The organism is Knoellia sinensis KCTC 19936 (assembly GCF_000768705.1).
Lineage (GTDB): Bacteria > Actinomycetota > Actinomycetes > Actinomycetales > Dermatophilaceae > Knoellia > Knoellia sinensis.
Genome location: NZ_AVPJ01000018.1, coordinates 1 through 56,599, shown reverse-complemented (window position 1 = coordinate 56,599; position 56,599 = coordinate 1). Strand labels below are relative to the sequence as shown.

Genomic DNA, 56,599 nt, shown 5'->3' with positions numbered 1-56,599 from the left:
CATACTTGTCTGTGCGCCCCACGGATGCTCTCACGCACAAGCACATCACGGCCATGACGTTGGCTGGGGCTCCGGTACTGGTCCGATGGGCCCACGAACTGGACACTATGGCGTGGGCCGCGTCACAGTAGACGGGGTCCTTTCGTGATGGGTCTCCGCACAGTTCACAGAACTTTGAGCCGGTTGATCAATTCTGCGTAGGACAGGGTCGCTAGTCTTACGTTCAACGGTTTTGGCAGAACCAACTGGAGATTGTTCTTTGCCATGTCATCGGCGGCAGATACGGATATTGCGGGGTCCATTGTTGCTAGGTATCGGGTTGGCACGTGGCGGGCCTCAGTTGCGATCTGGCGCCAGCGCTCCTTCACGGACGTCTTGGCTGCCACCAGAGCGACTGAACTGTTCATTGCTCTGTACGCATCGTCCGAGGGGACAATGAAGTCTGGCTTGGCCCCGTCTGGATATTTATGCCGCGGCTGATGGAAGGAAACCTGATTTGCTGTGAAGAGAGCCGCCAAGTGATGCTCGAAACTAGCGCCCGAACGACTGAACCGCGAGTTCTTAAAGCGCGTCGCTACGGAGAAGAATCTGTCGACATCTATATGTGAGAGATTTGCAAACTCTTGGTCGAGAATTGGTTGAAGTACATGTCGTTCATAGGTGAGAAAGAGATCGTTTGTGGTCGAGAACCATAGGCTGAGCGTCGCATCCGGCTCGCTGACGGGGTCAGCGTCAATGCAGAGCTCCCGAGTGAATCCAGTGAAGGCCATGGTGCTTGGCAACGGATAGTTGCCACCAAATTGTTCAATGAGGCGAGCGAGCGCGCTGGGGTTCTCCGGCTCAGGCGTTCCCCCAAGCGCTTCGATCAGCGTAACGTCAATCATGTCGATCCCACGATCACGCGCTGAACCCATTGTGACTACCCGGAAGGCTTGTGGTTTCGAGCTGGTCAGGTGCGTTTGGAAGAGGATGTCCAGGCGCTGGGCCGCTTGGCTATCCTCGGGAGCGATAACAATCGTGAGAAGACCGTCGTGCCCAAGCGCTAAGAAGCAGAAGTCACTCTCCGATGCTAGGCCCATGGGCTCGTTCTCAGGAAAATACAGACGAAACTCGCTGCGCGTGGGGTGCGCCGCGCGTGCGTCGTACCATAGCGACGTGCTTACGAATTCGACGATCGATGGCCCGTCTTCGTCGTCGTGAAGGTAGACATAGCGTGTGGGAAAGCGTCGTTCGCTTGTCCCTAGCAGATCCTTGAGAGCCTGGACTCCGTTGAATTCGTGCTGGTTGGAAACGAGCCGATCGGCTTCGACCGCACTCAGACGTTTCGCGGCCACTCCACTGAACGTTTCGCGAAGGCGCCCGTCCACGTCAACTGGCCGCCGCTCGTTGGATCGTCGTTGTGACGTGGGGCGCCATGTGGCGGGCTATCGACTCGACCACAGGGACTACGACGCTGTTACCGAATTGCTTGTAAGCTTGGGTGTCGCTCACGGGGATTTTGTAGTCCTCAGGGAATCCCATGAGGCGAGCGCACTCGCGGGGCGTTAGCCGTCGTGGCAGGTGACCGTCGCCTTGCGAGACCAAGATCTCTGATCCGTCCTTATAGTACCGGGCGGAGAGGGTGCGGGAGACGTCCTGTCCGGAGACAAGTCCAAAACCGAACCCGTTTCCAGCTTCGCGATGTTTACGCGCATATCCTTGTAGGTAATTCCAAAGCTTGGGACTGAGTGTGTATTTGGGATTGACAAGTGCACTTGGCCCGAGGGTAAACGGCTCCTCAGATCTCTCCGAACCGTCCTCGGGGTGCAGCACGGACGACATGGTTGGGTGCGCGTCCGGTGGTGTAAGGGTCTCAAAGTCGAAGTCGGTGGCACCGTCGAAGCCGACGATGTAGATGCGCCGACGGCCTTGGGGCACCCACGCACTGGCATCCAATATGCGCCACTGCACGTTGTATCCGAGCTCGTCTTCGAGCGCGTGACGGATGACGTCAAAGGTGCGTCCGCGGTCGTGCGAGACCAGGTTTCTGACGTTCTCCAAGAGAAAGGCGCGCGGCCGGTGAGCCTCCAAGATGCGCTTAATCTCGAAGAACAGCGTTCCTTGAGTAGGGTCTTGAAACCCATGCGGGCGGCCGAGCGAATTCTTCTTGGAGACGCCGGCGATACTAAAGGGTTGGCAAGGGAATCCCGCGAGGAGGACGTCGTGCGGCGGGATCTCTTTTTGCGGGTTGCGGATCTCAGTGATATCGCCTACGAGTGAATGGCCAACGATGTTTGCATCGACCACGGAGGCCGGGCCGGGCTGGCTGTCGGGAAAGTTCGCCGCGTAAGTTCGCTGGGCGAAGCTGTTCCATTCCGATGTGAACACACACTGACCGCCTGCAGCTTCGAATCCAAGGCGTGTGCCACCGATGCCGGCGAAGAGGTCAATGAAGGTGAAACTGTGCCGGTCGCTCACGTCTGGTCCGTCCTTGCCATGGGTGTGTTGCTCCATTCTGCACGCCTGCGTACGCGGTCCTTGATCTGACACGCACGCTACGGCGGGGGTCTGACATCGTGTTCGATACTTGTGGCATGCCCCGCCCGAGGAGTGCTGCGGTTCGGAGTCGGATGTCGAGGCAGCGCGTTCGGGACACCACGCCGGAAGTCGCGTTGCGGCGATTGCTGCACAGCCGTGGTCGTAGATTCAGGATTGGCGTCCCCGTGCCTGGCCTCACGCGACGTTCGATTGACGTTGCCTTCCCCCGTCAGAGGGTGGCCGTGTTCATAGACGGTTGCTTCTGGCATGGCTGTCCCGAGCACTGTGTCCCGTCGAAGACCAACGCCAAGTGGTGGGCGCAGAAACTGGACACGAACCGTCAGCGCGATGCTGAGACGACTCAGCACCTCGAGAACCTCGGCTGGCAAGTCGTCCGCGTTTGGGAGCACGAGGCAATTCGCGAGGCGGCAGACCGAGTCGAGCGCGCCTTACGCGCGCGGACGAGGTAGGTGGGATGGGGCATGGCGTTGCATCGAGGACTGGCTGTCAGATCCCGGTTAGGAGACCTCCGGAGGAGTCGCGCGGGTCGCCCACCAGAGAGACGCGGTCCAGATACATGTTGCGCTCCTCGCAACTTGTCTCGGGCAACAAGAGGCACGCGTGGCAGGCAGCCAAGTTCAGTCCGTCACTTCCTGACGGACCAGACTCCGCGCACACTGGATCGTTGGAGCACCAGCCGGACCTCGATGTGGCCGACTCGAACACCGCGGCAAAGCGCGCCTCCTCGGCAAGAGCTGCGAGACCTCCCAGGCTTCCGGCTGCATCCGAGGACGCCGTGTAAATCAGGAACCCGGCCTGGCTCCCATCCGCAAAGATGCGCTCACGCAAGGCGCCGGTCGGGTAGCCGGCATCGAGGCTCAGTTCTTTGAGGACCGCATGGGCGACCGTGTGAACCGCGACGAATCTGGGACTGGGCGGCTCGATTGCGTTCGCCCCCGACTCCTGCGCGCGGCGCCGGACGGCCTCCGTCAATGCTCCGATGCGTTGGGAGGCAAAGGGGGTCTCCTCCCAACGTTGCAGCGCATCGGGGTCAAGCCTCACGAAGACGCCTTCGCCAAAGACCTCCACGGCGGGCAGCCAGTGCAAGCGCTTGATGCTCAACGAGGCGAGCCGGGGCGCATCGGAAGAGGAGCCTGTTGGTGACACGCGTGCGAAGCCGTGTAGGGCGCGTACCTCTCGCAGCCTGCTCACCTTGGAGACTTGGGCCACCACGTCCGAAATCGACGGATCCACATCGACCTGCTGGCAGTGGAACGCGTCGGTGGCTCCGCCAACGTTGCCGTCCCTCAGCGCCATGTACTCCTCTGCACGTAGTTCTGCCTCGGTGGGGACAGAGGCGGCCTCGACGTCGCGACGCTGCCGGGTCACCTGCAGCACTGCCTCGACATCTATCGTGCGGTCACGTGCGGCGGACCCGATGGCTGCGGCTCGAATCTGGTCGTCTGTCTGATGCTGGAACACGTCCCAATGCCGTGTCACGTATCGAGCGCTGGGACTCGACCACGGCGGAATTGAGATGCTGGAACGGACCGCTCCGAACCACACGTTCGAGGACCCACGCTGCAGTGCGCGCAGGGGCTGGGCGCAGGTTTCAGGCTCCGCACCAGGGAGCCACGGTCGCGCGCCACTACATGACTTCACCTCGGCCACAGCGTGCCGTGAGAATGCGCCCTCGAGATCGCGGGGTCGAACGCCGCACGAGCACGACACGATGATGTCGCCTAGGGACGAGGAGGTCCCGCGTGTACTCAACGACATCTTGTGCGTGCTTCCCTCCTTCCATGTGATGACGCCATCTACCGGTCGGTGCACCCAGTTGAAGTACGGGAAGTCCTCCATGTGGCCGTTCTCGCAACAGGCGACGAACCTCGACGGGGTCAGTTCACGCACGCAGTCCGGGCAGACCATCCGCGTGGCGTCGAACTTCCAGAACGAGTCCAAGCGCCTGCAATCGGGGCAATAATGGAAGGTGGGAAAGCGTGCCACAGGTACGTCACCTCGCCTGCTCCCACTCGCGGGCGCCCTGAAGACGTGGACGCCGAGCGATCGTGCCAGTCGCGGTTCCTCGACCGGGGCACAGAGGCGCTCGTCCCACTCGTCGAGCCCACACACCACGTAGCTTTTGTCTCCGGCCGGCATGATCGAGCCCACGCCGAATGTCGAGATCAGTTGACTCTGTCGAACCCTTGCATCGAAGGCTTTCATTTCTCGTCCCTCCTGGCTCTCCTCTGAGCTGACACCAACCTCAGGCTGCATTCCCGGTCCACGTTCCGCAGACTGGTCAATGTGGCCCAAGCCGGTCGGCCGGGAGGGAAGATCTCCGTAAGGGGTTCACCCAACTCGTCGCTCAGAGACGCTCCTGCCGGTACCAGGAGCGCATCTAGGGAGGATCTCCAACCGGCGTACTTCGTCACCTCGCCAGAGGCAACGGCGTCCTCCCACGCTCCGATCAGCGCTTCCAAAGCGTCCTCCACGTCCTCCTCAGCGTCGGGGGAAACGGAGCGAACACGATCCAAGATGGTCTGCGATACGGCATCGAGATCTTTCCTCCCACCTTGGACGGGCACCACCGCCGCGTCGTCCGAGGCGGCGCCGGGTACGAGATGGCGGGCCAAGACTGCGAGAAGCCCGTGCAGGCCACGGTCCAGAGCCCGAGACGCGAACGGTGTTGCCCCCGTCGCCTCAACCTGTTGATAGAGCGAGCGGTGGTAGGTGGTGAACGCTTCGTAGTGCGAGAGGTCACGCGACCGCCCGGCGTTGAAGAGCGTTACGACCAGCCCGGGGTGACGCCGTCCCACCCGGCTCGTCGCTTGGATGTACTCCGATGTCGTCTGGGGTTGGCCCGATACGACCATCAGACCCAAACGGTCGACGTCGACCCCCACCGAGATCATGTTCGTGGCCAGCACCGTATCGGGGCTGAGCGGTGACGGATAGGCAGTCTGGAGAGCTTCGAGCTCCACCGGGATCTCACTCGACTTCTTGCGTGAGGTCAACTCGCGGGGATCCCGGGTCACGCGGGGCACCTCCTCACGGCGGCCTGCGACTACCTTGATACGGTCTCGAACGTCATCGATCGTCGCGATGAAGGCGGCACCCAGGACGCGCAGACTGTTGAAGTATCCGAGAAGCGTCCAATACGCATCACGCACGGCATCGTCCATCTCCGATGCCAAGGCGGCCTGCAGCAGCGCGGCGTACGTGCGGACGGTCAGAGTTGCATGGCTGGTGCCCGGGGCCATCACGCCGACGTATAGCCGGGTCCCCTTGGACTCGCGCGGGGCATCGACCGCGAAGAAGGAGTCGGACGCGTCAATGCCGGGCGGTGGAAACTGGCGCGCCTCTCGCGCGAAGACGGACCGAACCTGCTCTTTGGCTCTGCGGATGGTGGCTGTTGATGCAATGACCTTCGGGCGGGTTCCGGTGGTCCGATCGGTCGCCAAATGGTCGATGGCAGTTTCGTACAGCCCCACCAAGGTGCCCAAAGGCCCACTGATGAGATGGAGCTCGTCCTGGACCACGAGGTCCGGAGGAGCGTCAGTTCCGCGACCAAACAGGCTGCCTGCTTCGCCACGCCAGGCCAGCATGGCGAACTTGTCCACAGTGCCGATGACTAGCGAGGGCCTCACTGAGTAGACGTCGCTGTCGACCAATGCGACTGGGAGCCCATCGCCTAACCGGAAAACGCAATCGGTGCCGGGACACCTGACGGTGAGGCGGTTGGCCCTCCTGTCCACCTCGTAGTGGTCCTCCGTCAGCCGAGATCCGCACCATGGGCAACGGAGCAGCTGAACGGGATCACCAAGGTCCCCTGGGTCATCGTTCCCTCGGCGTCGGCGCAGTGCCTTGGCCGCGTCGGCGATCGAGTTCGGGGTTGCGCCTTGACCGACCCAGAGACCGATCGTGAAGGGTTCCTTCTCCTGCATGTCCGGCTCCGCGCGTCGCCACACCTCCAAGGCACAGATGAGTCCAGCAGCGCGTTCGAACTGCTGCAGTGTGAGCAGGCGAAGTGTGTAGCGCATGATGACTGCGACGCCGGCACCTCGACCGTCGGCGCCGGCACCACGTAGCCGCCGGTGGACCATGGCGAGGGCGATGAGACCCAGATAAGCCTCGGTCTTCCCACCACCTGTCGGGAACCACAGCACGTCGGCCAGATCCCGTTCGTCACTGCCAGGATCGCTCAAACCCTCGATGTTCATCAGGATGAAGGCCATTTGAAACGGACGCCATTCACCAACGACGGGCGTCCCGGGGGTGTCAAGGACCCCGCGCAGCATCTCCTGGTGCTCTCGCTGCATCTGCATCACGGCGTTCATGACACGGAAGGAACGCCCCACGAGTGGCTCGGACTCGATGATTCCGATTCCGCGGCGCATGCGGTGTGCTGCACCACGAGCCTCGTTGAGGTGGCGCTGCGCCGTCTCCAAGTGCACGCCGCTCAGTGAGGGCACATCGCGAACTTCCTTGTCCGTGATCCAGGTCTCGTATGCGTCGACCAAACCATGCAATGGAGAGAGAGAGCCGTCTGCAAGCTCGGTCATCGCGATGGCTGAGAGGTCCGGGCGGCTGGCTTCCGCCAGTGGAAGATCGTGCCTTGGGAAGAACGTGGTGCGGATCGCCCGCACCGATACGGTCTCCTGCCAATCGACGGCCACCCCGTGGCCGACGGCCAAGTGGCGCTGGGCCCGATGCAGCAGTTCAGCACTGAGTGCGTCGGCGTCCATGTGTTCCAGCAGGTGCTCAGGTCGTCGGTCCACAAACTCGCCGTCAAGCGTACGTACGACGATCGATGGCCGGAACCAACAGTGCCTATCCCGACCGCCCTCTGTGGGCGAGGCGAGGGTGTTCACGAGCACGAGGGTGACGCTTTGCACGCCATCGTGGGGAGCGCGCACGACATGGCGAAGCGCGAGACCTTCGCACAGTAGGGTCTCGCCAACGGCTGGGGCACTGGTCGAGATGTCGACCTCGAAGGGGCCGAACGGACGTCGCTTCCAAAGCTTACTTTCGCCCTCGTCCACCTCCTCGTACCTATCCGTCTGGACGCTTACTTGGATCCCAGTGGTCCCGCGCTTGATGCCGGCCGTCAAGCCGATCGTCGAGGGATAGCGCATATGCGAGAAGGACACGCCTGGATCGAAGTCGGCGTCAGGCGCGGTGCCAGCATCCTGATCTGCGTCGTCGCCAACTCGATCGACCTCCACCGCGTCCCCGCTGCGAGGATGAAGGATCCCCACAAGAAAGCGACGGAGGGGATTCTCGGTAAGGAGTTCGTCATCCTCAGAGCCGTGAAGGTCCGCCACGAGGGCGTCCACCATGATCTCCCTGGCTGCATACCAAGGATTCAGATCAGTCATCGAGGTCGCTCCATTCGATCGTCAGTAGGCCGGAGATCACCGGGATCAGCCAGAGGCCATTGCGCCCAGCGCCCTTGCCGGTCCGCTCTCCCACGGCAGTTGCGACACACTCCACGTACCCACCGCTGAGGGTGGGCCACCCACGACGCTTTCTTTCCAGTGAACCGACACGCGCCGCGAAATCGACTCCGAACTGGTGTGAGGTCCGCGCCACCTCGGTGGATCCCATAAGCACGGAGAACACGGGGGTCGTCAGGGTGGACAACCGTGGGTGGGGTCGAAGAGTCACCTCGGCGCCCGCCACGTTTTCGTGCCGGAGAAACTGCTGTACCAGCTGTGACTCGTCGCCCGGAGGGGTAGAGACGTCCACGTCGTCGACGCGCATCTCGAAACTGCGTGTTTGCCACTGCTTCCATCCCCCCACGATCCAACGCGGTCCGGAAGATCCCGGCGCCCAGACCTTGCGCAGACCCCGGTCGTCGGGTCCATCCGCTCGAAGCAGGAACCTGCGAGCACGGGTGAGCGCGACGAATCGAACCCTCGCGCGGTCCTCAGGATCCTGTGATTCCTGGCGGCGCGAAGGGAACTCCATCAGAACCACGTCGTCGTACTCCAGCCCCTTCGCGCGGTGGGTGGTCGATACGGTTGCCCGACCGCCCGGCTTGTCCAACAGATCGGGTGGAACGACGCCGCGGGCCCGCAGCCTTGATACCAGGGACGGGATGTCCATCTCTCGTCCCTTCGCGCCGGCCGCATGGCGAAGCGCGCGCCAAGCAGCGTGCCCGTCCAGCTCGACCTCCTGCTCGTCGAGCAGCTTCATGAAGTCCTTCTTGCCCACGGAGCTCGCGTCGGCGGTGGCGAGGGCGTTCGCGATCCAGGCGTCGAGGACTCGTTGGCGAGCACTCCTGCGAACCTCGGCGGCGATTCCGCGCCTGCGTAGTTCGCCGGCAGCAAGCATTGCCTGACCGTTGGTGTGGGTGAGCATGGCCACGCTGCCGTCTGTTCGTTCCATGTGCCCCACGACTGAGTCGAGGCCACCGACGTGGACGACGTCATCCCAGAAGTCATCGACGTCCTCGGGATCTGGTGGCTCGCCGGATGGTAAGCGCAGGGCCGCCGCCCCAAGTGCGTCTCGCGACTGTGCTCGGTATTGCCCTGTCAGCGCGACGGTCGCGGCCCCAAGAGCCCTCGCTGCGTCCAACAAATCCGACGACGTGGTGCTGGACGGGCGTGAGTCCTCGCCCTCCCGCAACTGGAAGTCGTAGATCGCTTGGGCAGGGTCGCCCAGTAGGGTGAATCCGGCGTCCGCGGGGAGGGCGCGAATCAACGCTGCTGCGAAGTCGGCCCGGGGTCCGACCACGTCCTGAACCTCATCGATCACCACGTGCTCGAGGTCTTCGCAGTCCTGCCACTCGTCTTCCCGAATCAGCTCGGTCGCTCGCGCTATGCGTGCGTCGAACCCCATCTGCGCTAGGTCGTCATCGCCGGCGTCGCCGACGATCCGTGCCGCCAACGAGTCGATCGTTCTGACGCTGACGGGCGGAACGTCGCGTGCCCGCAAGCGAGCGTCGACGGCGTGCACTGCCGCGTTGGAGAAGCTGAGAACGAGCAGCCCGTGCAAAGGGTCGACCTGCGCGTCGAGGACGAGGTTCTCCACGAGGGCGGACACCACCTGAGTCTTCCCGGCGCCCGGTCCCGCCAACACGATCTGTCGTTGATCTGGATCAACCGCCGCGGCGGTGGACTGAGCATGGTCGAGCACGCATTCCGTCATCGTTTGGTCCAGAGGTATTCGAACGCGTTGAACGCCAAGAGGTCGCCGTACTGATCGAAGTTGTCTCGCACATTCACAATCAGCACCTCCTCGGAGCCACCGTTGAGCTGTCCGCGCAGTCCTCGCCCGATCATCTGTTGGTAGACGTTTGGGCTGAAGGTGGGCCGGGCGACGTACACGGCCTGCACCTTGGGGGCATCGAAGCCCTGGGTCAGAACGTTGAAGTTCGTGAGTACCCGGATCCGCCCAGCCTTGAACTCCTCAACATAGTGACGGCGTGCAGCAGGCTCCGTGTCTGCCGAGATCGCCACTGCAGGTACGCCCCGGTGAGCGAGCAGAGCAGCCAATACGCGCGCGTTCTCGACCGATGGTGCGAATGCCAGCACGGTCCAGTCATCGGGAAGCGAGGCAATGGATTCCACGACGCGTCGGGTACGAGCTGCGTCGGCGCCGAGCCGTTCGGAGACCGATGCGGGTAGGCGCCCCATCTTCTGAATCTCCGACTTATCGTCGGCGCTGAGCTGGACATCGACACCATCCAATATCTCGTGTCGAACTTGGGCGAGAACCCCCATCTCCTGTAGTTCCTCGTAGGGATCCTCCTTTCGGAAGGCCCCTCGGTCCAAACGATTGCCGTCGTACCGGCCGACGAGTCGTTCCGTCTCTCCCTCGGAGTTGCCACGGAACGGCGTGGCGGTCAAGCCGAGAAGTGGTCTGCGCCCCTCCTTGCTGCGTCCTCGGCCGGAGCGTCCCATCCATTCGAGCACCTGCGTATAGGACGTCGACACTGATCCATGCGCTTCGTCGATGACCACCACTGACGGCTCCCGCAGCCAGCCGTACTCGTCGGACGCTCGCTTCTGCACCGAATGGAGTTTGTCAATCGTGGCGATGACCACCTGGAATGTGCCGGGTTCCTCAGGGACCTCGTTTCCTCCCCATAGTCGTCCCAGCCGCATGGGCACTTGGGGTCCGATTGCGCGCCACACGTAGCTCCACGTTTCCGCCGCTTGCTCACACAGTTCGTCGGTCTGGGCTATCCATACCAAGGGCCGATCGTGTCCTAGCAGATCAATTCGGACAGCCTTCACCAAGGCCTCCACCGTCACGCGGGTCTTGCCCGCTCCGGTGGGCAGCGAGACCATGCCACGATCGGCACCCACCCCCTTGAGCAATGCTTCGATCCGTTCGGTGACGAATTCTTGATAGTCATGCAGTGGCTTGAGCACCGCAGGGCCATCGATCATCTCCACGGCTGCCCTCTGGCTGCCGGGGAAACCGGCCCAGTCGGCCGGGAATCCCAAACCGTCCACCCATACCCGGGTCACGCGACGCCCCGACCACTCCCGTGGGGGTTCTAGACCGTTCTCGTCCAAAGCAGGCCGCAGTTGCTTGAGGATGCCTACGCCATGAACGGCACGAGCCAGCTCGGCGACCTCCTCCGCAGCGACGCCTCCGTCTCTCTCCTCGAGGACTGCAAGAGCCTGGGCGGGAACGCTCCGTCTCAACGCGTCGATCCCGACTGCAGTCACCAAGCGTTCGTTCTCGTCCCGACAGCGCTTGATCTTGGTACGCAGCTTGTCCGAGGCAGCGCGCTCCATAGACCCGAGCACTTCCTGGATCTCGGCGGAATCAAGTTCGAGTCTCAACAGTTCGGACACCTGCGCGAGCCGCTGGTGGGGCTCGTCAGCGGTCAGGAACAGGGTGCCACCGTCCCGCCGACATCGAAGGGGACGAGCCACCTGACCCTCGGGTGTAGCTGTCATCCGGACGAGTCGCGCCACGGGTTGGATCAGCAGGTCTTGGTCCGTTGGGTCCAAGCGAAGTTTGAGTGGTGGGAAGGCATCAGTGAGATAAACAGGCTCTCCCGCGGGCTCAGAGATGATCTCCTCCTGGAGGAGGTCCTCACCTCGCGGCATCGCCCAAGATGTGACGAAGCGCTCGAGATCCTCGGAGTCCTCCACGAGGAGGGCAGGAATCGCGGCGTCGACCAAGGACTCGTACGTGACTTGGCTGGAGGTGACCCCGATGTTCCCGACGGGCACGTCCATTCGTTGCCGACCGACCCGAACCACGAGGCTCTCGGCCTCGTGGTGTCCCGGCAGCCACGCGTAAAAGGACGCCCTGAGAGCGTCGTCCTCGAGAGTCCGACGCCGGTCTACGACCGCCTTCCAATTCACCCACGCTTCCTCGGGGAAGGCATCCAGCTCAGTTGGGACCCCCAGCTTCTCGGCCACGTCGGTGCTCAACTCAACGGTCGGAAAAAATCGAGGGTCGAGGTCGTCACTCGCAAGGAGCGTCTCACTAGGAGGCAAACAGCCGAACGTGGTCTCGAACCGACCGTGCAAACTCAGGAAGTGAGTCTCTGGCGCAATCACATGAATGCGCCCGTAGGTGGCCACCGAACGGTGTCGCACGAGCACCCCGTGGGGTAGCCCGGCAGTAAGCAGCAACTTCGTGACGGCCGCCTTGGCTTGGTCACTCATGCGCCTCACCACGTCCAACGGCCAAGGGAGGGTGGCGGGGATGTCGACTGAGACATTGTCAGGATCGATCCGTGCCCCAGCGTGCTCGATGAAGGACTGCTCTGCCTTGCCGATCCAAGCCTTGAACCATGCCTCAATCGGCGCATCCGCCCGATACGACGGCGCATCGACTGCGCCAATGGCCTTGAGTAGAGGCTCGTCGTGGAAGTGCTCCCGTGGATCGATCAGGAAGTCACGATCGCGCGATCCGTCAGCAGGAACCACCCGCCCCCCCAGAAATGCTTGGTCTGCGGCCACCCATTTGCCCGAGGCTGTGCGTACGTGCATGTCGGCCGTGAGGTCGTTGCCCAAGTCCTCGCGCAGGATGTCTATTCCCGCCTCGAGGGGCAGGGGTCGAAGCGCCCTCCAGATCTCCGGCCAAGCCTGCTCGGGACGGATCCGCCCACTGGACGACTTCCAGCGAGTAAGGAGCTTGCGGAGCTCCCCGCTCTTGTCCATCAGGACGACACCTAGGGTCGCCAAGTCCTCCACGATGCCAGGCATCCGGGCCAGTTCAGGGTCGACGAACGCGACGTCCGACTCCACCTGTCCCTCGACTCGCACAAAGACCCGGCCACGCAGGGGGGCCTTGAGGTCGCCGTCGTCGAGACGAATGATCTTGGCCCTCTCGATCTCTGCAACGAATCTGGTGCCTGCCTCGAGAGTCGACATTGCCTTGGCGTCCCGGAACATCCGCGCAGCGAGGTGAATAGCGTGGGCCGAGGACTCCACGGTGCGGTCGCGGACCAGCGCCTCGAGCCACTCGTCGACGCCAGCAGCCCCGGCCGGTAGGTCGGCTCCCACGCCCGAGCCCATCAGCCGCGACACCTTGACTCGCTGCTCCTGCGTCTTGTACGCGTCGGGGTGCAGCCAATCTTCGACGGGAGCTCCGGGGATCTGAGACCACGCAGTGAGCCACTCGCCGGGCCCCTCGCCGATCCAGTCGAGATCGCTTGGCCGTCGAAGGACCCCCATTCCGTTCGGCAGACTGGGAACCGTGCGCATGTGCTCGAAGACCGGCTTGTTCAACGCCTCATCGACCCAATTTCGAGCCTCCTTGCGCCCCAGTTCACCACCACGTGAGGGCAGAGCGTCCAGGGCCTCCACCACATGCTCGGTTCCGCTGAATCTGGCCAGCGCCTCGGCGACAAGTCGAGGGACCACTGCCAGCAACTCGTCGTTGAATCTTCCCTCAAGTAGCCCCAGCCGGTCGTCGCTCAGTTTCCAAGGTGCGTTGACGATCCCCGACATTGTCGTGACGAACTGCGTGGGGAAGTAGGCCCAGAAGCGACCGAGGCCAACGCCTGGTGGGAACTTGACGGCGTACTGAACTTCGACTGCCTCTCGGGCAGCGACGTGACCCGCTTCCTTAAGTGCCGCAGCAGTCGGGTGAACCATCGTGCGTGCCAACGACCAGACTGTCGGCATCTGCCCGCCGCGGAGGGTGACGAACCCATCATCCGCGACTTCTCGGGTGACAGTCCGGTCCGAAGGGGCGACCTTGCGCTCGCCGTCGGCGGACTCGACCTCATTACGAAGTCGGGCTCGTTCGATGTGAGCGGAGAACAGTACGAACTCAGGAGGGAAGTCGTTCAGCCGCTTGGCCAAGGGCATTGCATCGATTGAAAGCGGTGCGACCACGACCGTGGTCGCCCACTGCATGAGTTCTTTCAGGTACGCGTCCCGCGCGGAACCGTCTTGGACCGGATCGAGCACCTTGGCCAGGCGCATCGTGGGATAGTGCGCTGCCTCGAATCCCGCTGCTTGAAGTTGCTTCTCCGCCCAGTCTTTGTCGAAGGCGAAGGAGACTGAGCGGCTGAACACTTTCGGCTCGCTAGACACGGCCAGAATCGACTTGAATCCAATGCCGAACTTGCCGATGCGGTCGTCGTCCTTGGCTGACATGTCCGAGGCCATGACGGAGCGAATCCCGGCCGCATCGAAGGGCTCGCCATCGTTGGCCACGTACAGCGCCGCCGGAGTTAGCAGCACCTCCACTTGCGACCCGCCCCTGCGCGCGGCATCGACGGCGTTCTGCAGCAGTTCCTCAAGTTGTCGAGTGGCGTAACCCCCCTGTGAGATGCGTCGTTCATTGTTGGCGTCTTGAACGACACGGCTCGGGTCCTCCCGGTACACGTTAAGACAGACCTCGGTCTGCTCCTCGACAACGGCCGCGAGCGTGCTGTCACTTCGGGTCCAGCCCTGCATTCCCATCCCTACGTCGTTCGGGTCCCGTTAACTCGGGTTGATCCTGACACTAAAGCGAGGTGCCGACAGTTGAATGGGCAACATCGCTCGGGATCCCGGAATCCAAGGTGTAGGACATGTCGGGCGTGCCGTTGGACATACCGAAGATGTAGGAGAGTGGCCACCGCGTGCCGTCGCAGGAGGAGGACTGCGACCTCATCATCGACATCCTCACGGGGCGTGGACTCCTGCAGCGCAGCGTCCTGGCCGAGGCGCGCGAACAGCAGGATCGCGCCGACCGGCTGACTGTGGAGCAGGCGACGATCCTCAAGGTCACTCGACTGATCAACCGGGTCGAGGTGCGTGGGGGAGTGGGCAGCGGCATGACCCTTCTTGCCATAGTCCAGGCGAACTCGCTGAACCGCGCCAGGCACGGTGCATGGAACCGGAGCAGCTGTCGCAACTCTGCCGCTCGCTTGGGGCCAGAGACATAGGGTCCACCCAGAGCACGCACCCAGCGACTGGCTGGCACGACGGTGAGGACGCGAGTGATGCATCATCCAGGCCATCTGTTCGTCATTCAGGGCGACTTGATGCGACTCAGTTGCGACGCGGTTGTCGTCCCCTGTGATGGTGATCTGAATGTCACCGGTGTCTGGGCGACGCTCATGCCTGATCTCGAGTGGCTCCCCGCAGCGGTGCCGTCGTGGCGGCGGCTCGGCGGACATCAGCGCCCTCGGGACGGGATTCTCGAAGTTTCGGGCCGCGGCGGCCGACCGGTGGTGCTCGTCGATACGGTCAGCCAGTCGGGTGACGTCACCACGATGGTGGACATGGTCGTTTCCGCAGTCCGTCGAGCCGCTGAGGACAGCAGGCGACATGACGGTCGGAAGCTTCCTCTTGTGGGACTTCCACTCCCAGGCACTGGAGAGGGCACCCTCGCCGGGCGTAGGCGAGAGGTGGTCGCGGCGCTTGTCCCAGCGCTTCGGGCTCTGGTGCAGGAATGCGAGGTCGACGTGGCTCTCACGCTCTGGAGCCGACAGGATCTCGCCGCAGTCCAGAGCGAGCGCCACGACCAGAGTGAGTGGGGACTGCCTGAGTCCTTGTTGTCCGAGGCAGATCGTCTCGGATTGCTCGCCGCTCAGGGTCAGGTCTCGCTCTTCGTCGGTGCGGGAGTTTCCGTGCCTGTGGGACTGCCGCATTGGGACGGACTGATTGAGCGCCTCGCCGAAGAGGCCGGCAGGCGTGACCTCGTGGACCCAGAGCGTTTGGAAGATTCCGCGGAGTCCTTGCGTGCGGTCCTGGGCGCGGACGCCTACGAGTCCGTCATGGTGCGCGAGTTCCACCGGGAGCAACACGGGCTGAGCCACGCCCTCCTGGCCATGCTCAGGACCCGCCAACTCGTCACGACCAACTTTGACAACTGCTTGGAGTTGGCACTCGATCCACTCCAGACCGAGGGCGGCTATCGAGTCCTGACCCGGGCCTTGGCAGACGGGGCGAGCCCGTGGCTACTCAAACTCCACGGTGACATCGCTAGGCCGCGCACACTGGTCCTCACTCAGTCTGACTACGACAGGTTGGGGGCCGATGGGCGGGCTCTATACGGGGTAATTCAGGCCCTCCTCCTGACGAGCCATCTGGTCTTCGTCGGGTTCAGTCTCCGCGATGCCGACTTCCTCGCTCTGATCGATGACGTTCGAAACGTCCGCAGGCAGGCCGAGTCTGATGAAGCCCTTCCCACGGCTGGAACGGCCTTGGCGCTTCACCCCCAAGCCATCCAGGCGGCACCCCTGCAGGACGAGATCAAGGCGGTCTGGATGACGGACGACCCCAGCAACGAGACCGCCGCAAGACAGCTGGAGATCTTCCTGGATCGGGTGGCGTGGAAGGCGCACACCGCAACCGAACTCTCAGCAGAGTTCCTCCTCGACGACCGGTACGCCTCCGGGCATTCAGAGGAGGACGCAGCACTGCGGGAGTCGGTCATGGATTGGCTCGCCTCCCTCAGCCCAACCCACAAGGCGAGTGTCGGCTGGGAACATCTGCGCCGAACTCTGGAGGAACTTGGAGCTGACCCAGCAAGTCTCAATGGCGGCGTCGGGCGATCGGCGCACTTCCCTGACGCCGAGAACACCGTCAGCCGAGTGGATCGTTGAGATGCCAGCCACCGTTGACGAGCTTTGAGACGGCATCCGCCGAGATATCGAGCCGTTCAGCCCGGCTGCCGCGCACCTCGATCCACGGTGCAGGCTGGCCCGACAAGACCTCACGGAACCGCTCGGTCATCCACGGGCGCACGTGTTCGCCATCGCGCAGCCCGTCCTGAACGAAGGGGATCTCGTCACCCGTGAGGATGTACAGGTCCGGGACGCGCGACTTCGCGAGAGCCTCCACCGTGGGCGAGAGTGACCCGACGTAGCGCTCATGCCAGACAGCGGTTGCTAGCACGTCGGTGTCACAGATCAGAAGCGGCACAGGTGTTTTCGCGGCTTCGGCATCTTCCACCCGCGCCTGTTCGCGGGCGACAAGGTCGAACTCGGCCGTGTGCCAAGGCGCTGCCAACCCGCCTGGCCTGACCTCGGACCACTCTCGCCCGAACTCTGGAACCCAACTCGTGGCGAACCGATCGGCAAGAGCCAAGGCCAACGTGGTGGTCCCCGTCGATTCAGCCCCGAGTACGACCACGCGACGAACGAACCACGAGCGCACGGCCGCTGACAGTGCCCACCAATGGCCGGCGACATCAGCCCTCACCGCCGTCCCGGACACCGGCGTGGCAACCCGGCCCGGGTCGAGCTGCACCCACGTCGCGTCGAGCCGTCGCGCCAACTCGACGCCGTACTCGTCCGACGTGAAGACCGCGTCGACGGGCTCGTCCAACAAGGAAACGATCAACGCCATGTGGGCGTCCCACGCGGCCGCAGACTCGAAGTCGACCTCGGCCTCGTCCATGGCCGCTTCCACGCGAACCTCGGGATGCTCCTGCTGCACCCACTCGGCTCTGACATCGAGCGGAATCGACTCAACGGACGATGCGAGCACTTGCACGGTCGTCCGCGCCGACTGGGCGTTGGCCGCTCGAATCAGGGCCGAGTGCCCCGCATGCAGCGGATAGAACTTGCCGAGCACCAGCGCGTGCCTGAACCGCTTCGTCATCAGATCCGCACCTCGACCGGGGCCGCTTCGCCCACCACTCCCATCTCGTCCGCCTCGGTCTCGAGTTCCGCCCGCCACTGGCGAAGGCCGGCGAGGCACAGACCCAGGAACACGGCATACAGGAGGCTGGTGAGCCACAGACCCTTCGCGGCATACAGCCCGATGTACATGACGTCGGCAGCGATCCACACGAACCAGGTGCCGATCCACTTGCGGTTCAACATGACCTGCGCGACGAGGCTCATGGTCGTTGTCAGTGCATCCCAGCCGGCGACGGTCGAGTCCGTGTGGTTGGTCAGCAGCCAATGCAGGAACAACGTCCCCACGCCAATGGTGACCGCCGCCGCGATCCACGCTTCTTTCGGCGTATGCCGTACGCGCAGTTTCGTTCGACGGTCACCGCCGTGGAGCCACCAGTACCAACCGAGAAGCCCGAGTCCGATGTAGACGACCTGCAGGCCGGCGTCGGCGTAGAGCCCAGCCTGCACGAACAGGACGATGAAGAAGATGTTGTTGGCGATGCCGACGGGGAAGTTCCAGATGTTGCGTCGGACGACGAGCCAGACGCACAACCCGCCGGTGACGAAGCCTGCGACCTCGGTCCAGTTCACTGCGTTCCGCCGAGTTGGTGGGCCAAGAGGGTGCTGATCACGGTCGACGCCGCCGCGAACAACTGACGGTACGTGAGTCCTGGCGTCTTGACGTAGCGGTAAACGAAGTCCGGCTCGTACTTGTTGAATGCACCGGGACCGGACGGCATCACGGGTCCAGTGGCGCCCAGCTCGGCCTGCAGGTCCTTCGAGAACTCGAAGAGCCGCTCGTTGTGCTGCGCCCACTCCTGACGGGCAGCGGCGGACCCGCCCTTGCGTGTGTCGAGGTGGGGGAGCACCGCGACCCGCCGGAACTGGTCACCTTGGAACTGGAATCCCACCCACGGGCTCGTCGGGTTCGGAACGTCGAGGGGAATCCACCCTGTGACGATGGGGCCTGCAGTCCCGAAGCTGCTGCCCACTGCCACATCGGTATCGAGGAACCCCGCGAGATCGTGCTGAAGCCGGGCAGCCACCTGGCGGGTGCGCATTTTGCGCAAGGTCGCCCGCAGCTGCGTCGACGAGATGCGCTCGGCGAGTTCGTTCGGAAGGTCCAGAGGTTCGTCAGCGCTCACCGTTGTGCACGTGCTGACCACAGTGGCCAGAGCGTCCACCATGTCCGCGTAGTGCAGGACGATCTGCGAGGCGTATTCGGCTCTCCCGATGTGGCACTCGCGGAGGTGCGTTGCGAGGCGAGCGTAGGACCAGTAGTCCCAAATCCCGTCACGCGTCTCTAACGTGTCGTACTCCCACTGCGGGTTCAGGAGGCTGAGCAGGATCATCCGAGCACCGGGCCGCCGCGACTGGATCTTGGTGGCGTACTCCGACAGTTGTTTGCGATCCGGCAGGGCGAAGACCTTGTTCTCGATCGCCATTGAGCTGCCGTTGGCCCAGTCCATCCAGACGTCGATGTTCAGGTATTCGCGCAAGACTTCGCGGTCCTTCGAACCCGTCCCGTGATTCGGCCCGCTGTGGAAGATCGAGTCCGCCTCCCGCGGGAAGTGGCGGAAGTACCACGCGATGAAGTTGCTGTGGAAGAGCTCGCGCTGGCCCATCATGATGGCGGCAAGAGGCTCCTGATCCAGCAACTCCAAGGCGCGCTCGAAGTCGGTGTGGTCGGCCTTGCTGTCGCTGGGGCGCTCGATGACCGCAGGTGGCGGACAGTTGACGTAGCGCACCGGATTCTGCGCCCCCTTGGGGAAATAGGCGCTCACGTCCACCGCTTTGTAACGTCGCGACATCCGGGAATCCATCTCGCCGACGAAGGCCCAGCGCCCGGCATTGTCGGGACCCTCCCACCGATCGATCGTGAAGGCAGCCACCACGTGATTCGCCAGCACGGCCAGGGCGTGCGTGGGGCTTTGCTCACTACCGTCCCGGCGCGCCGCCGCCACCTTCCACCATTTCCGGGTCGCCTCATAGAGCTGCTCGTTTGAGGACGCCGTGTCAGCGGTCTTGGGGACCTTGATCAGGACCACACGGTCCGTCGAGGCAATCACATTCATTCGGGCCTCCCGTTGTTCGTCGATGAGATCGTTCTGGCTGGTGAGCCTCCCAGCGCGGTGCTCCACACGAGTCCGAATCCGCGAACACTGGGCAGGCCGGATGTGATCGCTCGTGCGGCAACGGTCGCGTCCACGCCGAGTTTCGTTGCGTACCGGACTGCCACGCTGGGCGTGCGTTGTTGGGCTGCGACGCAGTGGAGGAGCACCCGCTTGCCCTCCGCGCGAAGTCTCCTGACGACGTCGGCCGTGTCGTCGAGGACGAAATCGAGGTGCTGGTTCGCCTTGGGGTCGTCGCTGTCGATGAGCCAGACCCTCACGTGGTTCTCGGGCGCCACCACACCGGCTTGGAGGTCATCGGTGCCGACGCGGCAGAGGCTGACCACTGCGTCAACGCCGAGCTGGTCCACGTGCCGGAAGTCCTGCCAGGTGCCGAGCAGGACGCCCTCGTCGAACGGGTGGGGGACGGCCATCGCGACGGATGAACCGAAATCGCCGCGGTAGTCCATCTGGGCCGCGGACGGCCAGCGCGATTCATCGTTGTCACGGCGCGCAGTCGTGAGCGCCATCGCCAGCAGGTTGGCTCCCCGAAGTCCGGGCCAGCCGTGAACGCTCCGGCGCCAGCGCGCCGGCAGCCCCGTCACCCCATAGCGGGCGCCGAGCAGCGCGCCAGCAATCGCCGCCACCGTGTCCGTGTCGTTGCCTGCGTGCACCGCAGCCGTGAATGCGCGCTGCACGTGCTCAGGAGACCCACTTGCGTCCTCGGTTGACGTGATGGCTGCCCACGCGCACAGCATGGCCGGCACGGTGAACCCGTTGGGGGAGAAGACCTTCGGTTCAGCACCAGTCGCACCCTCGATCCTGGCGAGCCAATCGTCGCGACGTTCCGGCGCCAGAAGGCGGACGCCAGCGGCGAGGTCGAAGCGCCCTTCCAGCACGGCGACACGGACCGCCTCCGCCCAGAGGATGCAGGTCTCGACCGCGAGGGGATCGGGGTGAGTGAGCTCGGCGATGGCGCGTGCGGCGGCAGCAGTGGCAGCAGGGTCGTGGAGTCGAGTCAGTCCCACGATGCCGGTGCGCATGAGCGCGCCGTTGCCTGCTGCGTGTGCCGTGCGTGCCGTGAACGCAGCACTCGCGGCACGCAGGCGCTCGGCAGGCGTGCCCGCACGCTGCTTCGCACCGGTCAGCACCGCGCGAGTCTGGTTTCCGACGTCTGCCGGTCGGCCGGCATACCAATCCTCGAAGGCGGTGGCGATCTCATCGAGCGCGCTCGCGCTCGTGAGGTCCCGGCCTCCTGTGGAGACCCGGGCGATGCAGGCGGCCATCTGGGTGTCGTCGCTCCATTCGCCTGGCGCGAAGCCACCCAGACCGCCACCCACCATCCCCGGCTCGCCGGACGGGGGCGCAGCGAACTCGTACGGCACGCCCAGCGCGTCTCCGATGGCCTGTCCGAGCAGCACGCCTGCTGCGCGGTCTTCCTGCTGTGGTGTGAGCTGCATGGCGACCTCCTGATGGCTTCTTGTCAGTCAAACCATAAGTTCCTGTGGTGACAATTGTCAAGATGACGATAAGATGGACCTATGCCGAAGTTTGTCAGCGAGTTCCCGATCTTCTCCGTCACCGTGGACCTGGTGGTCCTGACGATCCGTGACGGCGTCTTCTCTGTCTTGGTGATTCGCCGTGGTGAGAAGCCGTATGCCGGCCGCCTGGCTCTCCCGGGCGGCTTCACCCAGGAGCGTGAGGACATCGAGGACGCGGCTTATCGCGAGCTGAAGGAGGAGGCGGGGATCGGCAAAGGCGACGTGCATCTCGAGCAGTTGCAGACCTTCGGCGCTCCTCGTCGGGATCCCCGTTCACGAGTGGTGTCAGTCGCGTGGCTGGCGCTGGGCGCGGACCTGCCCGATCCGGTCGCTGGGAGTGATGCGGCAGCGGCGGAGTTCAGGCCGGTGGACGAGGTGCTGGGGTCGGCGTCGCCCTTGGCGTTCGATCACGCGGACATCCTCAGCGTGGGGGTCGAGCGTGCCCGGTCGAAACTCGAGTACACCGGAGCGGCCGCGAACTATTGCCCTCCGGAGTTCACGGTGGGTGAACTGCGGTCGGTGTACGAGGCCGTGTGGGGCGTCGAGCTTGATCCGGCGAACTTCCATCGCAAGGTCACGCGCGCCGAAGGGTTCTTGTCCGAGACGGGGGAGAACACGACTCGTGGGGGAGGGCGACCGGCGAAACTCTTTCGCGGTAGTCCTCGCGCTCGGCTCAACCCCCCGATTCTTCGGGACTGACGGACGAAGCTCGGGTTGAGGGGCTCGAGTAGTGAACTCGGTCCGTGACCTCGTGCTGATCCGCGAGATGGGTGGGTCTGAGAGTAGAAGCGGCCGATGCGTCCGAGAGGCCGTGGACAGATCTGCGAATCGCGGACGTCGAGCCGACAGCGTCCTTCATACTGACGCAGACTCCACGCGATATCCCTGCGGGATCTCTCGTGGGCGCGACTCGGCGATCTCCCGACGAGCCAGATGCGTACAACCCTGCGAAGGAGATTTGATGACAGGCGGTATTGAGTACGCGGGGTACCTCTACTACGTGTGGGGTTTTCACGGCTTGTTCCTGATAGATGCCGAGTCGCATACGGACGCCCAAGAGGTGTACTCGGAGCACCATGACTGCGACGTCACCATGATCGAGCACTGCATGAGGGTGCCGGACCCTGATGTCTGGGGCACCCAGTGGGATGAGCCTGACGTCGGCCCGCACGAGTGCGTGGACGAGGAACCCTGGAACACGGGCGACAACTACGTCAGATGCATCTGCAATCCTGCGTTGCCCTACCTGTCTCCGATTGCAGTCGATCCGAAGGATCCACGTGTGGCTTCGATTGATCTGGAGCGCGAGAAGGCCGCCTCTGAGGCAGGAGCGGATCAGATGCTGGCCAATTTGCGCGACAGGTACGGCGATGACTCAGATTAGTGCGTCTCTCGCGGGTTCAGAGCCGCACGTCGACTGGGCTGAAGGTGCTGTGCGCCAGCCTGAGTCGGTGCGCTCTGCCACGATGCGAAGGTGAGCGCACACGGCATACCGGAATCGCCTGAGTTCTCGACCGGATCGGAGCGGGAGGTCTGGGAGAACATCGTCAAGCACGGGCGCGAGGACTGGACCGTCCTTGCGAACGTTCGGTTGACGGACCCGAAGAAGGACCATGAGCTCGACCTCATCGTGCTCATCCCCGACGTCGGGATCGTCGTGGTGGAGGTCAAGGGTGGGGCTGTCTATGTGGACGGGGACGGCCAGTGGCGCCTCGCGCAAAAGGGCGAAGATCGGTACATCCATCCGGTGGATCAGGCGCGTGACGGGAAATACGCGGTTCGGGAGTACATCGAGCGTGACCCACGGTGGCGGAACTCAAGCCGGACGCGGGTGCGGTTCGGTCACTCGGTGGTGGTGCCGTACACCGATCTTGCCGATGACTTCGAGACGCCGGATTGTCCTCGGTGGAGCATCCACGACAGGGCCGACGTGAAGGACCTCGTCGGGCGACTGTGGGACGTCCCGATGAAGCAGGAGACCGGCCATCGGGTGCCGACACAGGAGGACTGCGAGCTCATCGTCGAGATCCTCAAGGGGCGCGGGCTGCCCCAGCGCAGTGTCCTGGCGGAGGCGCAGGAGTTGGAGGATCGCGCCGATCGGCTGACTGTCGAGCAGGCGACGATCCTCAAGGTCACTCGACTGATCAACCGGGTCGAGGTGCGTGGGGGCGCGGGCAGCGGCAAGACCCTGCTTGCGATGACCCAGGCGAAGTCGCTTACCCGTGGCGGGCAGGGTGTGAAGCCGCAGCGGGTGGCGCTGCTCTGCTACTCGATCGGTTTGGCGTCGTGGTTCCAGCGGTACTTCGATGGGGAGAACCGGAAGAACCGGCCGGCTTTCGTGGGGCGGTTCGAGGAGTTCGCGAAGTTCCTCGGGGTCGAGGAGTTCGGGACGCGGGACGACCCCGAGTTCTGGGAGTCGCGGCTGCCGGAGCAGATGGCCGAGCTCGTCGATGCGTTGCCGCCGGGGAAGAAGTTCGATGCGATTGTCGTGGACGAGGCGCAGGACTTCGCCGACCTGTGGTGGACGCCGATCGTGCGGGCGCTGCGGGACGAGGAGGAGAGCGGGCTCTATGTGTATTCGGACGAGAACCAAAGGGTGTTTGCTCGCTTCGGCCGACCGCCGGTGCCGCTCGTGCCGCTGATCCTCGACCACAACCTGCGGAACACTCGGCAGATCGCGGAGACGTTCGGGTCGCTCACACCGACGCGGATGATTTCTCGCGGTGGGGATGGGCCGGAAGTGACGTATCTGCCGTGTGCACCTGAGGATGCCGTCGAGGTGGCGGATGACCAGATCGACATGCTGCTCGAGGAGGGGTGGCGTCCGGAGGACATTTGCCTGCTAACGACGGGTGCTCGGCACGACGAGCAGACGAACCTGCAGAACCTATTGGGGCAGGAGGGCTACTGGGACACGTTCTGGGACAAGGATTCCGTGTTCTATGGGCACGTTCTCGGGTGCAAGGGACTCGAGCGCAAGGTTGTGGTGTTGTGCGTCAACGACAAGAGGGCGGGGGAGCGCAGTCGGGAGCGGATCTATGTCGGGCTGTCGCGAGCGACGCATAAATTGGTCGTAGTCGGGGAGCCGGGCCTGATCCACGAGATGGGCGGGAGCGAGGTCGCCAAACGACTCGGCATCTCATCCTGACCACTGACCACTGACCACTGACCACTGACCGCTAAACGCAGTCTCGTCCGCGAACCGATGGCAGTTCGCAATGTCGACCAGCAGGCCATGCGACTGGTGGGGCGGTCATGAATCGGCGGCCGCGACATTCGCCATTTTGCCTCGTAGGAATACGCGAGCAATTTACGCTCGGCCCGTGCCCACAGTCTCCGCCTCGACGACACGAGTTCGCTAGTGGCTGCCGGCGGAGGCAGTGCGGACCGGAGGGCCGAGGAGTTGGCGGCCGCCGGCGATCAGGGGGCTGGAGCGTGGGCTGCCGGTGCGGAGGGTGAGCGTCGCGTTGCCGTCGAACTCTCCGGACTCTCGGAAGCTTGGACTGTTCTACACGACCGACTCCTGTCCCCGGGGCTGTCGCCCGTCAATCTCGACCACGTGGTTCTGGGGCCTGGCGGGGTGCTGTTCATCGACGCGAAGAACTGGAGAGGCGCGGTCACCGCCTGGCAGGGCAACCTCTTCCAGCACACCGGCGCGGCGGATTCTCGACAAAGCGTCAGCAAGCACCAGGAGGTCGCGAAAGTTCACGGGATGGCGGCCTACATGGCCGCGGAGACTGGACTCCCGGTCACTCCAGTGATCTGTCTGGCTGGGCAGCATGAGGCCGGCTTCGGTGAACCGCAACTCATCAAGGGCGTGTGGGTCGTTCCAGTCTCCGGTCTGAAGGAGTGGCTCAGGGCCCAACCAACGACCATGGACCGCATGACCGTGGAACGAGCGGCCATGACGCTGATGACGAGCTTCCCGTCCACGACGACCGACCCCCAACTGTTGTCAGCGATGGGGACGGCTGCTGCAGCCAAGCCGCGCCGCAAGGCCCGGCGAACCAGCAGCGCAGGCCCGCCCACACGGTCCCTCGCGCACAGCACGATGAAGCCTCGGCGCGTCTTCGGGCAGGTTTTGCGGTTCGTCGTCGTGGCGACCTTCGGGGTGGCCGCTTTGAGCTTCGCTGCTCAGGAGCTCCCCGACTTCATGGCCGGAGGCCTAGCCGACGCGGTAGCCGACAACTCTGCGCGACCAGTGGCCGCGCCTGCGACGAAGGCAGGCACGCCGACCGTGGCACCGAAGCCAGCGGGAAAGAAGGTGCCTCCACCGGCGCCCAGCAAGACCGCTGTCAGCACCTGCGGCAACCTCACCGCCGCACAAGTAGGCAAGATCGTGCGTCGAACAGTCAAGCCGGTCGCGGTGTCTGGCTCGTGCGCGTGGGGCACACGCTTGGACGACCCAGACACGATTCTGGTGACGCTGCAGACAGCCGAGCGCGCGGCCCTGGGTTCAAAGTTCGATACTTCCGCCGCGCAGCGCCGCACGGTGTTTGGGTCTGCCTACGTGAACTGGAAGCCGGCCACGGGGTTGTGGGTGGCGGTCGGTCAGCCGATCGGCACGGGCAAGCGACCCTTTGTGGCCACGCGTGCCACGCATGTCGCCATTGCGACTCAAGAACTCAAGGTGAGCGACGATCGGGCACGCGCGATGGCCACATCGATTGCCGTGGCGGCCAACGCGAGCTCATGAGTCGCCCGTGCCGAAGACACCAACACCAGGCACCCTGTGAGAGTGCGGACTGCTCGATGCCTCACACGTCGCGGGCGGTGAGGCCGGCTTCGTAGGCGAAGATCACGGCCTGAACCCGGTCGCGGAGGCCGAGCTTCATGAGCATTCGCCCCACGTGGGTCTTCACCGTCGTCTCCGACACGAACAATTCCGTAGCGATCTCGCCGTTCGACAACCCTCGAGCCACGAGCCCCAACACCTCCTGCTCACGCGCCGTCAGCAACGCAAGCCGTTGCGCCACAGCCGGATCCACCGCACCTGCCGACGCTGGCCCACGGTCGATGAACGACTCGATCATCCGTCGCGTCACCGAGGGCGCGAGCAACGACTCACCCGCATGCACCGCCCGGATCCCCGCCACGAGCGTCTCGGGCGGCACGTCCTTGAGCAGGAAGCCGCTCGCGCCCGCCTGCAGCGCGGCATACACGTACTTGTCCATGTCGAACGTCGTGAGCATGACGACCCGCGCCCCTCCGCTCGGGCCGTCCTCGCCCACACCGCCCACCACACGCCGCGTCGCCTCGATCCCATCGACGCCCGGCATCCGCACATCCATCAGAACGACGTCCGGCGCCAACTCCGCCGCCAGAAGCACCGCCTCCTCACCATCGGCCGCCTCACCCACGACCTCAAGGTCCGGCTCGATCTCGAGGATCATCCGGAACCCCGCGCGCACCAACGCCTGGTCGTCGACGACGAGCACCCGAATCGGCTGTCCCACAACCGGATCCGCGCTCATACCGGCTCCAACGGTAACGTCGCCACCAGCTCGAACCCGCCCTCGCTCCGCGGCCGCGCGACGAGCGAACCGCCATACACCGCAACACGTTCGCGCATCCCCGTCAGCCCGTTCCCGACTCCGTTCGGCGCGGCAGCCGCCACACCGTCGTCACGCACCGCCAGCTCGATCGCGCTGTCTCCGTAGGCGATCGACACCTCCGCACCTTCCGGCGAGCGCGCATGCTTCAGCGTGTTCGTCAGTCCTTCCTGGACGAGCCTGTATGCCGTGAGGTCCAGTCCCGGAGCCAACTCCCGTTCCGAGCCGCTCACCTGCACAGACACAGGCAACCCCGCCGCACGGAAGGTCTCCGCGAGCTGACCCACCTGCGCCAGCCCGGCCGCAGGCTGGAGGTCTGGCGTTTCGTCATCAGGGCCACCAGACCCCTCCCGGAGCACTCCCACCATGCGCCGCATCTCCGCCAGGGCCTGGCGTCCGGTCGCCTCGACGGTCTCGAGGGCCTCGCGCTCCACGCCCTGCGACGCGTCCAGCCGCCGACGCACCGCCGACGCCTGCACGGTCATGACCGACACGCTGTGCCCGATGACGTCGTGAAGTTCGCGCGCGATCCGGTTGCGCTCTTCGGCCACGGCCCGCGAGGCCTGCTGTTCGGCCATCGCACGACGCTGCTCCCGATTGAGGTTGGTGACGCGAACCAGCATCCCGAGCAGCCACGCGATAATCGCTGGCGCGAGCCAGACCATCGCGACCAAGCGTTCGGTCCACGTCGGGTTCATCGGGTCGAACGTCGCCCAGCAGGAAATGATGACGACGATGAGTCCCAGCCCGATCAGCGCCTGCTTCCGTTCGAGGTAGCGCGCGCACGTGTACGTCGCAATCACCGGGGCCAACGCCACGGCATTCCCCTCCGGCGAGCCGGCGGCGACGAATTCGATGATCGACGCCACGCCCATGGCCGCCAAGACAGCCAAGGGACGCACCCGGCGAGCGACAAGCAGAACGGCAGTCACGGCATACAACAAGGCTTGTGCCCAGAGCGGTCCCTGACGGTGCGACTCCCCGAAACCCAGCCACGCCTCGAGTTGACCGAGCACACCGACGAGCAACGCGACGGTGATGTCGAAGGCCCAGTTGCGGCGGCTCACTCTTCGACGGTACGCCCGACGGACATCGTCCACGTCCTCCTTGGGGAGGACGCGAAAATCCTTCTGAGGTCCACCGGAGCCGCCCGCCAGCACGACGATCGCGACATCGCCGGATTCCTACATTCGAAGACATGGACACGACACCGAAGGACGTCTCGTCGGCCACGGCACGGCGCATCACGATCACGGCCTGGGCCATGGCGGCCTTCGGCACCGTCGCGGGGCAGTTGCACGCGCTGTCTCGCTTCAACAGCCACCCCGAAGACCTGGCAGAGGGAGGTCTCGGAGCCGCATGGGCGCCCCCTGCCATCGACGCTCTCCGGCCGCTGCTCGAGTGGGGTGACCCGTACTTCGTCTACTGGACCTACGGCAAGATCTGGCTCCCGATCTGCCTCGCGTTCGTCGCCGCGGCGTGGCTCGTGTATCGACGTCGGCAGCCGCAGGGGGCGGAGCAATGGGCGTGGCGGGTCCAGTTCGCGGCCTACGCGCTGCTCACCGTCTCCGTGGCTGGCGACTACTACACGCCATGGATGGACCAGTTCTTCATCGTCGGTCTCGTGGCGCTGCCGCTCATCGCCTTCGGTGGCGTGTGGTTGGGGATCCTGTTGCTGCGCAACGGTTTCCGGCCGCGGGTGACTCCCTGGTTGCTCATCGCGTTCCTCCCACTGTTCTTCGCGATCACGACCGTCACGTCCATGGGCAACGCCCTGCTGCCGCTCATGTGGGGTTGGGCCATCGCGGCTCTGCGTCGGTTGGCACCGGCGCCGGAAGCTGTACCGATGGGGGCGCCGTCAGCCGTTCTCCAGTAGGGCCCACGACAACGGCAATGTGCAACTAAGGGTTGCGCATTGCCGTTGTCGTGCGTACGGTGATTCGCAACAACAGGTTGCACATCAGGAGGTTGGTCATGGAGTTCGGAACGCTGGAGCGACAAGTGCACGTCGAGGCTTCACCCGAGGTGGTCTTCGAGGTCGTGAGCCGCCCGGAGCACATCCGAGAGTGGTGGTCGGACGACGCGAGCCTCGACGCCGTGGCGCCAGGTGCCGTGGGGGAGTTGGTCTGGCGTGACGGTGTTGACTCCCAGGTCGAGTCCTTCACGGTCGTCGACGTGGACCCGCCGCGTCGGTTCTCGTTTCGTTGGGTCACATCTGAGGGTGAGACGGCCAAGGAGGGCAACTCCCTGTTGGTGACCTTCGACCTCGAGCCGTCCGCCACGGGAACGACCTTGCGGCTCACCGAGACCGGCTTCCGAGAGAAGGGCTGGGAGGTCGCGGTCCTCGAGGAGGCCTACCGCGACCACGAGCGTGGCTGGGACTTGTTCCTGCCGCGGTTGGTTGCGCACGCGGCGACCGTGGCGGCATGAGCCCGGCGCCGAACGTCGCGACGAGCGCCCCCGTCGACGACGACCTCTGGTCCGCGGTGGGTGACCCCACCCGTCGGCGGATGCTCGACGCGCTCATCGCCGGCCCGGGGACGGCCACGAGCCTCAGCGAGGTCCTGCCGGTCACGCGGCAGGCGGTGGCCAAACACCTGTCGGTACTCGACCGAGTCGGACTGGTGCACAGCACCCAAGTCGGGAGAGAGCGCCACTACCAGGTGGATGAGGCGCAGCTCGCCCGAGCGGTCGCACAGCTGTCCGCCGTGGGCAACGCCTGGGACGCCCGACTGCAGCACATCAAGCGCATCGCCGAATCCATCGAACGCGCCAAGAACAACACTCACGACACATCACACAAGGACGCATCAGAGAAGCACGCATCAGAGAAGGGAAAGAACCATGGTTGACATCCTGCATCAGGTGGGAGTCCGCGCGACTCCGGACAAGGTCTTCGACGCCCTCACCACCATCGACGGACTCAGTGGGTGGTGGACCGAAGACACCACTGGCTCCACGGACGTGGGCGGCGTGATCCAGTTCCGCTTCCCGTCAGGTGGATTCGACATGCGCGTGCTCGAGTCGGTGCCCGGCGAGCGCGTCGTCTGGGAGGTCGTCGGCGGACCCGAGGAGTGGATCGGGACCACGATCGACTGGGTCATGTTCCAGGACGACAAAGTCGGCGACTGGACTGTCGTCAACTTCGGCCACCGCGGCTGGAAGGAGCCGATCCCGTTCATGCACCACTGCAGCACCAAGTGGGCGACATTCCTGTTGAGCCTCAAGGAGCTCATAGAGCACGGTGCCGGGTCACCCAGTCCACGTGACCTCAAGATCATCTTCTGGGAGCTCGAGGCTGCGGCGCGCTGAGCTATACAGCAGGCAGAGCCAGTGCTGGCGAGGTCAGGCCGGATCGGCCGCCTCGGGCACCGCTCGAGCCATGTCGGTCAGGCAGGACGTGACAGTCTCCAGGGCGAGTCGTGCCGTCGCCGCGTCCGCGTAGCAGGCCAGGAGCAGGTTCTCGACTCGCGCCGCCCCCATCGCCGAGTGCGCGCCAGATCCGAGAGTGGACACGTGCTCCACGCTGCGCACCATGGTGGTGGCTGCCCCAGGGATCTCGGCGTTGTGCGTTTTCACCGGCAGGCCGTCGTATTCCGAGCACGCCGCCCACCGGGTGAACTCCTCCTCGACCCGTCCCACGCCTTCTTGGGAGGGCTCGAGAACCTCGACCTGCGAGAAGGTCCAGCCGATCCGTTCGGAATGCCGCGTCGCAGGGTCGCTCGGTCCGCCCGCGATCGATGTCTGGGCGGTACTTGCCGTGGACCACGCCGTTGTCACGTCGGCTGTGATTGCGGACGCGGAGTAACAGAAGTCGATGGCGTGCACGCGTTCCGTGATCGCCTCTTTCGTCCTGCCGTCCGCGAATCGCTGTCCCGCAGCAGCGATCCCTTTCGCCTGTTCGTGGGCCACTGGGTGCGCAGGCAGCGGGTATGCCGGCCTGCTAGCCCGCACCTCCACCTCACGATCAGCGGGGACGGACGGAGAACATGCGCCGAGCGGCAGGGAGGCGGCAATGACGAGGGCGGCAACGGCATACGATCTGCGTGAAGTCATGCCGGGAGTCTCGCCAAAATCACGAAACCGGCCGCGGAGTTATCCACAGTGATGCTCGCGGTTGGTCAAGAATGGTGGTTGCAGGGGTCTTTGGCGAGTTGCGCGCCGAGCGTCAGCCATGGGAGTCACCGCGCCGCGCGTAGGTTCGCCAGACGTATCGCCACGGCGTGACGGCAAGGATGATCACGACCAGCGAGTTCTTGATCAGCAGTTCCGTCGTCGCCTCGTCGAGCGGACCCGACATGGCGCGGGGGAGGGCGACCAGGCCCAGCCACAACAGCTTCCACGCCGACTCGAAGAGCAACACCGGCAACAGCTTGACTGGGTGGAGCACCACCCCCTCGAAGAGTGGAAGCGAGTGGGCAGATGGCAACAGCGGCCACTTGACCACGGCCAGGCCGACGACCATGACGAGATAGCCGGAGCGCATGAGGTTGATCCGTGTCCGCGAGAGTTCGGCCGGAGCCGAGGGAACGGGGCTCTCGCGCTCGCGGGGGAGCGAGGATGACCGCGACCTATGAGTTCGTCGTCGATGGTCACCTTGACGACCACTGGTCGGCGTTCCTCGGCGGACTTGCCCTGAGGCACGTCGGGGACGGGACCTCGCTGCTGACGGGAGCCCTGGCCGACCAGTCCCAACTCCACGGGGTCCTCAGCGGGTTGCGCGATGTCGGAGCGGGGCTGTTGGCTGTGCGGATGGTCGAGGAGGAGCCGAACCCGCTCGCCGGACTGGCGTGGCCGAAGCGCACCGAGCGGCTCAGCCTGAGACGGGCTCGCGCTGACGATGCCGAGGCGACGTGGCAGTTCCGACGCCTCGACTCTGTGGGGAGGTGGCAGACCCACGGGCCGATGGACCTCGAGGACCACCGATCTCGCTTCGCCGAGCCAGATGCCCTCGCCGTGACCCTGGTGGTCGAACTCGACGGGGAGGTCATCGGCGACCTCATGCTGCGGGTGCAGGACGCCTGGGGCCAAGCGGAGGTGCAGGACGACGCGCGGGGCACTCAGGCAGAGCTTGCCTGGACGCTGCACCCGGCATGCGAGGGGAACGGGTACGCGACCGAGGCGGTGCGCGAACTCATCCGAATCTGCTTCTCCGAGCTGGGAATTCGCCGGATCGTCGCAGAGTGCTTCGCTGGTAACGACAGGTCGTGGCGCCTCATGGAGCGGGTGGGGATGCGCCGCGAGTTGCACGCTGTCCGCGACGCGCTCCACAGGTCGGGGGAGTGGATGGACACGTTGGGTTACGCACTGCTGCGCAGCGACCACGTGGAGTCGTGAGGCCAGATTAGAACTGGCGGTTGCACGGGACGTTAGCCAATGCGGCGAGACCACGCCGGTCGCCGTCCGACAGCGTGAGGCTCCCGAGGCCGTTGTCGCTCATCAGCTGCCCGTCGACACCGGCGTGACCGAGTCCGATCACATGCCCGAGTTCGTGGGCGATCACGGCGACAGCCTGCTTCTGCCCTTCCCGCCTGGTGAGGATTCCCTGCACTTCGGCTGAGTCGAGGTGGACGATCCCGGAGACATTCCACAGCCGACCCGTCGAGTCCGCCGTCGCGGTGCTCCCGCCGATCCCGACAGCCGACTCCAGCCCCGGGCTCTGGTTCCGGTCGGTCCACGCCACGAGGACCGGCGACCACCGATTGCCATACCTCGCCCGGTCCGTGGGTGGCCGCGACTCGGCCGCCGGCTCATCGGTGAGGCCATCCACCACGATCTGGAGGCCCGCAGCCGGGCCGATCTGCTCAATGGCGGCATCGAGCAACGCTTCCGCACCCGCGGGCGCTGACGACGGATTCATCACCACGTGCAGGGGACGGCACGGGTCGTAGGCCGCAGGCCCCCGCCCGTTCTCGGTCATGAACGTGTACCCACCCGACCCCACGACGGGCCGCGGGCCGGCAGCGACAGGAGCGGACCCCACGTCGTTGGGCAAGGGCGGCCGCTCGGTCACCGTCACGATCGCCGCAATCTGGTCGATCGGCTCCTTCGCGGCCTGGCGCACCCACAGCAACCCGCCCGTCAGAACCAACGCAAGCACGACGGGAAGGGAGACCATGGGCATCCGGGACGCGGACGGCATACGGAGAAGATCGCACCGAGGCGTGGGCTGCCGCAGGCAAACGGACAAGTGCGCCGTACGACCACGGAACGACCTCGCGTATGCCGGTGAGTCGCCTCACCGGCACACGTCCGCTCGGCGTGTTGAGACTGCGACACGCCGTGGTGCTGATGTGACAAATGTGATTTGTGTGACTGATGTGGTGCTAGCGTCCGTTCGCGACAGCGGGAAGGACGCAGGGGTCCACGACGCGGCGACGCGGCTGGCCGACTCTCCATCCCACATCTGAGGCAATGGAGGAGCAGTCCAATGCAGACGATCGAGTCAACGATGCGGGCGAAGGGTCGACACACGACGCGCCGCATGGCGAGTGCCACCTTCGGCTTGGGCCTGACGGCTGCGGCCACCATCGGGTTCGCCGGAGCGGCCCACGCGGACCCGGGCGACAACATCACCATCTGTCACGCGACGGCTTCCGAACAGAACCCGTTCAACGTCATCACGGTCGACGCCAACTCGATCATCGGCGACAGCGGCCACGGCGCCCACGAGAACGACGTCATCCCGCCCTTCGAGTTCGTCTCGGACGCGACCGGCGAGACCGTGTCGTTCGAGGGCCTGAACTGGAACGACAACTGGACCACCGACGGTGAAGGCGTTGCGACCGAGGAGGTGGACGACGAGATGTGCGAGGCACCGGAAGAACCGCCCACCACCCCGACTCCCACGGCGACCGCGACGGCCACGCCGACGCCCACGGCAACGGCAACGTCCACCGCCACCCCCACGGGGACGGCCACACCCACACCGACCGGCACAGGTACCCCCACGGGAACGCCGACGGGCCCTGCGGCCACGCCGACCCCCACCAAGCCGGTCGTCGAGACCGACGGGGTGGACCCGGCCGGTGTTGACTTCAGGCTCATCGGCGCCGGATCGGCTCTGGTCCTGACCGGGACCACCGCGCTCGTCCTGCTCAACCGCCGCCGGGGCATGCACTCCTGATGTCCCTGCGCCCACTCCGCCTGGGCGCCTTCGGAGCAGTCCTCGTCGGAGCGCTCCTCCTCGTCCTCGGCTTCACCGCCGGGAACGGAGGAGGAGCCTTCGACGAGGAGGCCTCGAGGCTCACGGGCGCCTCCGGACCTCGCCTCGAGATCCCCGAGATCGGGCTGACGGCCGATCTCAAGGGCGGCAGCGTCACCTCCGCAGGCAAGGTCGATCCACCTGCGGGCACGGCGATGTGGCTCCAGGGTTTCGACCGGGTTCGGCCCGGAACCGAGGGGACGGCGATCGTCGCGGGTCACCTTGAGCACTCGGGCAAGGACGACATCTTCGCCAAGCTCCCGAAGTTGCGCGTCGGGCAACAGTTCGACGTCGTTGCAGGAGAGGCGAACCTGACGTTCGAGATCAAGCGGACCCAGGTCGTCGACAAGGTCGCACTCACGGGGGACGACGTCGTCTGGGGTGAGAACACCTCGACGCGCAGGATCGTCCTCATCACCTGTGACGACGAGCTCGGCTACCGCAAGGACGGCCACCGCGTCGCCAACTACGTCGTCGTCGCGGAGGCCGTCTGACACCCTCCGGCAGGTGCCGCCCGTCAGCCCGACGGGCGGCTCAGTCCGTCGTGACTTCCTCGGGCATCTCGAAGGAGCCCGACGGGGGAGCGCCGCGGTAGGTCGCCAGCGACGCCGACATCGACGCGAAAACCGCAGTCTTGCCCTTGCCGGTGTTGGCGAACCGGGTCGTCCTCACACCGAGCGACGCGCCCTGCCAGGCCGCATCGTCGGCGCCGAGGAACTGCACCTCCCACGCGAAGTCCTCACGCTGAACGCGGAGGAGCTCACGGACCTTGTCCAGCGAGTACTCGTGCGACGAGTTCTCTTGCCCGTCCGTGACGACCACGAGCAGGACCCGTCCCGGCCGCTCGCCCTCGGGCAGAGCCGCGAGGTCCTCGCCGGTCCGGACGACCTCCATCCCGACCGCGTCGAGCAGAGCCGTCATGCCGCGCGGCACGAGCTCGTAGGTGAACTGCGTGTCCCTCATCCGCTCGACCGTCTCGAAGGCGCTGTCGAACTGCGAGAGGGTCACCGTGAGCTTGCCGTCAAGCGAGAACTGCTCTGCGAGAAGGGTGTTGATGCCCGCCTGCGCCTCCTCCCTGTCGGTGTCCATGCTGCCGGACCGGTCGACCACGAGGGTCAGGTGGGTGTAGTCGGGGTTGGTCATGGCGTCCTCCTGAGGATCGCAGTGCAACGGGTGACCGGCGTACCCCAGCCGGTCGGAGTTCATTGTGAGGGTGACCACTGACAGCCACCCGGTCGCTCGCGGGCCGATGCCCGAGCCGCGCGGCGGACGAGAAGCCGCGCGGCCGGCATACGAGAGATGTCGGGCGAAGCCCGGATCAGAAGGTGTCGTTGATCGTGACCTTGTCGAAGCCCTTCGGCTTCTTGTCCGTCGAGAAGCAGCTGAGCGTCACGGTCTGGCCGGGGAGGATCTGGTCCGAGTTGCAGTCGATCGTCGCCAGGACCTCGGTGCCCTTCATGTACTTGATCTGCACGAACGCGCCATCCCGCTCGCCCCGGTTGTTCGTCACCTTGAGGTTGGTGATCTCCATGCCGAAGGAGTTGCTCGAGACCTTCCACCCGGCGGCGTAGCTGAACTTCCGCACGTCGAAGGCCTTGCCCTCGACGATCGTCACCGGGTTGGCCTCGTTGCCGACGTCGTCCGGGTCGACCTCGGGCTCTGCCGGAGCTGCAGGAGCAGCGGGCGCAGCTGCCGCGGGGGGCGCGGACGAGGTCGCGGTCGTCGGCTCGCTGGACGCGGCGCTCGGCGTGTCCCCTCCACCGCCGAGTGCGCTCGCCATGATGCCGAACAGGAACAGCCCCAGGATCCCCGTGAGGATCTTGTGCCGCATGAACCAGTTCTGCTGCTTCACCGGCGGCGCCGGCGGGTTGACCGGCTGCCACTGCCCGGGCTGCATTGGCGGTTGCGGAGGCTGCTGTCCGTAGGGGTTCTGCTGCGCGTACTGCTGGGTGTCGCTCATGTCGTTCTCCTTGCTTCGTGGCCGGGTTCTGGGTCGGCCGGGTTGGCGTTGGAGAGAGTTCATCGCGGCGGGCGCTCTCGGGTCTGCCGCTGCGCGGCTCGCCTTCGTGAGCCGATCGGAGGGGATCTCGTATGCCGTGTCCAGCCGATCGGGGGACGTGCCTGTCGGTGCCGGGTTCTACTTTTCAGGCCATGACCACGCACGCGACGCCCCTTCGCCCTCAGGGCATCGGTGTCTGGCGTGCCCGTCTGGCCCATGTGCGCAAGCGCACGTGGTTCCTCTACCTCCCGATCTGCCTGATCAGTACGTCACTGGCGGTGAACTCGTTCGAGGGCCGTCAGCCCGGCTACGTGGCCGGTGGGACGATGTCGGATCTCGGGGCCATCGCCTTTTTCATCGGCATCGGCGCGGCAGTTGCCCTCAGGTGGCGACGCCGCTTCCCGGAGATCGTCGTCCTCGCGACGAGCGCTGTGGCGCTGGTCCTTCCACTTGATCCGGTGCCCGCGCTCATCGCCTTCGGGTCGCTCCTCGTGCGGCGCCTCGATCGGGTCGCCCTCGGCCTGGGGGCTCTCGTCACGGTGGCGACGTTCTCCTCGACCTGGCGTGACTCGCGTGGCACGTCGATGGACACGTCGTTCTGGCAGTTCCTGCGCACGCAGGACCCCAGTGCTCGGTTCGAACCGTTGTCGGTGTGGGTCGTCCTCCTCATCACCGCCGTGCTCGTCTGCATCGCTGTCGGCGTCGCCGTCCTCATCCGTTCCCGTGGTTCCCTGGCCGAGGCGCAGAGCGTCGTGCAGGAGCAACGCGCCGTGGTCGACCATCTGAGTGACGAGGTGGGTCGGCAGGCCGAGCGGGAGCGTCTCGCCCAGGAGGTCCACGACGCCCTCGGGCACCGGCTGTCGTTGCTGTCCCTGCACGCGGGCGCCCTCGAGGTGAACGCGGGGGAGGACTCGCGGGTCGCCGAGTCGGCCGCACTCGTGCGCGCCAACGCGCAGCAGTCGATGGCCGACCTGCGGTCGCTGCTCGCCATGCTCCGCCAGCCCGATGCTCCCGATGTCGCAGCCGCCGTGCCGACGTTGCGCGATGTGCCGGCCCTGATCGACGAGACGGTCGCCACGGGCGTGACCATCGTGTCCGTCGTGCAGCTGGAGGGGCTGGCGCGGCTCGACGAGACGACGAGCCGCAGCGCGTTCCGCATCACCCAGGAGCTCCTCACCAACGCCCGCCGGCACGCACCCGGCATCGGGGTGCGGGTGGAGGTGCGTGCCTCCCCGGAGATGGGAGTGCAGATCGAGGTGGCCAACCACCTCCCACCCCACGCGCCCGTCGCGTTCGACCCTGGAAGTGGACTGGCCGGCATACGTCATCGGGTTCTGGCGCTGGGAGGCGAGTTCCGTTGTGTCGTCGACGATCGTCGGGTCTTCCGCGTCGCATCCCGCATGCCGTGGGTCTGGGCCGCCGACATCGGCGCGGCCTGGGCGCCCGGCCAGCACCCTGACCAGAACGCGCCCGGCCCGAATCTTCCCGGCCCGAACATCGAAGGAGGCACGCGATGACGCGAGTGCTGCTCGTGGACGATGACCAACTCGTGTGTCGAGGGCTCGAGCTGATGCTGGATGCAGCCGAGGACGTGACGGTCGTGGGGAGTGTCCAGGACGGGGACGAGGTCGTGGGGGCCATCCATCGGCATCGACCGGACATCGTGCTGATGGACGTGCGCATGGCTCGTCAGGACGGCATCACCACGACGGCGTCGCTGTCGGCTCTGGCCGACTCTCCGAAGGTCATCGTCCTCACGACGTGGGACCACGACGACGTGGTCCTGCGCGCGGTCCATGCCGGTGCAGCCGGATTCCTGCTCAAGAGTGCGAGTCCGGGGGAGATCCTCGAGGCCGTGCGGTCGGTCGCGGCGGGTGACGGGGCCCTGTCCCCGCGAAGCGCGCGGCAGGTGGTCGAGCACCTCCAGTCGGATCCGGCGCGTGACCTGCGCCGGGCTGCAGAGGGACTCGTCGCGACGCTCACGCCACGGGAGGTCGACGTCGTGCGTTGCGTCGGACGAGGGATGTCGAACCCCCAGATGGCGTCGGCGCTGTTCCTCGGAGAGGCGACGGTGAAGTCCCACCTGCAACGTGCGCAGCAAAAGCTGGGGGTGGAGAGCAGGGTTCAGGTCGGCGTCCTCGCGGATCGTGCCGGCCTGCTCTGAGGGCTGGATCTGAGTTGGCGACCGCCGGTTCGTCGGATTCATTCTTGGATTCCCGCGCCATGACGCGTCTTGCAGGAGCACGATGGCTCCGGCGCCTCGCGCTCGCCCGGCGCCGATCGGACAACGTCGTCCGTGACCCAGGAGGATCCCTGTGCGCAAACCGTCCCTGCTCATCACTGCTGCCGCAGTCTCTGCCCTTGGGCTGAGCGCGGCACTTCCTGCTGGTGCCGCCGTCGGCACGGACACCAGCGCGCTCCGCGCCGCCGTCACCACGGCCGGCGTCATGGAGCATGCGGAAGCCTTCCAAGCGATCGCCGACGCGAACGGTGGCACCCGAGCCAGCGGCACGCCCGGTTATGACGCCTCGGCGGCCTACGTCACCGAGGTGCTCGAGGCCGCGGGCTACTCCGTGCGGTCGCAGTCGTTCGACTACGAATTCTTCGTCGTCGACGGGCCGCCTGTCATCGACGCCGTCTCGCCGAACCTGGATCCGTGGATCAACGGGGCCGACGCGGGCGTCATGGAGTATTCCGGAGCCGGCAATGTGACGGCACCGGTCACCGCCGTTGACCTCGTCCTGCCCCCGACTGCTGCTCCGAGCTCGTCGAGTGGCTGTGAGGCAGCCGACTTCGCCGGGTTCCCGGCCGGCAACATCGCCCTCATCCAGCGCGGAACCTGCACCTTCCGGCAGAAGGCCGACAACGCGATCACCGCTGGCGCGAGCGCCGTCATCATCTTCAACGAGGGCCAGGAGGGACGCACCGACCTCATCAGCGGCACGCTTGACCCAACGCAGGTGTCGGTGCCGGTTATGGACACCACCTTCGCGATCGGCAACCAGCTGGCTGGCTTGGTCGCCCAGGGCCCGCTGACCGTCAACGTCAACGCTGCCGTCCACGTCGACCAGAACACGACGGCCAACGTCATCGCCGACTCGGCCACAGGCCGCACGGACCGCACGATCGTCGTGGGTGCCCACCTCGACTCCGTGGACGTGGGTCCCGGCATCAACGACAACGGCTCGGGCAGCGCGACCATCCTCGAGATCGCCCAGCAAATGGCCGACCTCAAGCTCAGGAACGCCGTCCGTTTCACCTTCTGGGGTGCTGAGGAGTCCGGTCTCATCGGCTCGCAGCACTACGTCGACTCCCTGACGCGTCAGCAGCTCAACACTGTTGAGGGCTACCTCAACTTCGACATGGTCGGATCGCCGAACTTCGTGCGCTTCGTCTATGACGGTGACGGCAGCGCGTTCGGCGTCAACGGGCCCAGCGGAAGCGGGCACATCGAGAAGACGTTCAACTCGTACTTCTCGGGTCAGAGCCTGGCCACGGAGCCGACGGAGTTCGACGGTCGTTCGGACTACGACGCGTTCATCAACGCAGGCATCCCGGCCGGAGGCCTCTTCACCGGCGCCGAAGGCATCAAGACCGCGGAGCAGGCTGAGATCTACGGCGGCACGGCCGACATCGCCTACGACCCGTGCTACCACGCAGAGTGTGACGACATCAGCAACCTGAGTTCCACCGCTCTGGACCAGATGTCCGACGCGGCCGCCCACGCGACCTTGACCTATGCCATGTCGAACTCGTCGATCAACGGCACGGCCAAGGCCTCGGCGAAGGCTGGCGGGTCGTCTGACGCGTCCGAGTTCCGGGGTTCGCACCGCATCCGCTGACGCGGAGACCTGTTGAAGTCGCCCCCGGCCGAACGGCCGGGGGCGACTTTCTGCTGTGACCGTTCGCGGAGCCTTGTTGCGGCGGTTCGTGAATTCCGTTGGGGGAGGACCGTGTTCGCTGGCCCCGGCCCACGAAAAGGGTGGCTGTCAGTGCTCGCCGATAGGTTGGTCCCAGTCGTTCAAGGAGGACCGATGAGTGAGCAGCAGGAGGCTCCGAGCACGCCATTGCGTGCGGCGCTCACTGCTGCTCACGACAGGCTCCTCGTCGTGGGCGACGTGCTCGCGTCTCTGAGTGCTGCCGAGTTGGCCGAACTCATGACGCTTGCCGACAAGGTCAAGGCTCAGGCTGCGGCAACGCAGGTTCGGGTGACGGCCGAGGCGGCCCATCGTGGCGAGTTCACCGCTGCCCGCCGGGGCGTCGGCACGGCCCACGCGTGGGTGCGAGAGCACGCCCCATCGTTGCGGCAGGGAAGCGCGGGCCAGGTGGCTCAGTTTGCTTCGGACGCAGCGGCCGCGACTCCTGCCGGCGAGTGGTCGCACGGCGGTCCGACCGCCGGGGCATACGCCGATGACAGCAGGCCCGAGGGGATCGTGTGGCCGCGAGTCGTCTCCGGTGAGATCGGCGTGGGCCTCGCTCTCACCGCCTTGCGCGAGGCCGCGCGAATGAAGGACCTGCTCACACCCGAGGCACTGCCCACCGTCACCGGGGCGATCCTTGACCACGGCGTCCTGTGGGGGCAGGCCGAGGCACGCAAGCTACGGCCACGCCTGTTGGCGGAGCACGGGATCGAGGGCGAGTTCGACGACTCTGAAAAGAAGCTGCGCGGGGGTGCGTTCCTGTCCAGCCCCGTGGTGGCCGACGGCGACCTGACGGAGTACAGGATGGCGATGACGCCAGAGCAGGCCGCGCGGCTGGAGGCATCCATCGGGCCGTTGTCCAAGCCGGCGCCGAACGCCGACACCGGCGAGGCGGACCTGCGCCCTGCAGGGCAACGCCGAGTGGAGGCTCTGACAACGGTGCTGGGAGGGGTCGCCTCTCGCGATGCGGGTCAGGGTGGCCCCGGAGGCGCCGCGACGGTCCTGCACGTCTCGATGGCCTTGGCCGACCTGCTCGCCGGACTGGCGGGCGCAGGTGGCGCGGTTGGCGCGGGTGGAATGGACCTGCAGGGGTGCGGGAGGGTCATGGGTTCTCGCGCGCAGCAGACCATGCTGTCGCCCTCGACCGTGCGGCGGATGGCCTGCGATGCCGACGTCCTGCCGGTCGTTCTCGGCGCACACGGCGAGGTGGTGGACCTCGGTCGCGCCACCCGGCTGTTCAGCCGCGGGCAGCGCCGAGTGCTGTGGCACCGTGACCGTCAGTGCACCTTCCCGGGATGTGATGCACCTGCAACCTGGGCTCAGGCCCATCACCTGGTGCATTGGGCAGACGGCGGACCGTCAGACCTCTCGAACGCAGCCCTGCTGTGCCAGCGACACCACACGCAAGTGCACGACAGGCGACTCATCGCGACAGTTCATCCGCCCGACGAATGGGGCCGGTGTGTGGTCTGGGACCTGACGCCCGGAAGCTACGACGAACAGCTGCCTCGGAGGCTCGCCGAGTTTGCCCACCGGAGACAACGTGATCCCGACGACGCAACTGCACGCCTGCGAAGGCTCGACACCGGTCCGCCGGACGCCTGGGCGATGGCGATCCCCGATTGGCTGAGCCATGCGATCGCCGCTGACCTCGAGGCTGAGCACCTCGCTGCCCAACAGATCGAGGATGGATGGGACGACGTGCCGTGGGACGACGTCGCCTGACTGGATCTCGGCAGGCGACAATCAGGTCATGACCGCAGGCGTCGAGGTCGATGCAGCTGTCACTCCGTCGCGTCACCGTGAGGCTCAGTCCCGAGGTGAGCGGATCGCCCGCCCGCTGCGGCTCATGACGCGGCAGTGGGGTCCCGCTGACGAGGCACTCCTGAACCGTCTCGGTCAGGCGCTCATGGAGCGCGACGAACTCGGTTCGGACCTGGTCTCCGCTATGCGCCAGCCAGTGGGGAGTCCGGGCAAGGTGACGCACGCGCAACTACGCGCCGCGCTGGAGACGGGGGCGGACGGCATACCGGATGCGCCGCAGGCACTTCGTGATTTCTTCGGTGTGGTGAGCGCGCCGCCGGAGTGGGTCGACTGGGACCTCGTCGATCGAGGGGCCGCAGTGTTCAGACGTCTGGGACGCAACGCCGGCGACGTGCTGCTCATGCTGTCGCTCACGGGTGGATACCGGTTCGGCGGGCCGGCCGACCTTCTCGTCGCGACCGGAGCCCTGACAGGGGACTCGACCATGCGGCGCCTCGCGGAGACGCAACATTGGGTTCTCAGCCTCATGAACCCCGGTGCCCTGAGGCCGGGAGCCGAGGCGTGGCGTCTGACGTTGCACGTTCGTGTCATGCACGCCATGGTCAACGCGACCTTCGAGACGTCGCCGATCTGGGACATCGAACGGTGGGGCCTGCCGATCAACCAAGCCGATCAGGCAGGGACCCTGGGGCTCTTCGACGCCACGGTCATCGTCGCGTCCCGTGGGCTGGGAGTCCCTGTGCCACAGGAGGATTCACGCGCGTTGCTCCACCTGTGGAAGTACGTCGGCTGGCTGATGGGCGTCCATCCCGACTTCCTGACGGACGATGAGAGGGAACGCAACAAGCTCAACTTGCACGTCCTGCTGGCGGCAGCGGACCAGACGGACGCTGGACGGGAACTCGCCCAGGCGCTCGTCGGCGTGCAACGGGAGCGGCAATTCGGCATCCGCAACCAGCGGCTATCCAGGGCTCGAGGGCGATACGAGGAAGAGCGCTTGCTCAGCATGTTGACCACGCTGTTGCAGCCGGCCAGCATGCGCGAACTCGGTCTGCCCATGCGACCACCGTGGGCGTATGCCGCCCGACTGGGTGGCAATCTTTGGCGTCACCAGGTGGTGGGCCGTCTCCCCGGTGGCCGGGTACGACTCGAACGCTGGGGTGAGGCGATCCAGAACCGTGATCATGCGACGTATCTGGCGGCCGGTTCCGGTGACCGAGTGGGCGACCTGCCCGACAGGCCCTCGGATGGCGAGGCTGTCTGACGGGCAGGTCGCGTGTGGCTGTGATGCCGTGGACTACTGCTTTTCGTAGAGTCGAGCCTTGGCCTCGGCGACGGTGAGGTTGACGGGCGTGCCCTCGATGGTCACTGTGTCGGGGATGTCGATCCAGGCGCCACCGTCGACGCGGAAGCGTCCGCCGTAGGTCGCGTTGATCTGGACGGGCGCCACCATCTTTGTGCGGTAGGTGTGGATGACGTCGCCGGTCGGATAGGGGCCGCCGAAGGTCTCGACCGGGCCGCTGGCCTCGCCGTCTCCGTAGATGTAGGTGGCACTCTTGAAGACCGGTTCGATCTCGACCTGGCGTCCGACGAGTGTCGTGGTGTCGGCTTCTCCCGGTTCGAAGCCCTGGGTGGGCCACGTGAGCTGGTAGTACGTCGGAAGGTTCACGAGGGTCTTGAGACCGACGGGTTGGATCGACGCTGTCGGCTTCGCGAACACGGTCTCGTGGAACTCGTTGATGATCATCTGCATGGTGAGGACGTTGTTGGCACCCGGCACCAGCGCGGACAGGCAGGTCCAGCCGATGTTCTCCCACGCGGCATTGGGGACGGGCTCGCCGGTACGGCCCACTTCCATCCGCCACACGCGGACAGCGGGTCCGGAGGGGGCGACGCCCGGGCGGCCAGTGGGACTGCAGACCGAGAACTCACGGGTGCAACTGGGGTCGGCGCCACCACCTCCGGGAGGGGCCTCGGTGCAGTACGAAGACGATCCGTACTTGTACCAAGGAGGCTTCGGCGCAGCGTTGACCGCGTTGTGAGTGTTGGCGGCAAGACCACGCATGGCTCGTTCGCCCAGCCCTTCGAACACCATGCGATCCCTCTTGGTGGTCCCATTCACATCCGGGGGGAAGGCCCATGCTTGTGCGGGGAACAGCAGGGCCGCCGCCGCGATCAGTGCGATCAGGCCTGATCCGCGATGGCGTGAACTCGCCACTGGTCGCCCTCCCTGATCACGGAAACAATCTTCTCGACGGAACTGGCCTTCTGGCCCTCGAGTTCCTTGCCCGACTTGTCAATCACGGGGACAGCCATCTGCGTGAGCGTGAACTTCACCCATGTTTGACCGGCCGGGGCCTCAGAAGCGATCTCGGCCGCTGCGATCGGAGCGACCAAGTCGGACTTCATCCGTTGCCCGGCAGAATCGATCTCCTTGACGCCGTCCTGCAGCCCGACGCAGCTTTGACAGCCGGAGGTGGCGAGAGGTGGCAGCAGCGAGGTGTCTGGCTTTGTGTAGGCGAGATTCAGTTGCTCGAAGTAGAAGCGGACGAAGGCGATCGCGCCGTCTTCGGTGTTCGCTCGGGCTTCAGCAGGGATCTCGATCGATGCCGAGGCGCTCCCCGTTGGGGTCGGCGTCGCGGACCCACTCGGCGTGGCCGATCCAGTGGACGAACTGCTCCCCGTCGGGTTCGTCGTCGGGCCGTCTTCAGACCCGCACCCCGCCAAGGCGAGCGCGGACGCCAAACCCAAGGCGACGGCATACGTCATCGTCGTGCGTGAACTCATCCTGCGGAACCCCTCCGTTGTCCGGTGCCGGGCCGCTCGACGGGGCACGCAGCATCGTGATGTGGAGCCCAGCCTAGAGACATCGGGGGACTTCGCCACTCCTGGGTCTGGGTGAACCGAGTCACGAGCCAATCACCCGGTTGAGCCAGGTGGTGATGGCCTGCGTTGACGTCATGACGGCAGTGTGCCGCGATCCCGGAAGGCGGCCGCAGACTTATCCACACCCACGTGCCGGTTCAGTCAGGCAGCCACCCGCGGACGGAGCCGCAGCGCCGCAACGGCGAGAGCGACATCGATGATTGCCTGCGCGAGAACCAGCCCCACCGCGATCGCGGTCCGCGTGCCTTCCGACGACTCGCCGAGGTACGCGCTGGCGCCAAACACGGTGCCGACCAGGAGGGGCGCGAACCGCAGATACCCGGGTAGCACGATCTGCCACACGTGCGCGACATGCCGACCACCGCGAGTGAACCAGCCGTCCGCGAGTGACCAGCCTTGGGCCAACACCAATGCGACCGCCATCGGCACCAGCGCGAACCATCCGCCACTCGGCCCTGCCCGCACCAGCAGGATCACCGCCCACACCCCGCAGACGAGGCTGAGGATGCCGATCATCGCCGCGTAGTGGAGCATGAAGAACTGCGTGGTCTCGGTCTGAGTAGCCATGGTGCGCAACCGGATCAAGGTTCCCGCCACCGAGAGCGCCATCGCCAGCACCGTGTACGCCAAGAGATCCGCGAGGTGCACAGCTCCCGTGAGCATGGGGACGATGGGCAGGAGCGACCCAAAGAGGATGAGGATGAACTGCACCACGACAGCGGTCTGAGGGGACAGGCGCGCTGCCAAGGATTCGAGCAGCCCGAGACCGAGCACGCGAAGGATGGGAGTCACGGGGACATGCTCGCGTAGTAGCGAAACAGGAACCACGCGGCCCCCGCATCCAGCACGTGCCACACGGCGTGCAGCTGCAGCAGCGAGTGCGGATCACACAGAGGACCGCCGTCCATGCCCGTGTTCCAGATCGCGAACGCCACCAGGAGCGTGATGACGGACGCCAGCCCCCACCTCATCTCGAGGCGATGAGAACCACGCGCCCGCAACCACAACTCGATGAGCAACCCGAGCAGGAGCATCGCACCAAAGACCGCGTTGCCGGCGGTCAGGATCACAGGCACCTGCACCGTGACGAACTCGGCGATGGTGCACACCACGAGCGAGCCGACGAAGATGCCCACGAACCCGGGTGCAGCGAGTCCGAGAAGGCGCGTCACGGCATACGCAAAGACGAAGCTCGACAGCAGATACATGCTGTAGAGGTCGAGGTGCCCGCCCAGGACGCTCTGTGACGCGTGCATGGCCGCACTACCGGGTCCGAGCATCACCACGACGATCGCGTATGCCGTGGCAAGACCGACGCTCATCGCGCCCGGTCCCCGCCGGGAGACGTGCCACGCGGCGGCGATCCCAGCGATGACGAATCCGAGGTTGCTGAAGGTGTTGGCGGGTTGTTTGATCAGAGCGTCCCGGGCCGCTTCACAGAACTCCGCGCCGCGTCCGACGTCGGGACCGAGCCAGCCGAAGACGAGAGCGGCACCGAGCAGGACGACGGACCCGACCGCTGCGGCCACGGTGAGCCACAGCGGAACGCTGCTCCGCCGCGATCCGGTCGGCTCGGCAATACGCATGTGCCCCAACGTATCCGCCTACGCTGTCCGCCATGGGTCGAGGACGCGCGTGGCTGAGCCTCGTCGCGGGCGTTGCCGTGATCGCGCTGGCCTGGTGGTTGCTCAACCGACCGCTTGAGTCGGACACCGCGACGAGCCCAGTGGCATCGGGCAGTGCCTCGCCCTCAGCGCAGACGTCCGCGACCCCTGCTCCACCGGGTTCCGTGCCCGCGAACGCGATTGCGGCACAGGCGCATTGGACGATCGACGGCGACACGATCGACATCTCGATCGATGGGGTCGTCGAGAGGATGCGGCTCCTCAACGTCAACGCCCCGGAGAAGCGCTCAGGGGCTCGCCCTGCCGAGTGCCTGAACTTCGAGGCCTCGGGGGTGCTCATCGACCTCGCGCCGAAGGGCACATCCCTCCGGATCGTGCGGCACGGCAAGGATCGCTTCGGCCGCACCCTCGGCGCTGCGTGGCTGGCCGACGGACGGATGCTGGGCGCGGAAGTCATCAGACAGGGCTACGCCGCACCACTCACCGTCGGGGGAGTGGCCACCTACCGCGTCGAGATGGAGTCGGCGCGCGCCGAGGCAGCGACGGCCAAGCGCGGGCTGCACGCCGTCACCCCGGCGTGCACGGTGCCCGCACGAGTCGCTGCCCTCAAGCCCCAGGACCCTTCCGCCCCAACGCTTCTCGTGGAGCTCCAGTCACGCGCACCCCACGCCGGCGTCGCCGCCCTCACCGATGCCCACCGAGCCAGCCTCATTGCCACGGTGAAGGCGAGAGGCTGACTCGGTGTCAAGGTCGTGGAGCGCCCTCGCGCGTCAGCCAGTCGGCAGCGCGAACACCACGTCCTCGGTTGGCTCCCACGTCCGCATGTCAAGGTGCCCATCAGCCTCATGCAGCGGAAGGGCGCCCGTCACGAGACCGCACGTGCACACTCGCCCGTAGGGCTTGTTCTCGAACGCGACGGCGTGCACCCCGCGCTCCCACGCATCGAGGATCGCCGTGTAGTCCATGAGGAACAGGGCAGCGATCTGTGCCCCGGTGGACTTGCCTCCCAACCGCAACTCCCGGGTGAGCATGAATGTCTCGAGCGGCGCGTTGATGACGCGGATGTCGTAGGTGCGGCCGAGGTACTCGACCGGTTCGAAGTTGACCAACATGGAGCATCAACCCTTTCAGGGTGTCCCGTCTTGGTCGCGAGCCGCGAGGTCAGGCGCAGCTGCGACCCGGGTCTTCTCCGGAGGGCACCGTGTCGGGAGACGCGGTTGCCGGTCGGCCACGTCCGGAGGCGTGCGGCCGACGAACCACCACTCGTGAAAGTGGTGCTCTGGACCCGGTCGCGATCGTCTGGATCGCGATGTCGGACAACCTAGACGACCGGGCTGACATCCGTCGAAGAAGTGGACGCGAAGCACGTTGTCAGTGGCGGCTGGCACGATCGCAGACATGGAGATGACCGCAGCCCTCGCCCTCGGGCGACGCCTGCTGCGCGAGCACGGTCTGGAGCACTGGTCCGTCACCAGCGATCGGGCCAAGACCAGAGCGGGTGTATGCCGTTTCGCCACCCGCACGATCTCCCTCAGCGCTCCGTTGACTCGCCTCCACGACGAGGTCGAGGTGCGCGACACGATCCTTCACGAGATTGCCCACGCCCTCGTCGGCCCGGAGCACGGCCACGATGCCGTGTGGCGTTCCAAGGCTCTCGACATCGGCTGCTCGGGTGACCGCACGCTCGACGCCGATGCTCCCCAGGTCGTCGGTCCGTGGAGCGGCGTTTGCCCGGACGGCCACACCTACACCCGGCATCGCCGACCGGGCCGGGTGCTGAGTTGCCTTGCCTGCAACCCGGAGTTCGACGCGAGCGCTCTTCTGACGTGGACCTACCAGGGGCGGCGAGTCGACATGGGCGACGTCTATCGCGAGGAACTCGACTCGATCGTCAGCAGGCATGGCGCTTCAGCCGTTCGGCAGTCTGCGCCACCAGCTCCTTCAGCTCCGACGTCATTCCCCATCGGTGCCATGGTGCGCATCGTCGCGCCCGGGCCCATGCACGGGGTGGTCGGGGAGGTCGAGGCCGCCTTCTCGATCCGCAGCCAGGTCCGGATCGGCGATGAGTTGTATGCCGTGCCCAACGACGTCCTTGAGGTCGCCGAGCGCTTGGCGAGCTGAAGGGTCGAGCCCGGGCCGCGGCTGCCTGCGGTCGCCAATGTCAGTGGGGGCACCTAGCGTCGTTCGAGTCAGCATGTCGCCCACGGAAGGTTCGACCATGAACGCCCAGCAAGACGTCTCGCTCCTCACACGCGCCCTCGACCAGACCGCGGGTCTCCTGGGCGAAGTGTCAGCGGACCAGTACGACCAGCCGTCGACCTGCGCCGACTGGAAGGTGGGAGACCTCGTGCGGCATGTCGTGGCCTCGCCGCAGAACTTCGTCGCGATGTTCTCCGGGAAGGAGGTCGACTGGGCCAACCCTCCCGAGTTGGGCGACGACCCAGTGGCCGACTTCCGAGCCGGTGCGACAACCTTGGTCGAGCACGTGCGTGCTGATGCCTCGGGCGGGTCCTCCAACGCCGCGATCCCGGAGTTCGCCGTGCACAGCTGGGACCTTGCGCGGTCGATCGGCAGTGAGGCGCAGCTGGATGACGAAGTGGCGGTTCATGCCCTGGAGTTCATGAGCGCGAACCTCACGCCGGAGAATCGCGTCGGAGCCTTCGAGCCCGAGGTGGGGGCGGCCGCGGATGCGTCGATCCACGACCGGTTGGCGGTCTTCTCCGGTCGTTCGGTGCGCCAGGGGCCGGTATAGCCGACCGGGGACGCAGGCGTAGTCAGGTCCATCGTCATGAACGTGCTGTTCGGGTCCTCGACATAGGACCCGAACGGCGGGCATTGCGCGAAGCCCGATCGCTCATACAGCCTGCGAGCGGAATCGAAGAACTCCATGCTCCCTGTCTCAAGGGACACCCGTTGCACATGGCGCCCGCGGGCGTCCACCAGTGCGTGCTTCACGAGTTGCGTGCCGATGCCCTGCCCGCGGCACGCGGGATCCGTGCGCATGCTCTTGAGCTCCTCGTGACCCGGCTCCAGCTCGGCGAGGGCGACGGTCCCCACCAATCTCGCAGCATCGTGTGCGACCCACACCCGCACTCCAGGTCCTTGGAGCCCGCTGAGGTCCAGCGCGTGCCGGCTCTCGGGCGGAGCTGTCGGCTCCATGTCGTCGAGGTGCGCCTGGAGGAACGCAACCAAGGCTGGGTCCGCGAAATCCGCGTCAGTGATCGTCAGCACGCGAGCCATCCAACCCGATGTGGGATAGCGGTCGCCGCCCCGATGGCCCAGTCCCGGGGTCGTCCCTCCCGACCGTAGGCTCGTGGGTGTGAACGATGTGACGCGGATCGACTACACCGGCACGGGCTTGTCCGAGGACGAGCTCGCGGCGACGCCCTGGCAGCAGGCCAAGCACTGGCTCGACGAGGCCGTCGAACGCTCGGGCGTCCAGCCCGACGTGCCCGAGCCGCACGCGCTGTCCGTCGCCACGGTCGACGCCGATGGGGTCCCCAACGTCCGCACCGTACTCATGCGCTTCTTCGACGAGCGAGGCCCCGGCTTCCTCACGAACACGCTGTCCACCAAGGGAATTGAGCTCGCGGGCAACCCGGGCATCGCCGCATCCCTCACGTGGCCCGCGATGTTCCGCGCCGTTCGATTCCGCGGCCAAGCCGTGCTGCTCGACCGCGCCGAGGTGGAGGCCTACTTCGCCACCCGCCCCTACGGTTCGCGCATCTCCGCCTGGGCCTCGATGCAGTCGCAGCCGGCCACGTCGAGAGCCGAGCTCGAGACGGCATACGAAAAATACGCGACGCAGTGGCCCGACTCGGGGAGCCCGGACGACGTCCCCGTCCCCGACTTCTGGGGCGGCTACCGCATCACATGCGACGAGGTCGAGTTCTGGGGTGGGCGCAGCAACCGGCTCCACGACCGGCTCGTCTTCACCCGCGTTGCCGAGGGGTCGCTGGACGACGCATCCGCGTGGACGGTGAGCCGCCGGCAACCCTGAGCCGGTGACCTGAGCCTGCACGTCGTGGGGCTCGCTCGGGCGGTTCGGTGCCACTTCCGGGCGCCGCTACAGTGAGCGAGACCACACGACGAAGGAGTGAGCCCAGAATGACGCCCGAGACCACCGGCACCACCCATGCCGGCAGCACCGAGCAGCACATCGAGACGACGGAGCGCTACGCGGCGCACAACTACCACCCGCTCCCGGTCGTCATCGCCAGCGGTGAGGGCGTGTGGGTCACCGATGTCGACGGCAAGCGCTACCTCGACTGCCTCGCCGGCTACTCGGCCCTGAACTTCGGCCACTCGCACCCGCAGCTCGTCGAGCGCGCGCGCCAGCAACTCGGCACGCTGACGCTGACCAGCCGGGCGTTCTTCAACGACCAGCTCGGCCCGTTCTCACAGGCCCTCGCTGAGCTCACGGCCAAGGACATGGTCCTCCCGATGAACTCCGGAGCCGAGGCCGTCGAGACCGCCATCAAGGTCAGCCGCCGCTGGGGCTACGAGGTCAAGAACGTCCCCGAGGACCAGGCCAACATCATCGTCATGGAGGGCAACTTCCACGGTCGCACCACGACCATCGTGAGCTTCTCTGACGACAAGGTCGCGCACGACAACTACGGCCCCTACACGCCGGGCTTCCGCACGGTCCGCTACGGCGACATCGAGTCGGTGCGCGCCGCGATGGACGAGTTCACCGTGGCGGTGCTCTTCGAGCCGATCCAGGGGGAGGGCGGCGTCGTCGTCCCGCCCGAGGGCTTCCTGCGTGACCTGCGTGCGCTGTGCTCGGAGCAGAACGTGCTCATGGTCGCGGACGAGATCCAGTCGGGTCTGGCCCGCACCGGCACGACGTTCGCGTGCGACCTCGAGGAGGTTGTTCCGGACATGTACATCCTGGGCAAGGCCCTCGGTGGCGGTCTCTACCCCGTCTCCGCCGTGGCCGCGAACACCGACGTCCTCGGCGTCATCACCCCCGGGTCCCACGGCTCCACCTTCGGTGGAAACCCGCTCGCTGCCGCGATCGGACACGAGGTATGCCGTCTGCTCGCCACGGGCGAATTCCAGGACCGCGCGCGTCGACTGGGTGAGCGTCTGCTCGCCGGGCTCGAGCCGCTCGTCGGGCACGGCCTCGACGAGGTGCGCGTGCGCGGCCTCTGGGCAGGCCTCGACGTCACGCCCGGTGGCCCCACGGGACGTGAGCTGTGCGAGCGCCTCATGGAGCGCGGCATCCTCGCCAAGGACACCCACGGTATGACGATCCGCCTCGCGCCGCCGCTCGTGATCACCGAGGACGAGGTCGACCAACTCGTCGCCGCCGTGACGGAGTCCCTCTCCACCTGATCCGCCACCGAACGCCGGGAGCCGGTCCATCACTGCTCGCAGTGAGGGGCCGGCTCTCGTGGTGTGCGCTGGACTTGGCGAGGAGTGCTCAGGGCGCGAGGAAGCGGCAGGCCTTCCCGACCTGCTCCTCGCCCCGGAAGTGGGGCACCTTGATGACCTCGCCAGTTCCGAGGTCAAAGACGAGGACACCCGTGAATTCGAACGGCAGCTGGCCGATGACCCTCAGCGTCACCGTGCCGTCGGGAGCGACCATCATGTGGTCGGCACCGACATTCTTGAACCGCATCGTTCCGAAATCTGATGTTGCCGTTCCCGTGATGTTGACGGTTGTGAGTTGCAACAGGTTCTGCTGGGCGCCCGTGAACTGCTTGAAAATCGTGAAACCCCTGACCGTTGTGGTGACGTCGACGCCGCACTCCCCGGTCAGGAAGTCGTCGTGGAAGGTCTCCTCGAACTCGATCCGTTCGATGGTGGGCGCGTCCGCTTGCGCGGGGCCTGTCCCGACGACGAGGAACGCGGCGACGGAGAGCGCGGTCGCGAGGCGAGTGAAGATGCGCATGGATCTGCCTCTCTGTTGTAGCGGCGACCTGCGGCCGGCTCACGCATTGCGCCGATCTCGCCAGTGTCCCGCTCCCGAGCCACCGCGGACATGGCCCGATGCCGTCATACGGAAATGACTCATCACCCGCTCATCACCCCAACCCGGGTCAGGAAGAGCGGCAAGCGTTCTGGGTGATGGCCTCGACCATCTCGGCTCGGCGATTGCTGGGGAGGTCGTGGCCCATCTCCGGGAACATGAGCAGGCGCGCTCCCGGGATCGCTCGCGCCGTCGCTACACCCCCGCTCGGCAGGACGAGACGATCGCGCATCCCGTGGATGACGAGGGTCGGAACCGTGATCGCCGCGAGCCGCCGCGTGCGGTCGGGGGAAGCGTTGATCGCGTTGAGTTGGCGATCCCGACTCGCTGTCGTGATCCCGCCTCGATCGAGGTGGAGTGCGGCCAGGGATCGCATCTCTGCCTCGTCGAACTCGCTGCCGGCGATGAGTTTGAACGACGCGAGCCCCCTGGCAATCGCCTCGTCCCGAGTGGTCGGGGCCGGCTCGCGCAGCAACTTCACGAACGGAGCCAGCAGCCGCGCTGACGTCCTGCCAAAGAGCCGGTGACCCGTGTTGGACATGATCGAGCACAGCGACCGCACCCGCTCAGGTCGTTGGAGCGTCAGCTCCTGCGCGATCATCCCGCCCATGGATGCGCCCACGAGGTGTGCCGACTCGATGCCGAGGTGCTCGAGCAAGCCGTTCGCGTCACCGGCGAGGTCGATCAGCGTGTAGTCGGCTGTGGCCAGTCGGCGTGACGCGAGCCCTTTGGCGATCGCGCCGCGCGTCGGCCGCGGTGCGTCGGTGTAGCCAGACAGACCCTGGTCTCGGTTGTCGTAGCGGATGACCCGGAACCCTCGATCCGCCAGCCCTTGCACGAAGTCCTGTGGCCACGCGACCAGCTGCGCACCCATCCCCATGATGAGGAGCATGGGTTCGCCGTCGTCGGGGCCGTCGATGACGTACTCGACGACCTGGTCCCCGATCCGCGCTGAGGTCATGCCGTCATCCAACCAAATCGGCGCGACGTAGGCTGACCGCCGTGATTCTCGTGCTCACCCAAGTCCTCGTCGCCGCCGCGCTGCTCCTCACGGTCGTGGCGTTGGGCTATGCGCTCTTCGACCGGGTCATCGGCAACGTCGTCCTGGGGCTGGCTGCCCTGGTCGAACTCGGTGTCATCGTGCAGCTCGTGCGGGGACTCGCGGGCATCCCCTCCTTGGACGGCAGCAAGGCGACGTTCACGGCATACCTGATCACCTTGCCGTTCGTCCTCGCGATCACGGTGTGGAGCGCGATCAAGGACAAGACCCGCTGGGCGATGGCCTCGATCGGGATCGGCGCGTTCGCCGTCGCGGTGATGACCCTCCGGCTGCAGCAGATCTGGGACCTTCATGGCTGAGACGCACTCCGGCCACGGACCGGGTCGCATCCTCGTCGCGGTCTACGGCGTCCTCGCCTTGGCGGCAACCGGCCGTTCGATCCTCCAGATCGTCGAGTACTTCGATCGTGCGCCGCTCGCGTACATCCTCTCCGCGCTCGCGGCGGTCATCTACATCGTCGCGACGGTGGGCATGGCTCGCGGCGACAGGTCCTCGACCCGGATCGCGCTTCTTGCGTGCACCGTCGAGCTTGTCGGTGTCCTTGTCGTCGGGGCGTTCTCGTATGCCGTTCCCAGCGCCTTCCCGGACAAGACCGTGTGGTCCCATTTCGGGTCCGGCTACGGCTATGTGCCGCTGATCCTTCCGGTCTTGGGCATCTGGTGGCTCAACCGAGTGCGCCGCGGGTCGACGCAGACGTCGTCAGCCGCCTGAGGACTTCGCCCAAAGGTTGATGCCGGCGTCGACGGCATGCTTGTCGATCTTTGTGAGTTCCTCATCTGTGAACGACAGGTTCTTCACGGCGAGCAGGTTGTCGTCGAGCTGTTCGACGCTCGATGCGCCGACGAGGACGGACGTCACCCTGTCGTCCCGCAGGAGCCACGCGATGGCCATCTGCGCGAGTGATTGACCGCGCTTCTTCGCCAAGGCGTTGAGTGCGCGGACATGCTTGAGCGACTCCTCCGTGAGCAGGTCCGGGCTGAGGGACTTGCCCTGCGAGGCGCGCGACCCTTCGGGAATGCCCTTGAGGTACTTGTCGGTGAGCATCCCCTGGGCGAGCGGCGAGAACGCAATGCAGCCGACGCCCGATTCGCCGAGGACGTCGAGCAGATCCTCTTCCACCCAGCGGTTGAGCATCGAGTACGAAGGCTGGTGGATGAGCAGGGGAGTGCCGAGCTCGCGCAGGATGTCGACGGCCTCCCGGGTGCGCGGACCGGAGTAGGACGAGATGCCGACATAGAGGGCCTTGCCCTGTCGCACCAACGAGTCGAGTGCGCCCATCGTCTCCTCGAGCGGTGTCGCGTCGTCGAAGCGGTGGCTGTAGAAGATGTCGACGTAGTCCAGACCCATGCGCTTCAGGGACTGGTCGGCGCTGGCCAGGATGTACTTGCGACTGCCTCCGCCCTGGCCGTAGGGACCGGGCCACATGTCGTAGCCGGCCTTGGAACTGATGACGAGTTCGTCGCGGTAGGGGCGGAAGTCGCGGGCGAACAGCGTCCCGAAGTTGCGTTCGGCCGATCCGTAGGGCGGGCCGTAGTTGTTGGCAAGGTCGAAGTGCGTGATGCCCTTGTCGAACGCGCGGCGAAGGATCGCCTGCTGACGCTCCAGCGGCACGTCATCACCGAAGTTGTGCCACAGGCCGAGTGAGATCGCCGGGAGGTCGAGACCGGACCGCCCGACCCGACGGAACGGCATTCCTGCGCGGTAGCGACCCGCGGCCGCCTTGTACTCGTCGACGTGGAAGGTCATGTCGCCATCATGCCGCCCGCCGTGGCAACCCAGGCGGAACCAGCTGCTGTTCGGGTCCATCCCCCGAGACAGAGGTGACCACCATGTGGGCGAGGGCTTAACGTTTCAACCATTGGTCATGAGTGCCAGCGCGAAGCCCCGGCTTGCTGGCCGGCAACCCTCCAACCGCGGTGGGGTGCCCCGGGTGAAGACCAGGCGCGACGTCAACCGGCGTCCGCAAGCTCGGCACACGGCATACAAGGAGTTCCCCCATGACCGACGCAACCCCCAACTGGTCCTTCGAGACGCGCCAAGTCCATGCCGGTCAGGTCCCTGACCCGACGACTGGAGCGCGCGCACTGCCGATCTACCAGACGACGTCCTACGTCTTCAAGGACACCGATCACGCGGCAAACCTGTTCGCGCTCAAGGAGTTCGGCAACATCTACACCCGCATCATGAACCCGACGCAGGACGCCGTCGAGCAGCGCATCGCGTCGCTCGAAGGTGGCGTGGGAGCGCTCCTGCTCAGCTCGGGAATGTCGGCGACGACGCTCGCGATCCTCAACGTCGCGGAGGCCGGTGACCACATCGTCGCGAGCCCGGGTCTGTATGGCGGCACGGTCAACCTCTTCCAGTTCACCCTGCCGAAGCTCGGCATCGAGGTGACCTTCGTCGAGGACCCGAGCGATCCGGAGCAGTGGCGTGCGGCCGCGAAACCGAACACGAAGGCGTTCTTCGGCGAGACGATCGCCAACCCCAAGTCCGACATCCTCGACATCGAGACGATCGCGAACGTCGCCCACGAGGTCGGTGTCCCGCTCATCGTGGACAACACGATCGCGACGCCATATCTCCTCCGACCGATCGAGCACGGGGCCGACATCGTGGTGCATGCCGCGACGAAGTACCTCGGCGGTCACGGCACGGCAATCGCCGGTGTCATCGTTGACGCGGGGAAGTTCGACTACGCGAAGGACCCGGAGCGGTTCCCGAACTACAACACGCCGGATCCGAGCTACCACGGTCTCGTCTATGGGCGGGACCTCGGTGTCGGCAGCCCGCTCGGAGCGAACCTCGCCTACATCCTCAAGGCGCGGGTGCAACTGCTGCGTGACTTGGGACCGGCGATCTCGCCGTTCAACGCCTTCCTCATCGGTCAGGGCATTGAGACGTTGAGCCTGCGGATCGAGCGCCACATCGAGAACACCCACAAGGTGGCAGCGTTCCTCCAGGGGCACGAGAGCGTCGAGTCGGTGCGCTGGGCGTCGCTTGAGGGGTCGGACGGCTACGAACTGGCGCAGAAGTACGTGCCGCGCGGTGCTGGAGCCGTCATCTCCTTCGAGATCAAGGGCGGACTCGAGGCGGGCAAGAAGTTCGTCGAGGCACTGACCCTGCACAGCCACCTCGCCAACATCGGTGACGTCCGCTCGCTCGTGATCCACCCCGCGTCGACGACGCACTCGCAGGGTCCGGAGGAGGACCGCCTCGCCGCGGGTGTGACGCCCGGACTCGTGCGCCTCGCCGTCGGCATCGAGCACATCGACGACATCCTCGCCGACCTCGAGCAGGGCTTCACCGCAGCCAAGTCCGCCTGACTCTGGGATCTCGCAGCGTCAGCGTCAACGGCTGCTACAGCGACCTGTGATGTCTCAGGACATCGCGGACACTC

General features: G+C 65.8%; 52 protein-coding genes, 1 pseudogene and 1 riboswitch. Of the genes and pseudogenes, 27 read left to right on the top strand and 26 right to left on the bottom strand.

What is annotated here, in order from left to right; all coding sequences use genetic code 11:
• Positions 1-164: 164 nt before the first annotated feature.
• Both N802_RS16885 and dcm read right to left on the bottom strand, forming a co-directional pair.
• The gene (locus N802_RS16885; protein WP_156971478.1) at positions 165-1,334 is read right to left on the bottom strand and encodes a type II restriction endonuclease; all 1,170 of its coding nucleotides are present in this window, start codon (positions 1,332-1,334) and stop codon (positions 165-167) included.
• Positions 1,335-1,368: 34 nt separating this feature from the next.
• On the bottom strand, positions 1,369-2,493 hold the full coding sequence (dcm, locus tag N802_RS16880; protein ID WP_052110096.1) for a DNA (cytosine-5-)-methyltransferase: 1,125 nt from the start codon (positions 2,491-2,493) through the stop codon (positions 1,369-1,371).
• Positions 2,494-2,573: 80 nt separating this feature from the next.
• On the opposite strand from dcm, the gene N802_RS16875 reads away from it, so the two are divergent.
• Positions 2,574-2,987, top strand: coding sequence for a very short patch repair endonuclease (locus N802_RS16875; protein WP_342666772.1), 414 nt, complete (start codon positions 2,574-2,576; stop codon positions 2,985-2,987).
• Between the two features lie 37 nt (positions 2,988-3,024).
• On the opposite strand, the gene drmB is transcribed toward N802_RS16875, so the two are convergent.
• Genes drmB through N802_RS16855 form a run of 4 tightly spaced genes read right to left on the bottom strand, consistent with a single transcriptional unit; the run spans position 3,025 to position 14,411 of the window.
• The gene (drmB, locus tag N802_RS20350; protein WP_035918577.1) at positions 3,025-4,743 is read right to left on the bottom strand and encodes a DUF1998 domain-containing protein; all 1,719 of its coding nucleotides are present in this window, start codon (positions 4,741-4,743) and stop codon (positions 3,025-3,027) included.
• Entirely contained in the window at positions 4,740-7,898 is a 3,159-nt protein-coding gene (locus N802_RS16865; protein WP_035918575.1) for a helicase-related protein, read from the bottom strand. The genes drmB and N802_RS16865 overlap by 4 nt, the downstream gene beginning before the upstream one ends.
• Complete coding sequence (locus N802_RS16860; RefSeq protein WP_052110093.1) at positions 7,891-9,672, bottom strand: UvrD-helicase domain-containing protein; 1,782 nt, start codon at positions 9,670-9,672, stop codon at positions 7,891-7,893. The genes N802_RS16865 and N802_RS16860 overlap by 8 nt, the downstream gene beginning before the upstream one ends.
• Entirely contained in the window at positions 9,669-14,411 is a 4,743-nt protein-coding gene (locus tag N802_RS16855; RefSeq protein ID WP_035918572.1) for a sacsin N-terminal ATP-binding-like domain-containing protein, read from the bottom strand. The genes N802_RS16860 and N802_RS16855 overlap by 4 nt, the downstream gene beginning before the upstream one ends.
• Before the next feature lie 161 nt (positions 14,412-14,572).
• On the opposite strand from N802_RS16855, the gene N802_RS16850 reads away from it, so the two are divergent.
• Together N802_RS16850 and N802_RS16845 are read left to right on the top strand one after the other, a co-directional pair.
• Entirely contained in the window at positions 14,573-14,878 is a 306-nt protein-coding gene (locus N802_RS16850) for a hypothetical protein (RefSeq protein WP_035918568.1), read from the top strand.
• 174 nt (positions 14,879-15,052) lie between these two features.
• On the top strand, positions 15,053-16,543 hold the full coding sequence (locus N802_RS16845; protein WP_169743453.1) for an SIR2 family NAD-dependent protein deacylase: 1,491 nt from the start codon (positions 15,053-15,055) through the stop codon (positions 16,541-16,543).
• Here the strand turns inward: N802_RS16845 and N802_RS16840 are convergent.
• Genes N802_RS16840 through N802_RS16825 form a run of 4 tightly spaced genes read right to left on the bottom strand, consistent with a single transcriptional unit; the run spans position 16,524 to position 21,134 of the window.
• On the bottom strand, positions 16,524-17,543 hold the full coding sequence (locus N802_RS16840; RefSeq protein ID WP_035918564.1) for an AAA family ATPase: 1,020 nt from the start codon (positions 17,541-17,543) through the stop codon (positions 16,524-16,526). The two genes, N802_RS16845 and N802_RS16840, sit on opposite strands and share 20 nt — an antisense overlap.
• Complete coding sequence (gene pnuC, locus N802_RS16835; RefSeq protein WP_052110091.1) at positions 17,543-18,154, bottom strand: nicotinamide riboside transporter PnuC; 612 nt, start codon at positions 18,152-18,154, stop codon at positions 17,543-17,545. Before pnuC ends, N802_RS16840 begins: the two co-directional genes overlap by 1 nt.
• Positions 18,151-19,638: a PD-(D/E)XK nuclease family protein gene (locus N802_RS16830; protein WP_084072306.1), complete on the bottom strand. Its 1,488-nt coding sequence runs from the start codon at positions 19,636-19,638 to the stop codon at positions 18,151-18,153. The genes pnuC and N802_RS16830 overlap by 4 nt, the downstream gene beginning before the upstream one ends.
• Entirely contained in the window at positions 19,635-21,134 is a 1,500-nt protein-coding gene (locus N802_RS16825; RefSeq protein WP_052110090.1) for an ADP-ribosylglycohydrolase family protein, read from the bottom strand. Before N802_RS16825 ends, N802_RS16830 begins: the two co-directional genes overlap by 4 nt.
• Positions 21,135-21,215: 81 nt before the next feature.
• Here N802_RS16825 and N802_RS16820 point away from each other — a divergent pair, with 81 nt between their 5' ends.
• From N802_RS16820 to N802_RS19715, 4 genes are all read left to right on the top strand, one after another.
• Complete coding sequence (locus N802_RS16820; RefSeq protein ID WP_035918558.1) at positions 21,216-21,914, top strand: NUDIX hydrolase; 699 nt, start codon at positions 21,216-21,218, stop codon at positions 21,912-21,914.
• Positions 21,915-22,176: 262 nt separating this feature from the next.
• The gene (locus tag N802_RS16815; RefSeq protein ID WP_035918555.1) at positions 22,177-22,599 is read left to right on the top strand and encodes a hypothetical protein; all 423 of its coding nucleotides are present in this window, start codon (positions 22,177-22,179) and stop codon (positions 22,597-22,599) included.
• Between the two features lie 90 nt (positions 22,600-22,689).
• Complete coding sequence (locus N802_RS16810) at positions 22,690-24,363, top strand: nuclease-related domain-containing DEAD/DEAH box helicase (RefSeq protein ID WP_035918553.1); 1,674 nt, start codon at positions 22,690-22,692, stop codon at positions 24,361-24,363.
• A gap of 213 nt (positions 24,364-24,576) precedes the next feature.
• The gene (locus N802_RS19715) at positions 24,577-25,911 is read left to right on the top strand and encodes a nuclease-related domain-containing protein (protein ID WP_052110089.1); all 1,335 of its coding nucleotides are present in this window, start codon (positions 24,577-24,579) and stop codon (positions 25,909-25,911) included.
• 61 nt (positions 25,912-25,972) lie between these two features.
• On the opposite strand, the gene N802_RS16800 is transcribed toward N802_RS19715, so the two are convergent.
• The gene (locus tag N802_RS16800) at positions 25,973-26,689 is read right to left on the bottom strand and encodes a response regulator (RefSeq protein ID WP_035918551.1); all 717 of its coding nucleotides are present in this window, start codon (positions 26,687-26,689) and stop codon (positions 25,973-25,975) included.
• On the bottom strand, positions 26,686-27,834 hold the full coding sequence (locus N802_RS16795) for a sensor histidine kinase (protein ID WP_052110088.1): 1,149 nt from the start codon (positions 27,832-27,834) through the stop codon (positions 26,686-26,688). Before N802_RS16795 ends, N802_RS16800 begins: the two co-directional genes overlap by 4 nt.
• Before the next feature lie 131 nt (positions 27,835-27,965).
• On the opposite strand from N802_RS16795, the gene N802_RS16790 reads away from it, so the two are divergent.
• The 4 genes from N802_RS16790 to N802_RS16775 all read left to right on the top strand — a co-directional run bounded on the left by N802_RS16790 (position 27,966) and on the right by N802_RS16775 (position 30,079).
• On the top strand, positions 27,966-28,643 hold the full coding sequence (locus tag N802_RS16790) for a hypothetical protein (RefSeq protein ID WP_035918545.1): 678 nt from the start codon (positions 27,966-27,968) through the stop codon (positions 28,641-28,643).
• Between the two features lie 98 nt (positions 28,644-28,741).
• Positions 28,742-29,197 (top strand): SRPBCC family protein, encoded by a 456-nt coding sequence (locus tag N802_RS16785; protein ID WP_035918542.1) that lies wholly within the window; start codon positions 28,742-28,744, stop codon positions 29,195-29,197.
• Positions 29,194-29,619, top strand: coding sequence for an ArsR/SmtB family transcription factor (locus N802_RS16780; RefSeq protein ID WP_052110087.1), 426 nt, complete (start codon positions 29,194-29,196; stop codon positions 29,617-29,619). Before N802_RS16785 ends, N802_RS16780 begins: the two co-directional genes overlap by 4 nt.
• Entirely contained in the window at positions 29,612-30,079 is a 468-nt protein-coding gene (locus tag N802_RS16775; protein WP_035918539.1) for an SRPBCC family protein, read from the top strand. The genes N802_RS16780 and N802_RS16775 overlap by 8 nt, the downstream gene beginning before the upstream one ends.
• 33 nt (positions 30,080-30,112) lie before the next feature.
• On the opposite strand, the gene N802_RS16770 is transcribed toward N802_RS16775, so the two are convergent.
• Together N802_RS16770 and N802_RS16765 are read right to left on the bottom strand one after the other, a co-directional pair.
• Positions 30,113-30,823, bottom strand: a complete 711-nt coding sequence (locus tag N802_RS16770; protein ID WP_156971477.1) for a hypothetical protein — start codon at positions 30,821-30,823, stop codon at positions 30,113-30,115.
• 112 nt (positions 30,824-30,935) lie between these two features.
• Entirely contained in the window at positions 30,936-31,253 is a 318-nt protein-coding gene (locus tag N802_RS16765) for a hypothetical protein (protein ID WP_211254451.1), read from the bottom strand.
• A gap of 74 nt (positions 31,254-31,327) precedes the next feature.
• Here N802_RS16765 and N802_RS16760 point away from each other — a divergent pair, with 74 nt between their 5' ends.
• Positions 31,328-32,104: a GNAT family N-acetyltransferase gene (locus N802_RS16760; protein WP_245613989.1), complete on the top strand. Its 777-nt coding sequence runs from the start codon at positions 31,328-31,330 to the stop codon at positions 32,102-32,104.
• Between the two features lie 7 nt (positions 32,105-32,111).
• Here the strand turns inward: N802_RS16760 and N802_RS16755 are convergent, their stop codons facing one another.
• Entirely contained in the window at positions 32,112-32,909 is a 798-nt protein-coding gene (locus N802_RS16755; protein WP_084072305.1) for a matrixin family metalloprotease, read from the bottom strand.
• A gap of 288 nt (positions 32,910-33,197) precedes the next feature.
• Here N802_RS16755 and N802_RS20660 point away from each other — a divergent pair, with 288 nt between their 5' ends.
• Both N802_RS20660 and N802_RS16745 read left to right on the top strand, forming a co-directional pair.
• Positions 33,198-33,893: a hypothetical protein gene (locus N802_RS20660; RefSeq protein WP_035918532.1), complete on the top strand. Its 696-nt coding sequence runs from the start codon at positions 33,198-33,200 to the stop codon at positions 33,891-33,893.
• Positions 33,893-34,465: a class F sortase gene (locus tag N802_RS16745; RefSeq protein WP_035918529.1), complete on the top strand. Its 573-nt coding sequence runs from the start codon at positions 33,893-33,895 to the stop codon at positions 34,463-34,465. Before N802_RS20660 ends, N802_RS16745 begins: the two co-directional genes overlap by 1 nt.
• Positions 34,466-34,505: 40 nt before the next feature.
• Here N802_RS16745 and N802_RS16740 read toward each other — a convergent pair whose 3' ends face one another.
• Positions 34,506-35,114 (bottom strand): vWA domain-containing protein, encoded by a 609-nt coding sequence (locus N802_RS16740; protein WP_035918524.1) that lies wholly within the window; start codon positions 35,112-35,114, stop codon positions 34,506-34,508.
• Between the two features lie 175 nt (positions 35,115-35,289).
• Positions 35,290-35,931, bottom strand: a complete 642-nt coding sequence (locus N802_RS19710; protein WP_052110085.1) for a hypothetical protein — start codon at positions 35,929-35,931, stop codon at positions 35,290-35,292.
• A 191-nt stretch (positions 35,932-36,122) separates the two neighbouring features.
• Here N802_RS19710 and N802_RS19705 point away from each other — a divergent pair, with 191 nt between their 5' ends.
• The 5 genes from N802_RS19705 to N802_RS16710 all read left to right on the top strand — a co-directional run bounded on the left by N802_RS19705 (position 36,123) and on the right by N802_RS16710 (position 42,918).
• On the top strand, positions 36,123-37,487 hold the full coding sequence (locus N802_RS19705) for a sensor histidine kinase (RefSeq protein ID WP_052110084.1): 1,365 nt from the start codon (positions 36,123-36,125) through the stop codon (positions 37,485-37,487).
• Complete coding sequence (locus N802_RS16725) at positions 37,484-38,134, top strand: response regulator (protein ID WP_035918521.1); 651 nt, start codon at positions 37,484-37,486, stop codon at positions 38,132-38,134. Before N802_RS19705 ends, N802_RS16725 begins: the two co-directional genes overlap by 4 nt.
• Before the next feature lie 151 nt (positions 38,135-38,285).
• Positions 38,286-39,812 carry a M20/M25/M40 family metallo-hydrolase gene (locus tag N802_RS16720; protein WP_035918518.1) on the top strand — a complete coding sequence of 509 codons (1,527 nt, stop codon included), beginning with the start codon at positions 38,286-38,288 and terminating at the stop codon, positions 39,810-39,812.
• Between the two features lie 192 nt (positions 39,813-40,004).
• Positions 40,005-41,615, top strand: a complete 1,611-nt coding sequence (locus N802_RS19700) for an HNH endonuclease signature motif containing protein (protein WP_052110083.1) — start codon at positions 40,005-40,007, stop codon at positions 41,613-41,615.
• Between the two features lie 28 nt (positions 41,616-41,643).
• Entirely contained in the window at positions 41,644-42,918 is a 1,275-nt protein-coding gene (locus tag N802_RS16710) for an oxygenase MpaB family protein (RefSeq protein ID WP_035918630.1), read from the top strand.
• 33 nt (positions 42,919-42,951) lie between these two features.
• Here the strand turns inward: N802_RS16710 and N802_RS16705 are convergent, their stop codons facing one another.
• From N802_RS16705 to N802_RS16690, 4 genes are all read right to left on the bottom strand, one after another.
• The gene (locus tag N802_RS16705) at positions 42,952-43,749 is read right to left on the bottom strand and encodes a hypothetical protein (RefSeq protein ID WP_035918515.1); all 798 of its coding nucleotides are present in this window, start codon (positions 43,747-43,749) and stop codon (positions 42,952-42,954) included.
• Positions 43,750-43,838: 89 nt separating this feature from the next.
• A complete protein-coding gene (locus tag N802_RS16700; protein ID WP_035918512.1) occupies positions 43,839-44,441 on the bottom strand; it encodes a DUF6318 family protein in 603 nt (200 codons plus the stop codon).
• 240 nt (positions 44,442-44,681) lie between these two features.
• Entirely contained in the window at positions 44,682-45,332 is a 651-nt protein-coding gene (locus N802_RS16695; protein ID WP_035918511.1) for a DUF6498-containing protein, read from the bottom strand.
• Positions 45,329-46,126, bottom strand: coding sequence for a ceramidase domain-containing protein (locus N802_RS16690; RefSeq protein WP_035918509.1), 798 nt, complete (start codon positions 46,124-46,126; stop codon positions 45,329-45,331). Before N802_RS16690 ends, N802_RS16695 begins: the two co-directional genes overlap by 4 nt.
• A gap of 32 nt (positions 46,127-46,158) precedes the next feature.
• On the opposite strand from N802_RS16690, the gene N802_RS19695 reads away from it, so the two are divergent.
• Positions 46,159-46,902, top strand: coding sequence for a thermonuclease family protein (locus tag N802_RS19695; protein WP_052110082.1), 744 nt, complete (start codon positions 46,159-46,161; stop codon positions 46,900-46,902).
• 33 nt (positions 46,903-46,935) lie between these two features.
• Here the strand turns inward: N802_RS19695 and N802_RS16680 are convergent, their stop codons facing one another.
• Positions 46,936-47,277, bottom strand: a complete 342-nt coding sequence (locus tag N802_RS16680) for a hypothetical protein (RefSeq protein ID WP_035918506.1) — start codon at positions 47,275-47,277, stop codon at positions 46,936-46,938.
• 286 nt (positions 47,278-47,563) lie between these two features.
• Here N802_RS16680 and N802_RS16675 point away from each other — a divergent pair, with 286 nt between their 5' ends.
• Both N802_RS16675 and N802_RS16670 read left to right on the top strand, forming a co-directional pair.
• Positions 47,564-48,286 (top strand): SprT-like domain-containing protein, encoded by a 723-nt coding sequence (locus N802_RS16675; RefSeq protein WP_035918624.1) that lies wholly within the window; start codon positions 47,564-47,566, stop codon positions 48,284-48,286.
• Positions 48,287-48,383: 97 nt separating this feature from the next.
• Entirely contained in the window at positions 48,384-48,917 is a 534-nt protein-coding gene (locus N802_RS16670) for a TIGR03086 family metal-binding protein (RefSeq protein ID WP_035918505.1), read from the top strand.
• Between the two features lie 32 nt (positions 48,918-48,949).
• On the opposite strand, the pseudogene N802_RS20040 reads toward N802_RS16670, so the two are convergent.
• A pseudogene (locus N802_RS20040) lies at positions 48,950-49,324 on the bottom strand (GNAT family N-acetyltransferase); the annotation flags it as partial.
• Positions 49,325-49,484: 160 nt separating this feature from the next.
• Here N802_RS20040 and pdxH point away from each other — a divergent pair.
• Entirely contained in the window at positions 49,485-50,165 is a 681-nt protein-coding gene (pdxH, locus tag N802_RS16665; protein WP_035918504.1) for a pyridoxamine 5'-phosphate oxidase, read from the top strand.
• A 107-nt stretch (positions 50,166-50,272) separates the two neighbouring features.
• Complete coding sequence (gene rocD / locus N802_RS16660; protein WP_211254450.1) at positions 50,273-51,505, top strand: ornithine--oxo-acid transaminase; 1,233 nt, start codon at positions 50,273-50,275, stop codon at positions 51,503-51,505.
• A gap of 88 nt (positions 51,506-51,593) precedes the next feature.
• Here rocD and N802_RS16655 read toward each other — a convergent pair whose 3' ends face one another.
• Both N802_RS16655 and N802_RS16650 read right to left on the bottom strand, forming a co-directional pair.
• Positions 51,594-52,064, bottom strand: a complete 471-nt coding sequence (locus N802_RS16655) for a hypothetical protein (protein WP_035918502.1) — start codon at positions 52,062-52,064, stop codon at positions 51,594-51,596.
• 148 nt (positions 52,065-52,212) lie between these two features.
• The gene (locus N802_RS16650) at positions 52,213-53,103 is read right to left on the bottom strand and encodes an alpha/beta fold hydrolase (RefSeq protein WP_035918501.1); all 891 of its coding nucleotides are present in this window, start codon (positions 53,101-53,103) and stop codon (positions 52,213-52,215) included.
• A 41-nt stretch (positions 53,104-53,144) separates the two neighbouring features.
• Here N802_RS16650 and N802_RS16645 point away from each other — a divergent pair, with 41 nt between their 5' ends.
• A complete protein-coding gene (locus N802_RS16645; protein WP_035918499.1) occupies positions 53,145-53,501 on the top strand; it encodes a hypothetical protein in 357 nt (118 codons plus the stop codon).
• Positions 53,494-53,913: a hypothetical protein gene (locus N802_RS16640; RefSeq protein WP_035918497.1), complete on the top strand. Its 420-nt coding sequence runs from the start codon at positions 53,494-53,496 to the stop codon at positions 53,911-53,913. The genes N802_RS16645 and N802_RS16640 overlap by 8 nt, the downstream gene beginning before the upstream one ends.
• On the opposite strand, the gene mgrA is transcribed toward N802_RS16640, so the two are convergent.
• Complete coding sequence (mgrA, locus tag N802_RS16635; protein WP_035918494.1) at positions 53,902-54,948, bottom strand: L-glyceraldehyde 3-phosphate reductase; 1,047 nt, start codon at positions 54,946-54,948, stop codon at positions 53,902-53,904. The two genes, N802_RS16640 and mgrA, sit on opposite strands and share 12 nt — an antisense overlap.
• A gap of 114 nt (positions 54,949-55,062) precedes the next feature.
• Positions 55,063-55,177, top strand: a riboswitch (SAM riboswitch).
• Positions 55,178-55,199: 22 nt separating this feature from the next.
• Between mgrA and N802_RS16630 the strand changes: the two genes are divergently transcribed.
• Positions 55,200-56,525, top strand: coding sequence for a bifunctional o-acetylhomoserine/o-acetylserine sulfhydrylase (locus N802_RS16630; protein ID WP_035918492.1), 1,326 nt, complete (start codon positions 55,200-55,202; stop codon positions 56,523-56,525).
• The last annotated feature ends 74 nt before the right edge of the window (positions 56,526-56,599 follow it).

What these genes read in the sequence shown, in the direction of transcription:
- N802_RS16705 (WP_035918515.1), bottom strand. Translation starts at nt 43,749, where the DNA reads ATGGTGTTCGAAGGGCTGGGCGAACGAGCCATGCGTGGTCTTGCCGCC.
- N802_RS16830 (WP_084072306.1), bottom strand. Translation starts at nt 19,638, where the DNA reads ATGAATGTGATTGCCTCGACGGACCGTGTGGTCCTGATCAAGGTCCCC.
- N802_RS16745 (WP_035918529.1), top strand. Translation starts at nt 33,893, where the DNA reads ATGTCCCTGCGCCCACTCCGCCTGGGCGCCTTCGGAGCAGTCCTCGTC.
- N802_RS16765 (WP_211254451.1), bottom strand. Translation starts at nt 31,253, where the DNA reads ATGCGCTCCGGCTATCTCGTCATGGTCGTCGGCCTGGCCGTGGTCAAG.
- N802_RS16670 (WP_035918505.1), top strand. Translation starts at nt 48,384, where the DNA reads ATGAACGCCCAGCAAGACGTCTCGCTCCTCACACGCGCCCTCGACCAG.
- N802_RS16780 (WP_052110087.1), top strand. Translation starts at nt 29,194, where the DNA reads ATGAGCCCGGCGCCGAACGTCGCGACGAGCGCCCCCGTCGACGACGAC.
- N802_RS16755 (WP_084072305.1), bottom strand. Translation starts at nt 32,909, where the DNA reads ATGCCGTCCGCGTCCCGGATGCCCATGGTCTCCCTTCCCGTCGTGCTT.
- N802_RS16760 (WP_245613989.1), top strand. Translation starts at nt 31,328, where the DNA reads ATGACCGCGACCTATGAGTTCGTCGTCGATGGTCACCTTGACGACCAC.
- N802_RS16865 (WP_035918575.1), bottom strand. Translation starts at nt 7,898, where the DNA reads ATGACTGATCTGAATCCTTGGTATGCAGCCAGGGAGATCATGGTGGAC.
- rocD (WP_211254450.1), top strand. Translation starts at nt 50,273, where the DNA reads ATGACGCCCGAGACCACCGGCACCACCCATGCCGGCAGCACCGAGCAG.
- N802_RS16675 (WP_035918624.1), top strand. Translation starts at nt 47,564, where the DNA reads ATGGAGATGACCGCAGCCCTCGCCCTCGGGCGACGCCTGCTGCGCGAG.
- N802_RS16640 (WP_035918497.1), top strand. Translation starts at nt 53,494, where the DNA reads ATGGCTGAGACGCACTCCGGCCACGGACCGGGTCGCATCCTCGTCGCG.
- N802_RS16800 (WP_035918551.1), bottom strand. Translation starts at nt 26,689, where the DNA reads ATGAGCGCGGATCCGGTTGTGGGACAGCCGATTCGGGTGCTCGTCGTC.
- dcm (WP_052110096.1), bottom strand. Translation starts at nt 2,493, where the DNA reads ATGGAGCAACACACCCATGGCAAGGACGGACCAGACGTGAGCGACCGG.
- N802_RS16790 (WP_035918545.1), top strand. Translation starts at nt 27,966, where the DNA reads ATGGACACGACACCGAAGGACGTCTCGTCGGCCACGGCACGGCGCATC.
- N802_RS16700 (WP_035918512.1), bottom strand. Translation starts at nt 44,441, where the DNA reads ATGAGTTCACGCACGACGATGACGTATGCCGTCGCCTTGGGTTTGGCG.
- N802_RS16630 (WP_035918492.1), top strand. Translation starts at nt 55,200, where the DNA reads ATGACCGACGCAACCCCCAACTGGTCCTTCGAGACGCGCCAAGTCCAT.
- N802_RS16845 (WP_169743453.1), top strand. Translation starts at nt 15,053, where the DNA reads ATGCCTGATCTCGAGTGGCTCCCCGCAGCGGTGCCGTCGTGGCGGCGG.
- mgrA (WP_035918494.1), bottom strand. Translation starts at nt 54,948, where the DNA reads ATGACCTTCCACGTCGACGAGTACAAGGCGGCCGCGGGTCGCTACCGC.
- N802_RS16840 (WP_035918564.1), bottom strand. Translation starts at nt 17,543, where the DNA reads ATGACGAAGCGGTTCAGGCACGCGCTGGTGCTCGGCAAGTTCTATCCG.
- N802_RS16655 (WP_035918502.1), bottom strand. Translation starts at nt 52,064, where the DNA reads ATGCGCATCTTCACTCGCCTCGCGACCGCGCTCTCCGTCGCCGCGTTC.
- N802_RS16775 (WP_035918539.1), top strand. Translation starts at nt 29,612, where the DNA reads ATGGTTGACATCCTGCATCAGGTGGGAGTCCGCGCGACTCCGGACAAG.
- N802_RS19705 (WP_052110084.1), top strand. Translation starts at nt 36,123, where the DNA reads ATGACCACGCACGCGACGCCCCTTCGCCCTCAGGGCATCGGTGTCTGG.
- N802_RS16860 (WP_052110093.1), bottom strand. Translation starts at nt 9,672, where the DNA reads ATGACGGAATGCGTGCTCGACCATGCTCAGTCCACCGCCGCGGCGGTT.
- N802_RS16680 (WP_035918506.1), bottom strand. Translation starts at nt 47,277, where the DNA reads ATGTTGGTCAACTTCGAACCGGTCGAGTACCTCGGCCGCACCTACGAC.
- N802_RS19710 (WP_052110085.1), bottom strand. Translation starts at nt 35,931, where the DNA reads ATGAGCGACACCCAGCAGTACGCGCAGCAGAACCCCTACGGACAGCAG.
- N802_RS16785 (WP_035918542.1), top strand. Translation starts at nt 28,742, where the DNA reads ATGGAGTTCGGAACGCTGGAGCGACAAGTGCACGTCGAGGCTTCACCC.
- N802_RS19695 (WP_052110082.1), top strand. Translation starts at nt 46,159, where the DNA reads ATGGGTCGAGGACGCGCGTGGCTGAGCCTCGTCGCGGGCGTTGCCGTG.
- N802_RS16825 (WP_052110090.1), bottom strand. Translation starts at nt 21,134, where the DNA reads ATGCAGCTCACACCACAGCAGGAAGACCGCGCAGCAGGCGTGCTGCTC.
- N802_RS16740 (WP_035918524.1), bottom strand. Translation starts at nt 35,114, where the DNA reads ATGACCAACCCCGACTACACCCACCTGACCCTCGTGGTCGACCGGTCC.
- N802_RS16710 (WP_035918630.1), top strand. Translation starts at nt 41,644, where the DNA reads ATGACCGCAGGCGTCGAGGTCGATGCAGCTGTCACTCCGTCGCGTCAC.
- N802_RS16650 (WP_035918501.1), bottom strand. Translation starts at nt 53,103, where the DNA reads ATGACCTCAGCGCGGATCGGGGACCAGGTCGTCGAGTACGTCATCGAC.
- N802_RS16820 (WP_035918558.1), top strand. Translation starts at nt 21,216, where the DNA reads ATGCCGAAGTTTGTCAGCGAGTTCCCGATCTTCTCCGTCACCGTGGAC.
- N802_RS16875 (WP_342666772.1), top strand. Translation starts at nt 2,574, where the DNA reads ATGCCCCGCCCGAGGAGTGCTGCGGTTCGGAGTCGGATGTCGAGGCAG.
- N802_RS16855 (WP_035918572.1), bottom strand. Translation starts at nt 14,411, where the DNA reads ATGGGAATGCAGGGCTGGACCCGAAGTGACAGCACGCTCGCGGCCGTT.
- N802_RS16815 (WP_035918555.1), top strand. Translation starts at nt 22,177, where the DNA reads ATGACAGGCGGTATTGAGTACGCGGGGTACCTCTACTACGTGTGGGGT.
- N802_RS19700 (WP_052110083.1), top strand. Translation starts at nt 40,005, where the DNA reads ATGAGTGAGCAGCAGGAGGCTCCGAGCACGCCATTGCGTGCGGCGCTC.
- drmB (WP_035918577.1), bottom strand. Translation starts at nt 4,743, where the DNA reads ATGAAAGCCTTCGATGCAAGGGTTCGACAGAGTCAACTGATCTCGACA.
- N802_RS16770 (WP_156971477.1), bottom strand. Translation starts at nt 30,823, where the DNA reads ATGACTTCACGCAGATCGTATGCCGTTGCCGCCCTCGTCATTGCCGCC.
- N802_RS16690 (WP_035918509.1), bottom strand. Translation starts at nt 46,126, where the DNA reads ATGCGTATTGCCGAGCCGACCGGATCGCGGCGGAGCAGCGTTCCGCTG.
- N802_RS16725 (WP_035918521.1), top strand. Translation starts at nt 37,484, where the DNA reads ATGACGCGAGTGCTGCTCGTGGACGATGACCAACTCGTGTGTCGAGGG.
- N802_RS20660 (WP_035918532.1), top strand. Translation starts at nt 33,198, where the DNA reads ATGCAGACGATCGAGTCAACGATGCGGGCGAAGGGTCGACACACGACG.